The 57271-nt window shown below is 66.5% G+C and carries 53 protein-coding genes (1 of these 53 cut by a window edge); 26 read left to right on the top strand and 27 right to left on the bottom strand.

Going from position 1 to position 57271, the window contains the following annotated elements:
• Together galT and IWX64_RS14235 are read right to left on the bottom strand one after the other, a co-directional pair.
• A protein-coding gene (galT, locus tag IWX64_RS14240; protein WP_196867783.1) for a galactose-1-phosphate uridylyltransferase crosses the window boundary here: on the bottom strand, nt 1-455 show its start. 673 nt of this gene lie to the left of the window's left edge; 455 of the gene's 1128 nt are visible here — the first part of the coding sequence; it begins with the start codon at nt 453-455; its stop codon lies beyond the left edge, outside the window.
• On the bottom strand, nt 452-1261 hold the full coding sequence (locus tag IWX64_RS14235) for a DeoR/GlpR family DNA-binding transcription regulator (RefSeq protein WP_196867782.1): 810 nt from the start codon (nt 1259-1261) through the stop codon (nt 452-454). Before IWX64_RS14235 ends, galT begins: the two co-directional genes overlap by 4 nt.
• A 152-nt stretch (nt 1262-1413) precedes the next feature.
• On the opposite strand from IWX64_RS14235, the gene IWX64_RS14230 reads away from it, so the two are divergent.
• Genes IWX64_RS14230 through IWX64_RS14220 form a run of 3 tightly spaced genes read left to right on the top strand, consistent with a single transcriptional unit; the run spans nt 1414 to nt 4504 of the window.
• Nucleotides 1414-2655, top strand: coding sequence for an AI-2E family transporter (locus IWX64_RS14230; RefSeq protein WP_196867781.1), 1242 nt, complete (start codon nt 1414-1416; stop codon nt 2653-2655).
• Nucleotides 2652-3905 carry a threonine ammonia-lyase gene (ilvA, locus tag IWX64_RS14225; protein WP_196867780.1) on the top strand — a complete coding sequence of 418 codons (1254 nt, stop codon included), beginning with the start codon at nt 2652-2654 and terminating at the stop codon, nt 3903-3905. Before IWX64_RS14230 ends, ilvA begins: the two co-directional genes overlap by 4 nt.
• Nucleotides 3906-3907: 2 nt before the next feature.
• A complete protein-coding gene (locus IWX64_RS14220) occupies nt 3908-4504 on the top strand; it encodes a rhomboid family intramembrane serine protease (protein ID WP_196867779.1) in 597 nt (198 codons plus the stop codon).
• Nucleotides 4505-4513: 9 nt separating this feature from the next.
• Here the strand turns inward: IWX64_RS14220 and greA are convergent, their stop codons facing one another.
• Nucleotides 4514-5011: a transcription elongation factor GreA gene (greA, locus tag IWX64_RS14215; RefSeq protein WP_196867778.1), complete on the bottom strand. Its 498-nt coding sequence runs from the start codon at nt 5009-5011 to the stop codon at nt 4514-4516.
• A 256-nt stretch (nt 5012-5267) separates the two neighbouring features.
• Nucleotides 5268-5714 (bottom strand): DUF4307 domain-containing protein, encoded by a 447-nt coding sequence (locus IWX64_RS14210; protein ID WP_196867777.1) that lies wholly within the window; start codon nt 5712-5714, stop codon nt 5268-5270.
• A 68-nt stretch (nt 5715-5782) separates the two neighbouring features.
• On the opposite strand from IWX64_RS14210, the gene mca reads away from it, so the two are divergent.
• Nucleotides 5783-6712, top strand: a complete 930-nt coding sequence (gene mca / locus IWX64_RS14205; RefSeq protein ID WP_196867776.1) for a mycothiol conjugate amidase Mca — start codon at nt 5783-5785, stop codon at nt 6710-6712.
• Nucleotides 6713-6844: 132 nt separating this feature from the next.
• Nucleotides 6845-7174, top strand: coding sequence for a hypothetical protein (locus IWX64_RS14200; protein ID WP_196867775.1), 330 nt, complete (start codon nt 6845-6847; stop codon nt 7172-7174).
• Nucleotides 7175-7283: 109 nt separating this feature from the next.
• Here the strand turns inward: IWX64_RS14200 and IWX64_RS14195 are convergent, their stop codons facing one another.
• From IWX64_RS14195 to trhA, 3 genes are all read right to left on the bottom strand, one after another.
• Nucleotides 7284-7766 carry an SRPBCC family protein gene (locus IWX64_RS14195; protein ID WP_196867774.1) on the bottom strand — a complete coding sequence of 161 codons (483 nt, stop codon included), beginning with the start codon at nt 7764-7766 and terminating at the stop codon, nt 7284-7286.
• Nucleotides 7763-8137 carry an ArsR/SmtB family transcription factor gene (locus IWX64_RS14190; RefSeq protein ID WP_395939843.1) on the bottom strand — a complete coding sequence of 125 codons (375 nt, stop codon included), beginning with the start codon at nt 8135-8137 and terminating at the stop codon, nt 7763-7765. The genes IWX64_RS14195 and IWX64_RS14190 overlap by 4 nt, the downstream gene beginning before the upstream one ends.
• 79 nt (nt 8138-8216) lie before the next feature.
• Nucleotides 8217-8870: a PAQR family membrane homeostasis protein TrhA gene (gene trhA, locus IWX64_RS14185; protein WP_196867773.1), complete on the bottom strand. Its 654-nt coding sequence runs from the start codon at nt 8868-8870 to the stop codon at nt 8217-8219.
• Between the two features lie 176 nt (nt 8871-9046).
• On the opposite strand from trhA, the gene IWX64_RS14180 reads away from it, so the two are divergent.
• Both IWX64_RS14180 and IWX64_RS14175 read left to right on the top strand, forming a co-directional pair.
• Nucleotides 9047-9820, top strand: coding sequence for an isoprenyl transferase (locus IWX64_RS14180; protein WP_196867772.1), 774 nt, complete (start codon nt 9047-9049; stop codon nt 9818-9820).
• A 251-nt stretch (nt 9821-10071) separates the two neighbouring features.
• Nucleotides 10072-11499: a PhoH family protein gene (locus IWX64_RS14175; protein ID WP_245345721.1), complete on the top strand. Its 1428-nt coding sequence runs from the start codon at nt 10072-10074 to the stop codon at nt 11497-11499.
• A 76-nt stretch (nt 11500-11575) separates the two neighbouring features.
• Here the strand turns inward: IWX64_RS14175 and IWX64_RS14170 are convergent, their stop codons facing one another.
• The gene (locus tag IWX64_RS14170; RefSeq protein ID WP_196867771.1) at nt 11576-12319 is read right to left on the bottom strand and encodes a hypothetical protein; all 744 of its coding nucleotides are present in this window, start codon (nt 12317-12319) and stop codon (nt 11576-11578) included.
• 59 nt (nt 12320-12378) lie between these two features.
• Between IWX64_RS14170 and IWX64_RS14165 the strand changes: the two genes are divergently transcribed.
• Together IWX64_RS14165 and IWX64_RS14160 are read left to right on the top strand one after the other, a co-directional pair.
• Nucleotides 12379-12891 (top strand): prepilin peptidase, encoded by a 513-nt coding sequence (locus IWX64_RS14165; protein ID WP_196867770.1) that lies wholly within the window; start codon nt 12379-12381, stop codon nt 12889-12891.
• A 4-nt stretch (nt 12892-12895) separates the two neighbouring features.
• A complete protein-coding gene (locus IWX64_RS14160) occupies nt 12896-13366 on the top strand; it encodes an NUDIX hydrolase (protein WP_196867769.1) in 471 nt (156 codons plus the stop codon).
• Here IWX64_RS14160 and IWX64_RS17125 read toward each other — a convergent pair.
• The 5 genes from IWX64_RS17125 to IWX64_RS14135 form a co-directional block, all read right to left on the bottom strand.
• A complete protein-coding gene (locus tag IWX64_RS17125; RefSeq protein WP_442859063.1) occupies nt 13363-13833 on the bottom strand; it encodes a hypothetical protein in 471 nt (156 codons plus the stop codon). The two genes, IWX64_RS14160 and IWX64_RS17125, sit on opposite strands and share 4 nt — an antisense overlap.
• A gap of 309 nt (nt 13834-14142) precedes the next feature.
• Nucleotides 14143-14334, bottom strand: a complete 192-nt coding sequence (locus tag IWX64_RS14150; protein WP_196867768.1) for a TetR/AcrR family transcriptional regulator — start codon at nt 14332-14334, stop codon at nt 14143-14145.
• An 88-nt stretch (nt 14335-14422) separates the two neighbouring features.
• Complete coding sequence (locus IWX64_RS14145) at nt 14423-15850, bottom strand: class II fumarate hydratase (protein WP_196867767.1); 1428 nt, start codon at nt 15848-15850, stop codon at nt 14423-14425.
• Nucleotides 15851-15941: 91 nt separating this feature from the next.
• Nucleotides 15942-16556 (bottom strand): carbonic anhydrase, encoded by a 615-nt coding sequence (locus IWX64_RS14140; RefSeq protein WP_196867766.1) that lies wholly within the window; start codon nt 16554-16556, stop codon nt 15942-15944.
• A gap of 38 nt (nt 16557-16594) precedes the next feature.
• Complete coding sequence (locus tag IWX64_RS14135) at nt 16595-17224, bottom strand: DUF4245 domain-containing protein (RefSeq protein ID WP_334683321.1); 630 nt, start codon at nt 17222-17224, stop codon at nt 16595-16597.
• A 167-nt stretch (nt 17225-17391) separates the two neighbouring features.
• On the opposite strand from IWX64_RS14135, the gene glpX reads away from it, so the two are divergent.
• On the top strand, nt 17392-18441 hold the full coding sequence (gene glpX, locus IWX64_RS14130; protein ID WP_171586451.1) for a class II fructose-bisphosphatase: 1050 nt from the start codon (nt 17392-17394) through the stop codon (nt 18439-18441).
• 82 nt (nt 18442-18523) lie between these two features.
• Nucleotides 18524-19576 carry a lipid II:glycine glycyltransferase FemX gene (locus tag IWX64_RS14125; protein ID WP_196867765.1) on the top strand — a complete coding sequence of 351 codons (1053 nt, stop codon included), beginning with the start codon at nt 18524-18526 and terminating at the stop codon, nt 19574-19576.
• A gap of 21 nt (nt 19577-19597) precedes the next feature.
• Here IWX64_RS14125 and abc-f read toward each other — a convergent pair whose 3' ends face one another.
• From abc-f to IWX64_RS14100, 5 genes are all read right to left on the bottom strand, one after another.
• On the bottom strand, nt 19598-21235 hold the full coding sequence (gene abc-f / locus IWX64_RS14120; RefSeq protein WP_196867764.1) for a ribosomal protection-like ABC-F family protein: 1638 nt from the start codon (nt 21233-21235) through the stop codon (nt 19598-19600).
• Nucleotides 21236-21413: 178 nt separating this feature from the next.
• A complete protein-coding gene (gene manA, locus IWX64_RS14115; RefSeq protein ID WP_196867763.1) occupies nt 21414-22676 on the bottom strand; it encodes a mannose-6-phosphate isomerase, class I in 1263 nt (420 codons plus the stop codon).
• A 13-nt stretch (nt 22677-22689) separates the two neighbouring features.
• Nucleotides 22690-24282, bottom strand: coding sequence for an LCP family protein (locus tag IWX64_RS14110; protein ID WP_196867762.1), 1593 nt, complete (start codon nt 24280-24282; stop codon nt 22690-22692).
• A complete protein-coding gene (gene purE / locus IWX64_RS14105) occupies nt 24279-24809 on the bottom strand; it encodes a 5-(carboxyamino)imidazole ribonucleotide mutase (RefSeq protein ID WP_196867761.1) in 531 nt (176 codons plus the stop codon). Before purE ends, IWX64_RS14110 begins: the two co-directional genes overlap by 4 nt.
• A complete protein-coding gene (locus IWX64_RS14100) occupies nt 24806-25987 on the bottom strand; it encodes a 5-(carboxyamino)imidazole ribonucleotide synthase (RefSeq protein WP_196867760.1) in 1182 nt (393 codons plus the stop codon). Before IWX64_RS14100 ends, purE begins: the two co-directional genes overlap by 4 nt.
• Before the next feature lie 194 nt (nt 25988-26181).
• Between IWX64_RS14100 and IWX64_RS14095 the strand changes: the two genes are divergently transcribed.
• Entirely contained in the window at nt 26182-26787 is a 606-nt protein-coding gene (locus tag IWX64_RS14095) for a GtrA family protein (protein WP_196867759.1), read from the top strand.
• Here IWX64_RS14095 and IWX64_RS14090 read toward each other — a convergent pair.
• Nucleotides 26765-27493: a TIGR03089 family protein gene (locus IWX64_RS14090; protein WP_196867758.1), complete on the bottom strand. Its 729-nt coding sequence runs from the start codon at nt 27491-27493 to the stop codon at nt 26765-26767. The two genes, IWX64_RS14095 and IWX64_RS14090, sit on opposite strands and share 23 nt — an antisense overlap.
• Before the next feature lie 330 nt (nt 27494-27823).
• Here IWX64_RS14090 and IWX64_RS17120 point away from each other — a divergent pair, with 330 nt between their 5' ends.
• Genes IWX64_RS17120 through IWX64_RS14075 form a run of 3 tightly spaced genes read left to right on the top strand, consistent with a single transcriptional unit; the run spans nt 27824 to nt 33752 of the window.
• Nucleotides 27824-28411, top strand: coding sequence for a WhiB family transcriptional regulator (locus tag IWX64_RS17120; protein WP_245345720.1), 588 nt, complete (start codon nt 27824-27826; stop codon nt 28409-28411).
• Between the two features lie 29 nt (nt 28412-28440).
• Complete coding sequence (locus IWX64_RS14080; RefSeq protein WP_395939842.1) at nt 28441-32040, top strand: glycosyltransferase; 3600 nt, start codon at nt 28441-28443, stop codon at nt 32038-32040.
• Nucleotides 32037-33752, top strand: a complete 1716-nt coding sequence (locus IWX64_RS14075) for a DUF5719 family protein (protein WP_334683320.1) — start codon at nt 32037-32039, stop codon at nt 33750-33752. Before IWX64_RS14080 ends, IWX64_RS14075 begins: the two co-directional genes overlap by 4 nt.
• 15 nt (nt 33753-33767) lie before the next feature.
• Here IWX64_RS14075 and IWX64_RS14070 read toward each other — a convergent pair whose 3' ends face one another.
• Nucleotides 33768-34268 (bottom strand): metallopeptidase family protein, encoded by a 501-nt coding sequence (locus IWX64_RS14070; RefSeq protein ID WP_196867757.1) that lies wholly within the window; start codon nt 34266-34268, stop codon nt 33768-33770.
• Between the two features lie 114 nt (nt 34269-34382).
• On the opposite strand from IWX64_RS14070, the gene IWX64_RS14065 reads away from it, so the two are divergent.
• The 4 genes from IWX64_RS14065 (at nt 34383) to IWX64_RS14050 (ending at nt 38010) form a co-directional block, all read left to right on the top strand.
• On the top strand, nt 34383-34766 hold the full coding sequence (locus IWX64_RS14065) for a DUF3499 domain-containing protein (RefSeq protein ID WP_196867756.1): 384 nt from the start codon (nt 34383-34385) through the stop codon (nt 34764-34766).
• A 97-nt stretch (nt 34767-34863) separates the two neighbouring features.
• Nucleotides 34864-35088 (top strand): Trm112 family protein, encoded by a 225-nt coding sequence (locus IWX64_RS14060; RefSeq protein ID WP_196867755.1) that lies wholly within the window; start codon nt 34864-34866, stop codon nt 35086-35088.
• Nucleotides 35089-35127: 39 nt separating this feature from the next.
• Nucleotides 35128-36624: an adenosylhomocysteinase gene (gene ahcY / locus IWX64_RS14055; RefSeq protein WP_196867754.1), complete on the top strand. Its 1497-nt coding sequence runs from the start codon at nt 35128-35130 to the stop codon at nt 36622-36624.
• A 108-nt stretch (nt 36625-36732) separates the two neighbouring features.
• Nucleotides 36733-38010 carry a L,D-transpeptidase gene (locus tag IWX64_RS14050; protein ID WP_196867753.1) on the top strand — a complete coding sequence of 426 codons (1278 nt, stop codon included), beginning with the start codon at nt 36733-36735 and terminating at the stop codon, nt 38008-38010.
• 85 nt (nt 38011-38095) lie between these two features.
• Here the strand turns inward: IWX64_RS14050 and IWX64_RS14045 are convergent, their stop codons facing one another.
• Nucleotides 38096-38899 (bottom strand): RDD family protein, encoded by an 804-nt coding sequence (locus IWX64_RS14045; protein WP_196867752.1) that lies wholly within the window; start codon nt 38897-38899, stop codon nt 38096-38098.
• 139 nt (nt 38900-39038) lie between these two features.
• Here IWX64_RS14045 and IWX64_RS14040 point away from each other — a divergent pair, with 139 nt between their 5' ends.
• From IWX64_RS14040 to IWX64_RS14030, 3 genes are all read left to right on the top strand, one after another.
• Nucleotides 39039-40031 carry a stage II sporulation protein M gene (locus tag IWX64_RS14040; protein WP_196867751.1) on the top strand — a complete coding sequence of 331 codons (993 nt, stop codon included), beginning with the start codon at nt 39039-39041 and terminating at the stop codon, nt 40029-40031.
• A gap of 172 nt (nt 40032-40203) precedes the next feature.
• Nucleotides 40204-41772, top strand: a complete 1569-nt coding sequence (locus tag IWX64_RS17115; protein WP_334683319.1) for a TIGR01906 family membrane protein — start codon at nt 40204-40206, stop codon at nt 41770-41772.
• Nucleotides 41773-42371: 599 nt separating this feature from the next.
• The gene (locus tag IWX64_RS14030) at nt 42372-43733 is read left to right on the top strand and encodes an HNH endonuclease signature motif containing protein (RefSeq protein WP_334683318.1); all 1362 of its coding nucleotides are present in this window, start codon (nt 42372-42374) and stop codon (nt 43731-43733) included.
• A gap of 14 nt (nt 43734-43747) precedes the next feature.
• Here IWX64_RS14030 and IWX64_RS14025 read toward each other — a convergent pair whose 3' ends face one another.
• The 3 genes from IWX64_RS14025 to IWX64_RS14015 are packed head-to-tail and all read right to left on the bottom strand — an operon-like array spanning nt 43748 to nt 47276.
• Nucleotides 43748-43873 carry a pentapeptide repeat-containing protein gene (locus tag IWX64_RS14025; RefSeq protein WP_334683324.1) on the bottom strand — a complete coding sequence of 42 codons (126 nt, stop codon included), beginning with the start codon at nt 43871-43873 and terminating at the stop codon, nt 43748-43750.
• Between the two features lie 53 nt (nt 43874-43926).
• Nucleotides 43927-45750, bottom strand: coding sequence for an AMP-dependent synthetase/ligase (locus IWX64_RS14020; protein WP_196867749.1), 1824 nt, complete (start codon nt 45748-45750; stop codon nt 43927-43929).
• Between the two features lie 44 nt (nt 45751-45794).
• A complete protein-coding gene (locus IWX64_RS14015) occupies nt 45795-47276 on the bottom strand; it encodes a dolichyl-phosphate-mannose--protein mannosyltransferase (RefSeq protein WP_334683323.1) in 1482 nt (493 codons plus the stop codon).
• A gap of 281 nt (nt 47277-47557) precedes the next feature.
• Between IWX64_RS14015 and rsmI the strand changes: the two genes are divergently transcribed.
• Nucleotides 47558-48439: a 16S rRNA (cytidine(1402)-2'-O)-methyltransferase gene (gene rsmI, locus IWX64_RS14010; RefSeq protein WP_334683322.1), complete on the top strand. Its 882-nt coding sequence runs from the start codon at nt 47558-47560 to the stop codon at nt 48437-48439.
• A 170-nt stretch (nt 48440-48609) separates the two neighbouring features.
• The gene (locus tag IWX64_RS14005; protein ID WP_196867747.1) at nt 48610-50091 is read left to right on the top strand and encodes an NAD-dependent succinate-semialdehyde dehydrogenase; all 1482 of its coding nucleotides are present in this window, start codon (nt 48610-48612) and stop codon (nt 50089-50091) included.
• Nucleotides 50092-50122: 31 nt separating this feature from the next.
• Here the strand turns inward: IWX64_RS14005 and IWX64_RS14000 are convergent, their stop codons facing one another.
• The 3 genes from IWX64_RS14000 to IWX64_RS13990 are packed head-to-tail and all read right to left on the bottom strand — an operon-like array spanning nt 50123 to nt 55072.
• The gene (locus IWX64_RS14000; RefSeq protein ID WP_196867746.1) at nt 50123-52555 is read right to left on the bottom strand and encodes a DUF3488 and transglutaminase-like domain-containing protein; all 2433 of its coding nucleotides are present in this window, start codon (nt 52553-52555) and stop codon (nt 50123-50125) included.
• The gene (locus IWX64_RS13995) at nt 52552-54009 is read right to left on the bottom strand and encodes a DUF58 domain-containing protein (protein WP_196867745.1); all 1458 of its coding nucleotides are present in this window, start codon (nt 54007-54009) and stop codon (nt 52552-52554) included. The genes IWX64_RS14000 and IWX64_RS13995 overlap by 4 nt, the downstream gene beginning before the upstream one ends.
• Before the next feature lie 7 nt (nt 54010-54016).
• Nucleotides 54017-55072 carry an AAA family ATPase gene (locus IWX64_RS13990; RefSeq protein WP_196867744.1) on the bottom strand — a complete coding sequence of 352 codons (1056 nt, stop codon included), beginning with the start codon at nt 55070-55072 and terminating at the stop codon, nt 54017-54019.
• A 178-nt stretch (nt 55073-55250) separates the two neighbouring features.
• On the opposite strand from IWX64_RS13990, the gene IWX64_RS13985 reads away from it, so the two are divergent.
• Nucleotides 55251-56180: a TatD family hydrolase gene (locus IWX64_RS13985; RefSeq protein WP_196867743.1), complete on the top strand. Its 930-nt coding sequence runs from the start codon at nt 55251-55253 to the stop codon at nt 56178-56180.
• A 46-nt stretch (nt 56181-56226) separates the two neighbouring features.
• Nucleotides 56227-57117: a 16S rRNA (adenine(1518)-N(6)/adenine(1519)-N(6))-dimethyltransferase RsmA gene (rsmA, locus tag IWX64_RS13980; RefSeq protein WP_196867742.1), complete on the top strand. Its 891-nt coding sequence runs from the start codon at nt 56227-56229 to the stop codon at nt 57115-57117.
• Nucleotides 57118-57271: the final 154 nt, after the last annotated feature.

The following is a 57271-nucleotide window of genomic DNA, read 5'->3' as shown; positions in this document are numbered from 1 at the left end:
CTGGCACGCTCGGGTGCCAGCGACCCGAAGGAACCCTCGTGGGCCGAGTCGAAGGCCACGACCTCGCAGCGACCGTGCGCAGGAGCGGTGGTTCCCCAGCCGGCATCCGCTGGCAGGGCGCCGAGCGAAGGACCGAACGAGGAGAAACGGTTCTCAAACACCACCACCTCATAGTCCGGGGCGGGGATTTCGGACAGATTACCGGCCGTGGTCGGGCACAGGGGGCACTGGTCGGCCGGCGGCAGGTGCGTTCTGGACTGTCGGTGCGCGGCGACGGCCACCCATTCCCCGGTCAGGGCGTCAAAGCGGGCATCGCCGGTGGCACCCCGGGCGGGGAGGTCCCGGGTGTCGGCAACGGCTGAATGATCGCGGTGGAGGGCGGCCGCCTGGGCGGTGGCGTCGAAGTAGATCAGCTCGCGGCCGTCAGACAGCCGGGTGGGGGTGACCAGGGTCATGGGTGGGTTTCCTTGGAGGTGAGGGTGTCGGGAGTGAGCACGGTGGTGTGAAGCTCGAGTTGGGTGAGATGATCCGGGCCGACGGAGTCGCCCGCGGTGACAAGGCATTCAAGCTCGGTCAGGTCGACGATCTGGGCCAGGGCCACGACGCCGATCTTGGTGGAGTCAGCGAGGACCACCAGGCGTGCGCTCTGGCGGGCGAACGCGCGGTTGGTTTCCGCCTCGGCCAGGTTCGGCGTCGTAATGCCGGCGGTGGCGTCGACCCCGTGGACCCCCATGAAGCAGAGATCGACGTTTAACAGACCAACCGTGGCGGTGGCGAGCGGACCGACCAGCGCCTCCGAGGGGGAGCGTTCCCCGCCGGTGAGGAACACGCTGAGGTTACGGCCGCGGTCCTGGGCGGCGAAACCGTTGAGCAGCTCGGCCGCCGGCAGCGAGTTGGTGAGCACCGTGAGTGGGCCGAGGTCCGGTAGGAGGGCGGCAAGCTGGTAGACGGTGGTTCCCCCGGTGAGGGAGATGGTCATGCCGGGGGTAATCAGCCGACTCGCCGCCAGCGCAATCTGCTTCTTCGCCTCGCGCTGCCGGCCGGTGTTGGCCGAGAAGCCGGGTTCGGCGGCGCTGAGCGTCTGCGGCCGGGTGGCACCACCATGGACGCGGGTCAGCACCCCCGCCGCCTCCAGTGCGTCAATGTCACGGCGGATGGTCATTTCTGACACGTCGAACTGCTGGGCAAGCCGGGTCACACGGACGGCAGGACTGGTCACCAGTTCGGCAACTATTGCGTCCCGTCGCTCGGCGGCCAGCATCCATCTCTCCCAAAAGTAACTTTTTCGAACAAAGTCAAACATATCCGATTATTGGAGTGGACAGGAACCCCCCGGCCAGGAACCGCGTAACAAGCGCGGGAGGCCCGCCGACTCAATGCCTGATGGTCGGCAAGGTGTGGAAGGATGACAGCATGAATCGCCCCGCTCAGTGGAAGGTCCCGGCGGACCTTCAGGGCGCCCCGCGGCCAGTGCCTGGGCGCGACCGCTCAGGGGACGTTCCCTATGCGCTGAGCCTATCGGCGGCGTGGGCGTGGCGGGTAGGGCTGATTGTGCTGGTGGGCGGGGTGCTGGTGTGGCTCCTCGGCCACGTGTCGCTGCTCATCATCCCGCTGCTGCTGGCCGGCTTGCTGGCAAGCCTGCTCCTGCCCGTGATGAATCTACTGCGGAAGGCGAAGGTTCCCAACGGGCTCGCGGTCGCGGTCACCGTCGTCTCGTTCCTGGGGCTGGTGGGTGGCATGGCCACCCTCGCGGGACGGCAGCTGGCGTTGGGCCTTGCCGATCTTTGGGATGAGGCGCTGGAAGGGATCCGCCAGATCCAGTCGTGGTTATCGGACGGACCGCTGGGACTGACCACCCTCCAGATCGACCAGTTCATCGAAGAAGTGACGGGTGCCGTCCAGAACAATAGTGGAAGCATCGTCACGGGAGTGATCTCGCTGGGAAGCAGTGCGGGCCACTTCGGGGCCGGCGCCCTGCTGACCGTCTTTGCCCTCATCTTTTTCCTGCTGGAGGGCGAGCGGATCTGGCGGTTCGTCGTCGGCCTGATGCCCCGTGTGGCGCGGACGCCGGTGGACGGTGCCGGGCGCCGCGGCTGGTCGTCGATGGCCAATTATGTCCGGGTGCAGATGCTCGTCGCGTTCGTCGATGCGGTGGGCATCGGCGTCGGCGCAGCGCTGATCGGGGTTCCCCTGGCCCTGCCCCTCAGTGTCCTGGTCTTCCTGGGGTCCTTCATCCCCATTGTCGGTGCGCTCTTCACCGGCCTGGTCGCGGTGCTGCTGGCCCTGGTGGCCAACGGCTGGGTCAACGCGCTGATCATGCTGGCCATCGTCCTGGTGGTGCAACAACTGGAGGGGCACGTCCTGCAGCCCCTGATCATGGGGCCCGCGGTGTCGCTGCACCCGCTCGCAGTAGTGCTGGCGGTGGCTGGTGGAACCCTGATCGCGGGGATTCCCGGCGCGCTCTTCTCGGTGCCGCTGCTGGCGGTGGTGAATACGGTGGTCCGCTATATTGCCGGGCGCTCCTGGGAGACCGACCCTGCGGTGGGTGGGGTGCCGCCTCCGCCGGGCGGGCTCCCTGAACCGCCCGGCGAACCGCCCCACAACGACACCCCTGAACATTCCATCCCCCCTGAGGCACGAAAGGCCGACCAGTGACTGAGCTATTGGACCTCGCGGTGACGCTCGACGACGTGCAGGCCGCGCAGAAACTACTCGACGGCGTCATCGCCCGCACCCCCATCGAGGAGTCACGGGCGCTGGGGCGGCTGATCGGTGCCAACGTGTCACTGAAATGCGAGAACCTGCAGCGCGCGGGTTCGTTCAAGATCCGCGGAGCCTACGTCAGGATGGCCCGCCTGTCCGATGCGGAGAAGGACCGCGGAGTCGTCGCCGCGTCCGCCGGTAACCACGCCCAGGGCGTGGCCGTGGCGGCCGCGCGGCTCGGCATCACCGCGCGGATCTACATGCCATTGGGGGTCGCCCTGCCCAAGCTGGCAGCCACCCGCGGCCACGGCGCCGAGGTGGTCCTGCACGGGCACAACGTCGATGAGGCGCTGGCCGAAGCGAAGCGGTACGCGGAGGAGACCGGCACCGTGTTCGTTCACCCGTTCGACAACGTCGACGTGGTGGCGGGGCAGGGAACCATCGGCCTGGAGATCCTTGAGCAGGTGCCCGACGTCGACACCATCCTCATGGGGGTGGGCGGCGGTGGGCTGCTGGCCGGCGTCGCCGTCGCGGTGAAGGCCCGGGCGCGGGAGCTGGGCCGTGAAATCCGGATCATCGGGGTGCAGGCCGAGAACGCCGCGGCCTACCCGCCGTCGCTGGCAGCCGACGCGCTGGTGCCATTGACCAAGGTATCCACCATCGCCGACGGCATTGCCGTGGGCCGGCCTGGCCAGTTGCCGTTCTCCATCATCAAGGAACTGGTCGACGATGTTGTCACTGTCACCGAGGATTCGCTGGCACGAGCACTGATCTTCCTGCTGGAGCGCTCAAAGATGGTGGTGGAGCCTGCTGGAGCTGTGGGAGTGGCGGCCCTGCTCGACGGAAAACTGACCGAGAACGGTGCCTCACCCGGAAACACCGCGGTCATCCTGTCCGGCGGCAACATCGACCCGATGCTGATGCTGAAGGTCATCCAGCGCGGGCTCGCTGCGGCGGGAAGGTACCTGGTGGTGCGGATGCTCCTGGACGACCGGCCCGGCTCCCTGGCCACCATTTCCCGCATCATCGCCGAGTCGGACGCGAATGTCACCGGCGTCGACCACACCCGGGTGGGCGGTTCGATCAGCATGGGGGACGTGGCAATCACCATCAACATGGAAACCAAGGGCGAGGAGCACTGCGAACTCATCCTCGGGAACCTGCGGGCCGAAGGATTCCAGCCCATGGTTATCGAAGGCTGAGTATGCTCGCCAGACGAGCACGCACGGGGCTGCTGACGGTGGGGCTCTTCGCGGCGCTGCTGTGGGCCATCCACCTGGTCAATGTCCTGACCGGGACACGTCTGGTCGGCTGGCTCGGCATCGACCCACGGGAGCTGGAGGGGCTGGACGGCATCCTGTTCGCCCCGCTGCTCCACGCGGGCGTGGGACACCTGGTGAGCAACACCTTTCCGCTCCTGGTGCTGGGGTTCCTGACCTTCCTGGAGGGGGCGAGGCGGTTCGCCGTCGCGGTCGCCGCCAGCTGGCTCGGCTCAGGGATTGGCGTCTGGATCTTCGGCGGAGGCCTCACCATCGGTGCCTCCGGGGTAGTGTTCGGCCTGTTCGCCTACCTGATTGTCCGCGGCTTCTACAACCGCAGCCTGCGCCAGATCCTGCTGGCCGGAGTGCTGTTCCTCATGTACGGCTCCATCCTGTGGGGAGTCCTTCCCTCGCCAGGGTCCAACGTCTCCTGGCAGGCGCACCTGTTCGGTGCGCTCGGCGGACTGCTCGCGGCCCTGGTACTGAAACGGCGGCCCGCCCCGGAGGGGACGGACCGCCGTCGGCAGTCAAGTGGGCGCTAGGGTGCTGGCTCAGCCGACGTAGGGCTTGGCCGAAAGGACCTCAACCTCGATGGACTTGCCGTTCGGGGCCGTGTAGGCGACTTTGTCACCGGACTTCTTGCCCTGGATGGCGGCGCCTAGCGGTGATTTTTCGCTGTACACATCGATGTCGGTATCCCCGGCTACCTCGCGGCTGCCCAGCAGGAAGGTGGAGTCGTCGCCGGCAATCCTGGCGTGGACCAGCATGCCCGGCTCCACAATGCCGTTGTCCTCGGGAGCTTCGCCGACGTGGGCGTTCTCGAGCAGGGCGGTGAGCTGACGGATGCGGGCCTCGGACTTGCCCTGTTCCTCCTTGGCGGCATGGTAGCCACCGTTCTCCTTCAGGTCCCCCTCGGAGCGGGCCTGCTCAATGCGGGCAACCACCTCGGTCCGGCCGGGGCCGGACAAATGCTCAAGCTCAGCCTTGAGGCGATCGTAGGACTCCTGGGTAAGCCATGCGACAGGTGCACTGTTGGTGGACACGGGCATCTCCTTAGCTATGTCCGGAACCCGACATACGGGAGGCTCCGGCATGGTGACAGCCTGCACAACGAGATGTAAGCAGGCTTAGCAACAAATAAAGGCTCCACCCTTGGATGACCACATACACCGTTGATCACCGGTAGGGGAGAGCCGAACGTATTGCCCCCAGTGTAGTCGGCTTCGTGAGGATAACCCAAGGTAGGGCAGGGGGGTCGCCCCGGAAATGTAGTGAAAACGAGACGTTTCGGCCGTGGCGGACAGGCTACGGCGAAGGTGTCCCCTCGAGGACCCAACAGGCGTTGACGCCCCCGGATACGCCGATGGCCTCGGTCCTCAGGAGAGTGCGGTGCGCGGTGGTCCGGCCTCCGTCGGTGCCTTCGTCGGTGCTGTTGGGGCCGATCTCGACCACCTGCCAGCCCACCACGGCGTAGGTCTCGCTGAGCACCTGGATGGCGCACTGCACGGCGGTCTCGGGGGCCTTCGTGATCTCGTAGTCGACGCTTGCACGCCCAGCGTCCTGGATGTTGAAGCCCACGTCCTTGCTCGACACCTCAGGAATGGCCGTCTGCACACTGAATACGGCCGTGGCCAGCACCGCGACACCCAGGGTGATCCAGATCAACCGCTTCCAGGTTCGGCGCGACAATCCCGGCTTGGGGGTGCCGTAGCGATTGGCTACTCTTGATACTGGCGGTTGGTTGGTATCCATCACACACCATTTTATCCCCGCCAGAATTTATCGCCTAAAGCGATTAACCAAAACCACAGGAGCAGTCGTTGCCCAGCCCGGAAAACACCCCATCATCCAGCGCGTCCGCACCGGGCCAGGGCTACCGTCTGCTGGCAGTCCACGCCCACCCCGACGATGAGTCGAGCAAGGGCGCGGCAACTATGGCTCGATACGCGGCCGACGGCGTCGAGGTCATGGTTGCCACCTGCACCGGCGGGGAGCGCGGAGACATCCTCAACGAAAAGGTTGCCGGTGAAGCCCACGCACTGCGTGACCTGGCAGGGCTGCGTCGTCTGGAAATGGCGCAGGCCGCCAGCGAGCTGGGCATCAGCCAGCGCTGGCTGGGCTTCACCGACTCGGGCCTGCCCGAGGGCGACCCGCTGCCGCCGCTACCTTTCGGCTGCTTTGCGCTGCAGCCCCTGGAGCGCGCGTCGGCGCCCCTGGTGAAACTGATCCGGGAATTCCGCCCGCACGTCATTCTGAGCTACGACGAAAACGGTGGGTACCCACATCCGGATCACATCATGGCCCACAAGGTGGCAGTCGAGGCCTACCACGCGGCCGGCGACCCCGACCGGTACCCGGGAACCGGGGATGCCTGGTCGCCCTCCAAGCTGTACTACGATCGCGCCTTCAACCCCGAACGGTTTCACGCACTCCACGTTGCATTGGAACGGGCCGGCCTGAAGTCGCCTTATGCGGAGCGGATCGCGGCCTGGCTGGAAGCCGATTCCGAGGGCCACCAGGCCCCGGCGCCAACCCACGAGACCACGACCCAGATCCAGTGCGGCGAATTCTTCGAACATCGCGAACGTGCGCTGCGCTCCCACCGCACCCAGGTTGACCCGGAGGGCTTCTTTTTTGCCGTTTCCTCCGACCTGCAGCGTCAGGTCTGGCCTTGGGAAGACTACTCACTGATCCACTCCCGGGTGGAATCCACACTGCCCGAAGCTGACTTCTTCGCGGGCATAGAATAGGTAGGTCTGGCCTGTGGCCCGTCGTTCCCCTGAAAGTGGTGCATTGTGAATTACCTGCTCAACCTGGCGTCTGCCGTGAGCCCCACTCCCGATCAAGAGGACGGGCTGAGGCCGGGACTTGATCCTTCCCAGGTGACTCCCGGACTGTTGGGTTTCCTCGCCACGCTGGTGTTGGTGGTGGCGGTCATCTTCCTGGTCAGGGATATGTCCCGCCGGATACGCCGGGTGCGATACCAGTCAATGGCGGACGACGCCGCGTCGGACGGCTCAGTGCCGGACGGCTCAAAGCCGGACGGAGCACGGCCGGACGTATCACGGCCGGACGGAGCGGCCGCTGACCGCTCCGAGATGCTGCTCGACGACGACAGTCTCGACGGCACTCAGGATCGGTCCAACGTGAACGACTCCGGAGCGCCGGGTACCTCCGACACCCGTCCGGGGTCTACGCCGAGCGACCGCTAGGTAGTCCCTGGGCGGCTGACGCAGCAGCGAGCCCCGATCCTGTCGAGGCCCAACAGCCAGACCCGATGCTGCCGGAGTGAAACTGTTGGGTCGATCCGGTGACTGTGAGTCAGACGTTCCCCGACGCGAGCAGCTCCTCCAGCCGTTCGTACCCCTCTGACATCCCTCCCTCCATCCCCGAGGCAGCCATCCCGTCACGCGCCTGAAGGGTGGGATAGACCGCATGGCCGGCGAGCCGGCAGCGCCCGTTGCCGAGATCCTCGAAGGTGAGGAACTCGATGCTGACGACGTCCGGGTACCCGCCAAACTCGAAGGTCTGGATGGCGAACTCATTCTCCCGCACGGTGTGGAACACGCCGCTGAACGTGTAGGTCTCACCAGTGGGGCCGGTGTGCCGGTACAGGTAGGTTCCACCGGACCGGAAATCGTAGTGGTCAACCTCGATCGCGTTCCGGCGCGGTCCCAGCCATTTCCCGATCAGATCGGGCTTCGCATGGGCTTGAAAGACGAGCTTCACCGGGAAGTCGAACTCGCGCTCGAAGTCGATGAAGGGGAGTCCGTCGGGAACAGTGAGTTTCAATGCAGTGCTCATGATGAATCCTTTGTGCTCTCGTGGTGCTGGTTGCCGCTCGGAGCGGCCAGTGACTGCAGCACAGCGTCGAGGCTTCGGAACTGCTCTTCACGCACCAGACGGTACTGGTCAATCCAGGCGGTGAGGGCCTCCAACCGTGCGGGGTCCAGATGGACGGGCCGGCGTTGGGCATCCCGTGTGCGGGTGACCAACTGTGCCTGCTCGAGGACCTGGATGTGCTTCGAGATCGCCTGCTTGCTGATCTCGAAGGGTTCGGCCAGTTCGTTGACCGTGGCGGGTCCGCGGCTCAGCCGCGCGATGATGCGTCGCCGGGCAGGGTCGGCCAGGGCCAGGAAGGCCCGGTCAAGGAACTCGTCGACCGGATCATCCACGCTAATCAACCTAACTTTTGATCAACCAATTGGTTGATCAAGAGCGTACTCCAACGCCCAATGACGGTCAAGAGGTTCCTCAGACGGGATTCAAAACGGCGATGACAATGGCGATGAAGTGGACAGTAAACGCTGCCACCGTAAATGCGTGGAACAGTTCATGGAAGCCAAACCACGTTGCGCTGAAATTGGGCCGCTTCAGGGCGTAGAACACGGCGCCGGCGATATACAGAGCTCCGCCCACAATCATCAGGATTGTCGCCGCGGGACTCGCGGCGAAAAAGTCAGGCAGGTAGAACAGGGCACCCAACCCCAGGGCCACATAGACCGGTACATAAAGCCAGCGGGGAGCGTTCACCCACAGCACCCTGAACAGGACCCCAGCGATCGCACCCGACCAGATCACCCACAACAAGACGTTTGCCTTCGCCGGTTCCAGGAGGGCCCAGGCGAGTGGGGTGCAGCTCCCGGCGATCACCAACATGATATTGGTGTGGTCCAGGCGCTTGAGGACCACGCGGGTCCGGTCGGTCCAGGTGCCCGTGTGATAGACGGCGCTGATGCCGAACAGGAGCACTCCGGTGAACGCGTAGATGGCCGAGGTGATCTTTCCGGCTGCCGTAGGGGCGATCGCAACCAGGACAATTCCGGCCGCCAACGCCAGTGGAGTGGCGCCGGCGTGCAGCCAGCCGCGCAGCTTTGGTTTGAGGGCGCCGGGGGAGCTGAGGGTCATGCGGCAATTCTATCCGCCGGGCAGCTATGTTACTGCCCGGTAATGTGTCGATTGTGGGGAGTTCTGGTGAGCGCCACGGTATCGACGGCGGCGCATCGGGTCCATGACGGTACCTTTGGAGTAGATCAATCGAGCGACGCGCCGGTGCAGCCGAAGCACCTCAGGAAGTAGGACAGGTGAACCACCCCACGAAGTTTCCAGGATTCGCCTACAACTTCTATGAACGCAGGCTGCAGCGGTCCCTGAGCTCCGACCGGATTCCACACCACATTGGGGTGATGGTCGACGGTAACCGACGGTGGGCCAAGCTTGCGGGCGCCCCCACCCGCGACGGGCATCAGGCGGGAGCCGACAAGATCCACGAGTTCCTCGGGTGGTGCGAGGAACTCGGCGTCGAAGTAGTGACCCTCTACATGCTGTCCACCGACAACATGAGCCGGTCTCCGGAGGAGATCGAGCAACTCCTCGACATCATCGCCAACACCCTTGACCGGCTGGGGGAGAGCAACCGGGTGCGGGTGCAACCCGTCGGGGCGCTGGAACTGTTGCCGGCTGATCTGTCGGACAAGCTGTGCTCCCTTGCCACCCACACCCGTGACATCGACGGCCTGCACGTGAACGTTGCGGTGGGCTACGGCGGACGCCGGGAGATCGTCGACGCCGTGAAGGAGTTGCTCCTTGCCGCGGCGGCGGCCGGCCAAACCCTGCCCGAGGTCGCAGAGGGTCTTACCGACCAGCAGATCTCCTCTTTCCTCTACACGCGGGGGCAGCCGGACCCGGATCTGGTGATCAGGACCTCGGGAGAGCAGCGACTCTCAGGATTCCTGATGTGGCAAAGCGCGTACAGCGAGTTCTACTTCTGTGAAGCTCTGTGGCCCGATTTCCGCCGGGTTGACTTCCTCCGCGCACTGCGCGACTACGGGCGGCGCCAGAGACGGTTTGGCGGCTAAGGTCGCGGGCAAAAGTTCACCTCGAATTATTGCTCGACACGCCGCGTGATATCTTCCAGGCTCGGATGCCGGGCGTATTCTCGACTCCATCAGGGGGCACCAGCGCCGCCTGATGTGGAGGCCACCGATGCAGCGAACAGGGCACACCAGCACCTCGCCACGTCTGGGGAGGCCGTGCCAGGCCTCGAGGCCCCACTGCCTCACCCCTTCATCACAAGTCGGGGATTGCACGCCCCGCCCGTGGAGTCCACATGACAAGAACTGATACCCCGCAGCGTTCATTTGACTCAGACCACAGCCTCCCATCCACTGCCACCACGAAGGCCCGCACCAGCACTGATGATGAAGTCATCCTTGCCGAGGCGGGCCTTTCGTCTGTCGAGAGCCTCGGCAGCCGTAGCTACGTGGTGGACACCTCGGTACTGCTCTCGGATCCGCGGGCAATCCTGAGGTTCGCCGAACACGAGGTGATCTTGCCGATCGTGGTGATCAGCGAGCTGGAGGCCAAACGTAACGACCCCGAGCTGGGCTTCTTCGCGCGCAAGGCGCTTCGGTTGCTCGATGATTTGCGGGTGCAGCACCATGGGCTCAACCAGGCGATCCCTCTCGGGGAAGAGGGCGGAACGCTGCGGGTCGAGTTGAACCATATTTCCACCGAGGTGCTGCCCGCTGGCTTCAGAAGTTCAGACAACGATTCACGGATCCTTGCCGTAGCCAAGAACCTCTCGGACGAGGGCAGGAACGTCACTGTCGTCTCGAAGGACCTGCCGATGCGGGTCAAGGCCTCGGCGATGGGCCTGAAGGCCGACGAGTACCGGAGCGAACTGGTCACCGATTCCGGCTGGACCGGGGTCGCCGAGCTGGATGTGGCCGAGGCTGACGTCACCACACTCTACGACCACCAGCCGGTCTTCCTTCCGGCGGCCGCCGAGATGCCGGCCAACACCGGACTGGTGATGCACTCCCCGCGGGGGTCCGCCCTGGGTCGGGTCGGTGCGGACAAGCAGGTGCGTCTGGTCCGGGGCGACCGGGACGTCTTTGGCCTCCACGGCCGGTCAGCCGAGCAGCGGCTCGCTATTGACCTGCTGATGGATCCGGAGGTGGGGATCGTCTCGCTGGGCGGGCGCGCCGGGACCGGAAAATCGGCGCTGGCCCTCTGCGCTGGTCTGGAGGCAGTCTTGGAACGCCGTGAACACCGGAAAGTGGTGGTCTTCAGGCCGCTGTACGCCGTCGGTGGCCAGGAGCTGGGGTACCTGCCCGGCAGCGAGAGCGAAAAGATGAATCCCTGGGCGCAAGCCGTCTTCGACACACTGGGTGCCCTCGTTTCGCAGGAGGTGGTGGAGGAAGTGATGGACCGCGGCATGCTCGAGGTGCTCCCGCTCACCCACATCAGGGGCCGTAGCCTGCACGATTCGTTCGTTATCGTCGACGAAGCCCAGTCACTGGAGAAAAATGTCCTTCTCACGGTGATGAGCAGGATCGGGCAGAACTCGAGGATTGTCCTGACCCACGATGTGGCTCAGCGCGACAACCTGCGGGTGGGGCGCCACGACGGGATTGCGGCGGTGGTCGAAACTCTGAAGGGACATCCGCTGTTCGGCCACATCACTCTCACCCGGTCGGAGCGGTCGCCAATCGCTGCGCTCGTCACCGAGCTTCTGGAGGGCGCCGAAATCTAGGGGTGGGCCGGGAGCGCTCAGATTTGGGCGCAGAAACCGAAAGTGCTCACGGAATGTCAGCTGATGCGGGGAGCGGTCAGCTGACATTCCACGGAATGTGGGAGCTGACGTCCGTGAGGCCCATGCCCGAGTCCACGAAATGGTCGTCGATCATGTACTCATCGACTCCCAGAATGCGCAGCCAGTGCCCGCCCCCGGCGAACGCCCCGTCCAGTGCCCGCGTCGACACGCAAATCCCCGTACCCAGGTCCACCTTCACCTCGGTATGGCCGCGACCGATCAGGGGGTAGCCCGGGGTGAAGGGTTTGTAGGTGAGGTTCGGCGTGACGATGGCGCTGAGCACCGGCCGGCCCTCGAATTCCTCCTCGACGACGTTCTCCAGCTCCACACGGTTGGCGAAGGGGGATTCGAAGGGGACGGGTGAATCGCCGGCGAACTCGACCGGGTCCAGCATGGCGGCCCACCGCGGGTCGCCGAACGCCGGTTCACCGTAGGCGGCCTCCGGACGCCTGAGCACAAAGCCGGCGTCGTTGTAGACGGGGGTGATCAGTCGCGGCGCCAGCAGCCACGACTTGCGGGTGGCGCTGACGTACAGCGCGTCGCGGGAGCCCGAGGTGCCCGTGGTGCTGTGCAGCAGCACGCCGTCGTCGTCCTCGACCCGCAGTGCCGCTGGCCGACGCAACCATGCCTTCAGCGGCCGGGAGTCCGATTCTGCACTTCGCCAGGCCACGACAAAGCGCAACGTCTCCCATTTCCACGGGGACGACCGGCACAGCGAACGGAACGTGGCTGCGGGGGTTGCGCTGTGTGTTGCCGACATATCCACAGTGTAACCGCCGCCATTCACGGCGCCGGGGTGCAGGCAGTAGCTTGGGATCCATGATCGAGATCATCGCCCGGTACGCCGCCGGGAGCTCGCTGGCGGCCCTGGTTCTCGCCCTGGCAGTGGGTGTCCTGCTGGCGGTGGGGCTCCGGCTCGCCGTCGTCGATCTTCGCACCCACCGGTTGCCGAATCGAATCATCTTCCCTACCTACCCGGTCGCCGCGGTGCTCCTGGGGATGAGTGCCCTGATCGCCGGAGAGCCAGCGCGGGTGCTCTCCATGCTCACCGGAGCGGTGCTGCTCTGGCTGCTCTACTTCATGCTGCGGGTCGCCTACCCGGCGGGAATGGGCTTCGGGGACGTCAAGCTCGCCGGCCTGCTGGGGCTGTATCTCGGTTTCGCCGGGTGGGGATACCTGCTGTGGGGGGCGTTCGCAGCGTTCTGCCTCGGCGGGCTGTGGGGGTTGGCCCTGATTGCCAGCCGTCGCGGCACCCTGAGGTCGGCGATTCCGTTTGGCCCGTTCATGATCGGCGGCGCGGTGCTGGTCCTGGCGCTCCCGTCGCTAGGCTGAGGGGATGCCGACCCCTGACTATGTCCTGTCCCTCCGCGAGAAGATCGGGCACGCACCGCTCTGGCTGCCCGGCGTCGGCGGCGTGGTGTTCGACGACGACGGCAGGGTGCTGCTCGGCAAACGCACCGACAACGGGCAGTGGACGGTGATCACCGGAATGCTCGAGCCCGGCGAGGAACCGGCGCCGGGGATCGTGCGGGAAATCCTTGAGGAAACCGGGGTGGTGGTACGGGTGGAGCATCTGATCCGGGTGGAGGTGGTGGGTCCGGTGACCTTCCCTAACGGAGACGTGTGCACCTTCCTTACGACCGACTTCAGCTGCCGGTACGTCTCGGGGGAGGCCCGTGTGAACGACGACGAGTCCACCGACGTGCAGTGGTTCCCCATCGACGACCTCCCGGAGTTGAACGCCCGGCACCGCCAGCTCATCGAGTCCGCCCGCACGGCTGACGGGGTTCCCCACTTCGTCAGCTAGCGGGAATCCGGTCCGGGAGCGGGTCGGGTCTCCGGGGCGGCGTCCGTGTCAGCTGCTGCCGCTGTCCCTCCGCCCGTGCCGTTCGCAGGGGTCCTGGCGGCGGACACCGAGGCCTGTTCACGCTCGAGGCGTTCGGCGTCCTCGCCGCCAATCGCTTCGCCCCTCGGGACCATGCCTGAGGTCTCGGACAGGGGAATGTGTTTGAGGGTGATCGCCAGGACCAGGGCGATGACCAGAAACGGTACGAGGTACCAGAACACCGGCGCGAGTGAGTTTGCGTAGTCGGCCACGATGGCGTCCCTGATGGGGCCGCCGAGCTGTCCCGCGATGGTGGGCATCGCCGTCGAGACGATGGTCTGGTCGAGGCTCGCCAGCAGCATGCCGGCGATGAGTGCGGAGAAGATGATCCAGATGCGCTTCTGGGTCAGCAGCAGCGGCCCCGTTTCCGTCTGGGCGGTCGAGCTCATGGTGTTCCTTCGGGGGTGTGGTGTGGGCCGCCGGTGACAAAGAGATACCCTGCGGCGTCGATGTGGGATTCAAGGATGTCGCGGTAGCTTCGACCCTCCTCTGTCGCGCGATCAGGGCCGCGAACTCCTTGTTCCGGACCGCCGAGTCGCCGAACAGCTTCACGAGCAGCTGGGGTTCACGCTGCATGAGAGCGTGCATCTGCGGGAACTCCTCCCGCGTGATGGCCAGGCGCTCGCCGGTGGAGGCGGCCAGTTCGGCCAGCGCTCGGAGTAGGGGGACGGATCCGGCACTGGCAAGGAACGCGTCCATCAGGTCTTTTGGCTGATGGTCCTCGCTGTGGCCAAGCACCGCGTCTTCCTTGGTGGGAAGTAGTTGAAGAAGGTGCGCCGGGAAATGCCGACCTGCTCGCAGAGCTCTTCGACGGTGAACCCGCTGAGGCCCTTGTCGATGGTCAGCCGGCGGGCGGTGTCGCAGATCGCTGATCGGGTGTTTTCGGTCAAGAAACTGCCCCGGGGGAAAGGCACGCCGATTGCTTGCGGCGGGTCTTTCCCCCGGGGCAGTTTTTGTACTCCAGGGACCTGGAGGAGGTTACTGCGGCGGGCGGGTCATCGACAGGACGTCGAGTGAGTCATCCAACTGCTGTTCGGTGAGTTCACCGCGCTCCACAAACCCGAGGGCGACGACGGCCTCCCGGACCGTCAGTCCCTCAGCCACTGCCTTCTTGGCGATCTTTGCGGCATTCTCGTAGCCGATGTACTTGTTCAACGGGGTCACGATCGAGGGGGAGGCCTCGGCGAGGAACCGGGCCCGTTCCTCGTTGGCGGTGATGCCGTCGATCATCTTGTCGGCCATCACCCGGGTGGAGGTGCTCAGGAGCCGCACCGATTCCAGGACGTTGCGGGCGATGACGGGGATGCCGACGTTGAGTTCGAACGCGCCGTTGGTGCCGGAAATGGCAACGGTGGCGTCGTTGCCCATCACCTGGGCGCACACCATGATGACCGCTTCGCAGATGACCGGGTTGACCTTGCCGGGCATGATTGATGACCCCGGCTGCAGGTCGGGCAGGGCGATCTCGCCGAGGCCCGTGTTGGGGCCGGAGCCCAGCCAGCGCAGATCGTTGTTGATCTTGGTCAGCGATACGGCGATGGTCCGCAGCATCCCCGACACCTCGACGAGGCCGTCACGGTTGGCCTGCGCCTCGAAGTGGTCGCGTGCCTCGGTCAGGGGCAACCCGGTGTCGCTGGCGAGGAGTTCGATGACCCGCGCCGGGAATCCGGCCGGGGTGTTGATGCCGGTGCCGACGGCGGTGCCGCCCAGGGGTACTTCGGCGACCCGGGGGAGGGAGGCGTGGATGCGCTCGACGCCGTAGCGCATCTGCGCGGCGTAGCCGCCGAACTCCTGGCCGAGGGTGACCGGCGTGGCGTCCATCAGGTGGGTGCGGCCGGACTTGACGACGGTCTTGAACTCGTCGGCCTTGCGTTCCAGCGATGCGGCCAGGTATTCCAGTGCGGGCACCAGGTCCTTCGTTAGCGCTGACGCAGCGGCCACATGCACCGAGGTGGGGAACACATCGTTGGAGGACTGGGAGGCGTTGACGTGGTCGTTCGGGTGAACAGTGGTTTCGCTGCCCGCGGCGGCGAGGGCGCGGGTCGCCAGGGTGGCGATGACCTCGTTGATGTTCATGTTCGACGACGTGCCGGAGCCGGTCTGGTAGATGTCGATCGGGAAGTCGCCGTCGTAGTGGCCCTGGGCGACTTCCTCGGCGGCGGCCTCGATGGCACGGGCACGCTCGTCGTCGAGCACTCCCAGCTCGGCGTTGGCAGTGGCGGCGGCCTTCTTGATCCGTGCCAGTGCTTCGATGTGGGCGCGCTCCAGGCGGGTGCCGGAGATGGGGAAGTTCTCCACGGCGCGTTGGGTTTGCGCACGGTACAGGGCGTTGACCGGAACCCGGACCTCGCCCATCGTGTCGTGTTCAATACGGAATTCGGCGTCGGATCCAGGCGATTGAGTCATGCGCCAATTCTCTCCGGTGGGGCTGCAGCGAACCAAATCCTACGCAGCACCAAATCCCTGGCGATAGCAAAACCCTAACGGGTTCTCCTTCCTACAGATCGCCGATGCCGGAGACGATCTCGGCCTTGCCGTCCTCCAGCCGGTAGGTCACACCCATCACGGCTGTTGAGCCCTTCTCGACGGCGTCGGCAATGACCCGCGACGAGTCGACCATGCGCTTCGAGGTCTGTTTGATGTGCTCGACAACCGTCGCGTTGAGATCGGTAACCCCGTTGCGGCGGGATGTGAGGACCGACGGTGTGATCCGCTCCACGAGTTCACGGAGGAAGCCCACCGGCATCACGCCGGAGTCGAGGGACTCAATGGTGGCCGATACGGCACCACAGCGATCGTGGCCGAGCACCACGATCAACGGCACGTTCAGCACACCGACACTGAACTCAAGGGAGCCCAGGACGGCGTCGTCGATGACCTGGCCGGCGGTGCGCACCACGAAGATGTCGCCCAGGCCCAGGTCGAAAATGATCTCAGCGGCCAGCCGGGAGTCCGAGCAGCCGAAGATGACGGCGAACGGGTGCTGGGTCTCGACCAGGGAGGCCCGGTGCAAGGCGTCCTGGTTCGGATGCGAGGACGTCCCCGTGACGAACCGCTGGTTTCCTTCGCGTAGTCGCTGCCAGGCATCGGCAGGAGTCAGTTGGTGGTCCACGGCCCTACCTTACGCCGGATGACCCCGGTTTCCCGAGCCTATGACGCAGAGAGTTCGTCGATGAGCGCGGCGCCGAGCACATCGAACTCGGCGAGGTCGGCGGTGCCATTGAGGATCAGGGTGAAATCGTCGGTCTCGGAGGTCAGGAAGGAATCCCCTGATGAGGAGTCGAACAGCTCCCAGTCGAGGGTTTCGATGGTGCGCTGGCCCGAGAGCTGGGCGCCGTCGAGACGCTGGGCGGTCCAGGTGGGGTTCGCGTTGTCGGTCTGGGTGAGCTGGATGAACTGCCGTCCGGGGGTGAGGTAGCCGACCTCCCAGAAGGGGACGCCGTCACTGCCGCCCGGGTTCCACCGGGCAAAGTTGGAGGTCCAGCCGTCCGGCAGATCGGGTGCCAGTGGCACATAGCCGGCAATGTCAGCGGCCTCGGCTGAGACGTTCTGAACGTCGATGTCCCGGGCGTAGGTCTCAGCGGTATGGGTCGGGTTGAGCAACAGCACCGGGAGGACAAGGCCGAAGGTCGCGGCGATCGCGATGAGCATGCCGATCACGGTGGAGTTGGCCCGCTTCGCCTGCTTCTGGGTCAGGACAGGCGTGAACTGCGGGTCAGCGTCGGGACGGGGGTCGCTGTCGGCGGGATTGTTCGATGATCCGGGCTGGGGGGTGCTCACGGTTCTATTTTCCACCACACCAGGGGCGCCTGCCTAAACGATGGTCCGCGTGGAGCGCGGGGCGCCCGCCGTCACGCATAGTGCGGCTGGACCGGTGCCCACTATGATTGGGCGCAGGGGACAAGTCCCGCAGCTTTCGCCAGGGATGGCACAGCACCGCTTCGACGATGAGGATTGACGTGTCTAACACCGCCAAATCAGCCCAGTACTCAACGCTCTCGCGCGCCCTCGCCGTCGGCGACGACGAGCCGGACCGCAACCTTGCGCTGGAACTGGTGCGAGTGACCGAAGCCGCAGCGATTGCCGGGGGCCACTGGGTCGGCTACGGGGACAAGCTCAAAGCCGACGGTGCGGCGGTGGACGCCATGCGCTCCCTGCTCTCCACCGTCCACTTCAACGGCGTGGTGGTCATCGGTGAGGGCGAGAAGGATGAAGCCCCGATGCTGTTCAACGGCGAGCGGGTGGGCGACGGCAGCGGACCGGAGTGCGACGTCGCTGTCGACCCGATCGACGGGACCCGGCTGACGGCCCTCGGCATCAACAATGCAATCGCCGTTTTGGCAGTCGCCGAGCGCGGCACCATGTTCGACCCCTCCGCCGTGTTCTACATGGAGAAACTGGTCACCGGGCCCGAGGCCGCCGACATGGTCGACCTGCGCCTGCCTGTCAAACAAAACCTGCACCTGATCGCGAAGGCCAAGGGGAAGTCGGTCAACCAGGTCACCGTCATGATCCTGGACCGCGACCGTCACCGTCCGCTGGTCGACGAGATTCGCGCCGCCGGTGCGCGCACCAAGTTCATCATGGACGGGGACGTGGCCGGGGCCATTGCCGCGGCCCGTGAGGGCACCGACGTCGACGCCCTGATGGGAATCGGCGGTACCCCCGAGGGGATCGTGGCCGCCTGCGCCATCAAGTCCCTCGGCGGCGTCATCCAGGGCCGCCTGTGGCCCACCAGCGACGAGGAAAAGCAGAAGGCGCTCGACGCCGGCCACGACCTCGACCGGGTGATGTCCACCTCCGACCTCGTGACCAGCGACAACTGCTACTTCGCAGCGACCGGCATCACCGACGGCGACCTGGTGCGCGGCGTGCGTTACAACAAGGGCAAGGTCCTCACCCAGTCCATCGTGATGCGTTCCAAGTCCGGAACCATCCGCGTGGTCGACGGCGAGCACCAGGCTCATAAGTGGGAAAGCTACGCCCGCCTGAAGTAGGAGCACTGAGGGAACACGACAGACGTGGCCGGTCCGGGGTAGCACGTGAGGCTGCCCCGTGATCAGCGCTAGGGTTGAGGGCATGACCCTTTCTGTTGTGCAGTGCACCGACGCGTCCCGGTGGGACGCCTCCGTCAACGCCTTGCTTGGGCATCCCCAGCAGCTCTGGGGATGGGGCCAGACCAAGGCCAGCCATGGCTGGAGCGTCGACCGTGTCCTGGTGCAGGACGGCGGCGAACTCGTAGGATCAGCCCAGCTGCTGCTGCGGAAGCTGCCCCTGCCGTTCCGTGCGCTGGCCTACTGCCCGCGCGGACCGCAGACCCTCCCCGGACGTGAAGCGGAGGTGCTGGCCGCGCTGGAGGTCTACGCGCGCCGCGCCCATCGGCCGGTGGCGCTGAGTATCGAGCCGGACTGGGAGGCTGACGCCGCCCCGGCACGCGCCCTCGCCGGTGCGGGCTGGCGCAGCACCAAGAGCACCATCCTGATCGGGCGGACCCTCATTCTCGACCTCACCCTCAGCGAGGATGAACTGCTGGCCGCGATGAGCAAGAAGCACCGGCAGTACATCAGGAAGTCCGGGCGGGAGGACCTCCAGTACCGGGAAGTGACCCGCGCGGAACTTCCCGCCTGCCTCGCGGTATACCGGCAGACCGCCGAACGTGCCGGGTTCGGCATCCATGAGGACCCCTACTACCTGGACATCTTCGACAACCTGGGAAGCGCGTCGCCCGTCTACGCGGCGTTCCAGGGCGACGACGTCGTGGCGTTCCTCTGGCTCTCGGCCAGCGACCATACGGTGTTCGAACTCTACGGCGGGATGACCGCCGCGGGTGAACACCTCCGCGCCAACTACGCGCTGAAGTGGCTGGCCATCCAGGCGATGAGGGAGCGCGGGGCGGCGCGCTATGACTTCAATGGGCTGCTGAACGACGGTGTCTCCAAGTTCAAAATGGGCTGGGCCAAGCACGAGAACCTGCTCGCCGGCACCTGGGACAAACCCCTCTCACCCCTCTACCCGGTGTATGCCCGGGCGATGCCGCTAGCCCGCGACGGGTTACGCTTCGCGCAGTCCACCGCGGCCAGGGTCAAGGCGACACTGATCTCAAGGATTCCGAGCCGGTCCCAGGCTCGCTGAGTCGGTTCGCTGAATTGACCGTTAGCTAGCGCTGACCTTCCCATCGGCGACCGTCCACCGGGTATCCAGCCGCACGTTCTCGAGCAGCCGGCGATCGTGCGAGACCAGGAGCAGTGCGCCGTCGTAGTGTTCCAGCGCTTCCTCCAGCTGTTCGATGGCCGGTAGGTCCAGATGGTTGGTCGGCTCGTCCAGCACCAGCAGGTTCACCCCGCGGGACTGGAGCAGTGCGAGCGCTGCCCGGGTGCGTTCACCGGGGGACAAGCTGGCCACCGTGCCGCCGACCTGGTCGGCCTTGAGCCCAAACTTCGCCAGGAGGGTCCTGACTTCGGCGCGGTTCAGGCTGGGCACCAGCGCCTCGAAGGCATCGCCGAGCTTCTCGGTCTCCGCAAACACGCCGCGCGCCTGGTCGATCTCGCCGACGGCGACACTCGCTCCCAGGGCCGCACCACCGTCGTCGGGAACCAGTTGGCCCAGCAGCAAGGCCAGGAGCGTGGATTTCCCGGCACCGTTGGGGCCGGTGATTCCAATCCGGTCTCCGGCGTTGACCTGCAGTGATACCGGCCCGAGGGTGAACCCGCCGCGGCGCACCACCGCGCGGTTCAGGGTCGCCACCACCGAGCTGGAGCGGGGGGCCTGACCGATGCTGAATTGCAGCTGCCACTCCTTGCGCGGTTCGGCCACCTCATCAAGACGGGAAATCCGCGATTCCATCTGGCGGACCTTCTGCGCCTGCTTCTCCGAGGACTCCATGGACGCCCGGCGCCGGATCTTGTCATTGTCCGGACTCTTCTTCATCGCGTTCCGGACACCCTGGGAGCTCCATTCCCGCTGGGTGCGGGCGCGGGAGACCAGGTCGGCCTTCTTGTCAGCGAACTCCTCGTACGCCTCCCGCGCGTGGCGCCTTGCCACGGCGCGTTCCTCAAGGAACGCATCATAGCCGCCGTCGTACACGGCGACACTGCCCTGCGCGAGGTCCAGTTCCACCACGGTGGTGATGCAGCGTGCCATAAACTCGCGGTCGTGGGAGACCAGGACGACGCCGCCCCGCAGCCCCCGCACAAACTCCTCCAGGCGGGTCAGTCCCGCCAGATCGAGATCATTGGTGGGCTCATCCAAAAGGACGATGTCGAACCGGCTCAGCAGCAGGGCGGCCAGCGCCACCCGGGCGGCCTGCCCGCCGGACAGGCCGGTCATCGGGGTATCGAGGCCGAGGGTCAGGCCCAGCTCCGCGAGGACGGGCGGGATGCGTTCGGTGAGGTCCGCCGCGCCGCACGCCATCCAGCGGTCCAGCGCTGCCCCATAGGCGTCGTTCGCGGCGTTGGTACCGGAGGCCAGCGCGTCGGCGGCCGCCTCCATGGCCGCGGTTGCCGCCGTCGTCCCGGTCCGGCGTCCCAGATAGCCCTCGATGGTTTCGCCGGGGAGCCGGTCGTGCTCCTGCGGCAGCCACCCCACGAAGGCGTCGGTGGGGGTGGTGGTGACCGTGCCGCCCAGGGGCGTGTCTGCCCCGGCGAGGAGCCTGAGTAGCGTGGACTTGCCGGCGCCATTCGCACCGACCACGCCAATGACGTCGCCGGGCGCGATCGTCAGATTGAGGCCGGAGAAGAGGGTGCGGTGGGCGTGTCCTCCGGAGAGGTCCTTCGCCACGAGGGAAGCAGTCACCCGTCCATCTTAGGGAAACCCGGCCAGCACCCCTGACCATCAGCCGTCGTCGGGACGGGTTCTATAGCGCAAAAAAGTGCCAGAGCTGCACGGAAGTTCTAACGCAGCAGCGGTTCTGCGGCTGCAGCACTTTTGCGGGGCAACCGGTCGGGGTGGGGTTTGGTAGGGACGGTCCTGTTCAGCCGGGGAGGGTGACGGCGAAGGCCAGGGCGCCGTCGTCGTCGTTGTCGGCGTCCGGACCGGTACCAGAGGCGAGCTTCACCATGACGGGGGCCTCGTTGGCCGGGACGAAGGCACTGGATCCCCGGGGGACCAGGAGGTCACCACGCGGTGAATCCAGGACGATGCTCCCGGAGACGGCGAGGACGAGCACAGGCCCGTTCTGGGCCAGCGGCACGTCGGAGGACGCCATCGAATCGGAGCCGGTGCGCAGGTCGAGGCGCTGCAGGGCAAACTCCTCGAAGGGCGGGCAGTACACCTCCTGGCCGAGTGGGGTATGGCGGACCTCGACGGCGGGTACCTTCGCCGTCTCGAACCGGACGGTGCGCAGCAGTTCGGGGACGTCAATGTGCTTGGGAGTGAGACCTCCGCGCAGGACGTTGTCTGAGGCTCCCATCACCTCAATTCCGAGGCCGCTGAGGTAGGCGTGAACGTTCCCGGCGGGCAGGTAGATGGCCTGGCCGGGTTGTAGCGACACCCGGTTCAGGAGCAGGGCGACCAGTACCCCGGGGTCGGTGGGGTAGTGCGCCGCGAGGTCTCTGACCGTCGCGGCATCCTTCCCGGGCGCATCGGCGAGGGCGGACGCGACGGCCTCCACCGCCTGCGGGGCGCCGTCGTCGGTGAGGAGGCGGGTGAAGGCGCTGCGCAGCGCCTCTCCCTGATCCGGGTGACGGAGGTCGCTGACGACGTCGGCCAGCAGCGCGGGGATGTCCACTCCGGAGCCCTCGACCACGGTGGCCAGGTGCTCAAACACGCCGGCGGCCTCCGACGCAGGACGGAACCCGCACAGCGCCTCGAAGGGGGTGAGGGCGAAGAGCATCTCCGGCTTGTGGAATCCGTCCCGGTAGTTCCGGTGGGGGGCATCGGCGGGAACCCCGGCGGCGTTCTCGGCCTCAAACCCGGCCGCCGCCTGGTCGCTGCTGGGATGGACCTGGAGTGAGAGGGGGGCGGCCGCGGCGAGCACCTTCAGCAGGAACGGGAGCCGGTCGCCGAAGTGCTCACGGGTTGCTGTTCCCAGGGCACGGTCCGGGTCCGCGGCGATCAGCCGGTCCAGCTCCTCCTGCGTGCCGTCCTCGAGCAGGACCCGCGACGGTGAATCCGGGTGGGCACCAATCCACAACTCCGCCTCCGGTCCACCCGTCGGAACCCGGCCGAGCAGCTCGGCAATTGCCGTTTCGGATCCCCAGGCGTAGGGCCGCAGGGTGTTCTCCAGCAGGTACATGGGTCTCGTTTCGTTAGGCGGGGCTGCATTCCCCATTGTTGTCCAGCAGGGTGCTGAGGGTCGGAATGTCACCGTTGATGGCCAGTTGTTGCAGGTATTCTTCGGTGACCTCGGGGTCGGTGAGCTGCGCAGGAACCATGCCTGGCAATTGCGTGGACTGGAAAACGGTCGTCATGTCCGGGGCGCCGGAAGTCCCCGGCACCGGCAGGTCCGCCGCTGAGGCAGAGACGTCCTCGGCGAGGGTCGCCTGGACCCGGGAATGAATTTCTTCGAAAACGGGATAGGTGACGAAGTTGTCGGCCGCGGTACCGAAGTCGGGTGGGCCGATGGTGAGGCGGCGGGTTTCATGGTTCTTGGCCTTCAGCGCCAGGTCCACGAAGCTCCCCAGCTGGTCCAGGGCGATGTCCGTTTCGACGATCTCGGCCCCGGCACTGGCCAGGTCCTCGAACCGGGTCAGCACGGTCGCTGGATCCAGCTGGGCGATCATCGCCTGCTGCACGCACTGCTGCCGGGCGATCCGGTGATAGTCGGTCACGAATTCCCGTGACCTGGCGTACCAGAGGGCCTGATACCCGTCGAGGGTCTGCACCCCGGGGGCGATCCACCCGGAGGGCGGGTAGTGCCGGATCGGGTTGGTGCCCGGAATCTCGGCGGAGGTAATGGGAACCCAGCCCCCGGCGTCAATGGTGATCCCGCCCATGGCGTCGATCACCTGTGAAAAGCCCTCCATGTCCACCAGAATGTAGGCCTGAACCTCAATGCCCAGAACCCCGCCGGCGGCGTCCATCATGGCTTCGGCGCCCGGGTCGTCGGAATCGGGATACAAGTCTGGGTGCTGCTGGGCGACCACCGGGTAGAGGCTGTTGATGATGCATTCGTCCCCGCAGTTGTACCCGTCCGGGTAGATCTGCCACAGCGGGGAGTCCTCGGTGAACGGGGCGTTCTGCAGGTTGCGGGGAATGCTGAAGGTGACGGCGGCGCCGGTGGAAGCGTCAACGCTGATCACCGAGATGCTGTCCGGCCGGCGGCCGGTGCGGTCCTCGCCGGCGTCGCCGCCCATCAGGAGGAAGTTGTAGCGGCCATCCACTGGGTCGAACGCGGGACCGGTCTGGAAGATAGAACCGAAGGTGCCGCGACTGACGTTGAGCAGGTAGGCACCGTAGGCGAGGGAGCCGCTGGTGACCACCATCAGGGCTACCAGCGATCCGGCCACCAGTGGACGCATCGATCGCTCCAGCAGGGGAGGCCTGATGATCCGCAGCGTGTTCAGGAACAGAATCGCCCAGGACACCGCCAGTGCCAGCAGGACGATGATCAGCACCAGCGACCACCACTGGTGGGTCACCACGCTCACCAGTACGGTGCGGTTGGTCGCGGCGACGACGATTCCTGCCACCACAGCCAGCCAGACAAAGAAGGTCACCACCAGGGCGCGCCGGCCCAGAGAGCGGTCGCCGGCAACGATCTGAGCGGAACCCGGCAACACCAGGGTCAGGAGGAGCAGGACGAACGCGCGTTTGGTGCGGACCCTGGGCGGGGCGGACTGGGGGTAGCGGACCGGGTCGGTCAGCTGCCAGTGACCCTCGGAGCCGGGGTGCTGGCTCATACGCCGCTGCCCTCCGGGGTCGCCGCCCGGGCGCGGAGCGCGGCCCCTTTGTCAACGGCGCTCTGCCGCAGATCGGAAGCGAAGACGACGAGCTCGCCACGGAGGCGGTCGGCCAGGTCCCCTTCGCCGGCCGCGAGGATCCGCACGGCGAGAAGCCCCGCGTTGCGGGCACCACCGATCGATACCGTCGCCACCGGAACCCCTGCGGGCATCTGCACGATCGACAGCAGCGAGTCCATCCCGTCAAGGAACTTCAACGGCACAGGGACACCAATCACGGGCAGAGGGGTGACCGACGCCAGCATCCCCGGCAGGTGGGCGGCGCCACCTGCACCAGCGATGACGACCCGAATCCCGCGCTCGTGGGCACCCTGCCCGTACGCGATCATCTCCGTGGGCATCCGGTGCGCGGACACCACGTCGACCTCGTAGGGAACCGAAAACTCGGTCAGGGCCTGCGCGGCGGCTTCCATGACCGGCCAGTCCGAATCGGAGCCCATCACCAGGCCCACCAGGGGGTTGTTCATGTGTTTTCCTTCCGCATTGCTGGACCGTCCTGCCCATCCCTGAGGATGGCTGCGGTCCGCTCCGCCCGGTCCCGGACGGTGGAGAGGCTTTCGCCGGCCAGTGCCACGGCATTGACGTGGCCGATCTTGCGACCCGGCCGGACATCCTTGCCGTAGGCATGGATTTTCGCGGCGGGTTCTGCCGCCAGTGCTACCGGGTAGGCACTATAGAGGCCAACGTTGCTGCCGCCCAGATAGTTCTTCATCACTGTCACCTCGCCCAGCGTCGCGGTGCTTCCCAGTGGCAGGTCCAGGACCGCCCGAAGATGCTGCTCGAACTGGCCGGTGACCGCACCGTCCATGGTCCAGTGGCCCGAGTTGTGGGGCCGCATGGCCAGTTCATTGACCATGAACCCTGCCTCGGTTCCGGGGGTCTGGAACAGCTCGACCGCCATCACCCCGGTCACCCCCAGCTCGTCGGCGATTCGCAGCGCAGCGGAACCAATCGTCGTCGCAAGGTCGGCGGGAAGGTCGGCAGCGGGCGCGATCACCTCGTCGCAGACGCCATCCACCTGGATCGAGTGCACCACGGGCCAGGCCCGGGACGAACCCGACGGGGTGCGGGCCACCAGGGCGGACAGTTCGCGGCTGAAGTCCACCTTGGCTTCGGCCAGCAGAGTGCCGCCCGTGAACCAGGAAGCTGCGCGGGAGGTGTCGGCAGGTGAGTCGAGGATCATGACGCCCTTGCCGTCGTAGCCGCCGCGCGGGGTCTTCAGGACCACCGGCCAGCCAATCCGGTCGCCGAACGCGCACAGTTCCGTCACCGAGGACACCTCGTCCCACTCCGGGTTGGGCAGGCCCAGCCGGTCGATGGCACGGCGCATCACGATTTTGTCCTGGGCGTGGGCGAGGGCGGACGACGGCGGCTGTACGTTCACGCCGTCGGCCTCCAGTGCCCGGAGCAGCTCCCCGGGGACGTGCTCGTGGTCGAAGGTCAGCACATCCACGCCGACGGCGAACGCTCTCAGCTCCTCGAGGCTGCGGTAGTCGCCCACCGTGGAGGAGGCGACGGCTGCCACCGCCGACACGTCGGGGCCTTCGGCCAGAACGTGCAGGGTGAAGCCGAGCTGGACTGCGGCAGGGGCCATCATGCGCGCCAGCTGGCCGCCGCCAACCACGCCGATTACAGGAAAAGTCACGTACTCAGGGTACCCACTGCCGGGCGCGGTACTGGCACGCTGGGCCCAGGTGGGGTGGGTTTCTAGGAAACTCCCATCCTTGGCAGCTAAAATGTTTCATTGGCCGTTGTGCATGCAGCATGGTGGTACCACCCCCTACGATTGCACGTCCGCGATCATGGGTTAACCAGCATGCAACCGGACCGCGGAGGGTCATGTTTTCCACAGTGGCAGAGCGCATCAGGGGCCTCGCGTCCCTGTTTTGGCGAGAGGTTGCCAAGTTTGGCGCCGTCGGCGGTGTGGCTTTTGTCATCGACAACGGCCTGTTCTGGTATCTGATCCACGGCCCCATGTCCGACAGTGAGGTCAAGGCTCGCTTCGTGTCAGCATCGGTGGCCACCGTTTTCGCCTGGATCGCGAACCGCTACTGGACCTTCCGGCGCCGTCGGCAGCCCAACCCGATGCGCGAACTGACCATGTTCGTGTTCATCAACCTGATCGGCATGGGGATCGCTGCCGGCTGTGTGTGGATCGCCAAGTACCCGATGGACATCACCGACCGCCCAACCCTGTTCTTCGCCGGCATTGTGGGGACAGTCCTCGCCACTATCCTCCGGTTCGTCGCCTACCGGTTCTGGGTGTTCAACGTGGAGCTCGATGAGGATCCGGCATTCAGCCACGACCGGGAACTATTCGGACAGCCAGGTGACAGGGCAGAGGAAGGACCGGTAAACGCGACAGCCGGCGCCGGATCAGGACCGGCAATTGTCGACAGCCTGAACGCGGAACCCCGCGAACCTACGCTCCCACGCGATCAGTAACCCGTTCGCTCGCCAGCAGGTCAGCGGACAGGTCAACAGTGGAGTGCACCACGATCAGCGTGCCGCCGGTGGTCCAGCAGTGCACGGCCGCAGCCAGAGTCGTCTCAAGGGGCACCTCGGCCGGGACCAGGAGCACTCCGCCCGGAGTCCAGTCGCAGGCCTCAGCCCGATCGAAAAGCACCGCCATGCTCAAGTCCCCATCGGTGAGTTCCATCGCGGTCTGGTCCTCGATCGCTGGAGGAAGGTCGAGGAACTCATCCCCGTAGCCCCGTACCTCCGCCGCATAGTCAACGGCACCGGCGGGAATGGTTCCGGGGTACTTCAGGTCGAGGGCGCCCAGCGCCACCAGCACCAGCAGTTGGGCGGGCGAGTTCACCGCTACCGTGTCATCGGAGCTGACCACGATGTCCGCGGCGGGGTCGGCCGTGACCGGGCTGGCGGCCGGAACCGCACCCACCTGCCAGCAGGCCAGAGCCCACACCAGGGTCTTCCAGTGGCCCGGCAGCAACAGGCTGACCCGTGTCCCGGGTTCGGCGTCGAGTTCCTCGACCAGCAGGTTGGAGGTCTTCGCCACCCAGTTGTCCAGCACCCGGCCGGAGAGCTCAATGCGCTCACTGTTGGGGCCGTACCAGATCAGCCGGGGAGCCGAGGGGTTGACCGTGCGGAGCTGCTGCATGAGGTGGGGGACTGCCGTGGATGCTGTCATGGCGGGTTGACGCCTTCCTGGTGCCTGGGTGCGAATAATTTTTTTGGCGGAGCAACCCCCGAACGCGGATTTGCCAGTGTCACAGGGGACACGCCGCAGCCGAAGTGACAAACTCTCAGCGTGGCGTGAACGGGTTCCCGGGAAATAACTCTATAAGATTCCTCCCGGCGCTTGACTGAACACGTATTACACGCGTGTAATTAGGTAACGGAAAGTTCCAGCACATCGGATACTTGGGCCGCACAGTCTCTCGCAAAACACCTTTTGCTCAGTAGTCGTGCCTGAATCCACCACAGTAGCTGCTGGAACGGCAACACCGGGAGGGCTGACATGGGACAGGCAGAAAAGGTCCACAACCGTACGACCATTGAGGCACAGGCTTCGGCGCGCTACGGCTCACGTGGCGTCCCCAGCGACTGGTTTGTGGACCCGGCAGACCCTGAGGCAGCAGAGCGGTACCGGCAGAGCACCGCAAGTTCACTTGAGGACCAGGCGACCGCCTTCCTGACTGCTCACGAAGATCTGACCGCTCACGGAGAGCTGGCGGACCCCGAGGGCGAGTCACCCTCGGCGCTCGTGGCGCCGCAGCGCTTCACCCCCAGTGAGGCCCCCGGGCCGAGCCGGCAGACAGCTGAGCGGAGCGATCAGGCCGTCTGGATCGGTCTCCCCGGTATCGGCCAGGATTTCGATGACGAGGGCGAGTTGGGCTGGCAGGCCGATTCGCTGTGCGCGCAGACCGACCCCGAGGCGTTCTTCCCCGAGAAGGGCGGGTCCACCCGGGACGCCAAAAAGGTCTGCGGCGCCTGCAACGTCCGCTCGCAGTGCCTTGAGTATGCGTTGGCCAACGATGAGCGCTTCGGTATCTGGGGTGGGCTTTCCGAGCGCGAGCGTCGTCGGCTACGAAAGCGAGCGGTCTGATTCTGCAGCACCCCCGCGTCACGGCCGTAGTGGTTGCCCACAACGGTTCAGCATTTCTTTCGGCCACCCTCGCGGCTCTGGGAGCGCAGGAGTACCCGGCCGATTTTGTGATTGGCGTCGACGCCGGGTCAACTGATGACTCGGCGTCCATTTTGCAGTTGGAATTGCCGGTCGGGTCCCCCGTGGTGGGGGCGCCGTCCCGCGCGGGCTTCGGAGCGGCGGTGCGGGTGGGTCTGGCCGAGATGCCGCAACGCCGCCCACCGGTTGACGGTCCGGATGCTGGCCACGAATGGCTGTGGCTTCTCCACGACGATTCGGCCCCCGAACCCCGGGCGCTGGAGGAGTTGCTCCTCGCCGTCGAACGCGCCCCCTCGGTCACCGTCGCTGGTTCCAAGCAGGTTCAGTGGGGCAACCGGCGGAAACTGGTCGACGTCGGGCTGTCCATCAGCCGGTGGGCTGAACGTCTGACGCTGATCGACGTCGACGAACTCGACCAGGGCCAGTACGACTCGCGGAGCGACGTGTTCGCCGTCAATTCCGCTGGCATGCTGATCCGGAGGGACATCTGGGACCTTCTGGAGGGGTTCGATCCGGCATTACCCGGCACCGGCGACGACGTCGACTTCTGCTGGCGGAACCGGCTCGCCGGACACCGCGTCGTGGTGGTCCCGAGCGCGGTCATCTGTCACGCCACCTCCCGCACCCACCCCACCGTGGCTGACCGTGCAGCCCGCAAGGCGGAGGTCTACCTGCGGTTAAAGCACTCGACCCTGTGGAAGCTCCCCTTCCTGGCGGTCGGGGCGATCATTGGCGGATTCGGCCGCCTGGTGCTGGGGCTCCTGGCCAAGGACCCCGGCTACGGGTTCAGCCAACTCTTCGCCAGCGTCTCAGCAGTCCTGCGTCCCGTTGACCTGCTGCGGTCCCGCCGCCGCGCCACCCGCACGAGGAAGCTCCCGCGCAGCACGGTCCGTGCGCTCCGTACCTCCCGCCGCGAAGTCTGGTCGCACCGCCGGTCGGTGATGGATGCCTTCTCGGCGAAGGGACACCTCAGCGAAGCCGAGATTGCCGACCAGCAGAGCGCCTACATTCCCTCCGGCGACGCCGTTGAAGACTTCAGTTCCCTGGCCGCACCATCGCGCACCTGGGTCGGCGTGGGCGCCATCGTGGCCGCCGTCGTCCTGACGGCCGTGTCCCTCGTGGGCCTCTTCCGGCTTATCGGTGCACCCGCGCTGGCTGGGGGAGCCCTGCTGCCGGTCTCCGCGTCGATGGCGGATATCTGGAGCAACGCGTCCACCTGGTGGATTCCCCTGGGGTCAGGAATGGCCGGGCATGGCGATCCCTTCGGATATGTCCTGTGGCTGCTCGCCGCCCTGGGGTTCGGCAACGGCAACGTCGCCCTGCTCATCCTGGTACTGCTGGCGCTCCCGCTGGCAGGACTCTCCGCCTGGTTCGCCGCCGGAGCACTGACCCGGAGCCGAAAACTGCGCTTGTGGGCAGCTTTCTTCTGGGCAGCCGTCCCGGCGCTGCAGGTGGCCCTGGGCAGTGGACGCCTTGGTGCGCTGCTGGTGCACCTGCTGCTGCCGCTGGCGGGACTGGCACTGATCCGCGCAGTGGGCGGGGCACGCGCACCGCGGCCGGGAGCCCACCCGCAGGCGTCCGGTGTGGCTCAGGCGACGTCGAGCCCGTACGCCTCCCAGTTTGACGACGACGACGCCTACGCCCGCCGGCGCCCGGTCGAAGTGATGCTGAAGCCGGGCATCAGCGGGATTCCCAGCTGGACCGCCGCCGCGACCGCCGGCCTCCTCCTGGCAGCGATCACGGCGGCGGCGCCGTCCCTGCTACCCCTGACCGTGGTGGGAATTCTCACCGCAGCCTTCCTGCTCCGCCGCCGCGCCAAGACCCTGTGGTGGTCCCTGCTGCCCCCGCTCGCCCTCTTCGTTCCCTTCATCGGCTCAACAGCTGACCAACTCCGCGCCGTGCTGGCCGATCCCGGCGTCCCCGTCCAGTTTGAAGCTGCCGCGCTGTGGCAGCAGCTACTCGGCTACCCGGTGGCCTTCGAACCGACGGCCACGCTCGCGGCCCTGCCGTTCCTCCCCGAGGGGCCGTGGGCGCTGGCCGCTGCCCTGCTGGTCGGCGGTCCACCCCTCCTGCTCGCTGCCGCGGCGCTGTTCCTGCCCGGCCGCGGCACCGTCCTGGCCCGTGGGTTCTGGCTCCTCGGCCTGTCCGCCCTGCTGCTCTCCACTGCCCTGTCATTTGTCGCCGTCTCGGTGGGGTCCTCAGCGCTGATTACCCCATTCACCGGACCGCTGGTCTCGGTGCTGGTGCTGTCCATGGCGGGAGCGGCCCTCATCGGAGCTGACAAGGGCCTCACCGCGCACCAGACCCGAACCGCACGCACGGCGCGTACGGACGCCTCCGCTCCACGCCGCCGCACCGGGCCCGCACTGGTTGCTGCAGCCGTGGTGCTGGGAATCGGGCCGGCGGTCAGTCTTGGCCTGTGGGTCATCCCGACGCCAGCTGATCCCGCAACCGTCACGCTGTCCGGCGATACCCTGACCACCGACACCCTGACCACCGACGGCCTGATCACCGACAGCACGTCGTCGACGGCGAGCACCGGTACCCGGTTCGGGGCTGACCTTCTCCTCGCGCCCAGCGCCGAGCGCACCCTTCCCGCAACAGCCGCTGACCGTGGGAACAGCCCCGAGCGCATCAAGTCCCTGGTGCTCACCGTGGACGGCAGCAACAACGTCAGTGCCGCGCTGATGCGCAGTAGTGGGACCACCCTTGACCAGCTCTCGCAGATTTACTCGGCCCGTGGCCTTTACGGCCCGCTGGGATCGGCCCAGCTGCGCGCGGACGACGAAGCGACCGCCGCCATCCGGAGCACCGTCGCCGTGATCGTGGCCGGTACCGGCTACGATCCCCGGGAGGAACTGAATCAGCTGGGCGTCGGATTCATTGTGCTTCAACAGTCGGATTCAGCCGCCGAGGTACTCGCCGGACAGATTGACGCCGTGCCGGGCCTGGTCGCGGTGGGTAACACCACCTCGGGATGGCTGTGGAGGGTGGCGCCCATGACGGGTCCGGATGGCGCTGCCACGACGGCCGACAGCACCAGCCTGGAGAGCACCGCCGGAGCACGGGTGCGCATCGTCGACGCCGGAGGAAGCACCGTCGAGGCAGTCACCTCAGGGCCCAGCACCGTCTCGACGGTCATCCCGGCGGGCGATGCGCAGCGGTCCCTGGTGCTGGCGGAGCGCTCCGACGCCGGCTGGCGGGCCACCCTCGACGGAGTCGCGCTGACCCCGCGGACCACCGCCTGGTCCCAGGAGTTTGAGCTGCCCGCCGACGGCGGCCGGCTGGAGGTCAGCTATGTCACGGCGTGGGAACCCTGGGCAGGCATCGGGTCCGCGGTCATCATCGGCCTGACCGTCCTGCTGGCCATTCCGATGCCGTCACGCCCGCGCTTCGTCAGGGCCCACCCGGGCCGGCGCGGGCAGCCGGCCACCGTGGTGCCGCAGCCGGTAGGGGCTGACGCGTTCGTCTCCGACGGACAGCCCGCCGAATCCATGGGCGAGCAGCCAGTCGACGACACACCAATTCTCACCGGCCAGGGGCGACCATGACCGAACCGGGTGCACACCACCATGACCCTGCCAGTGCTGTGAATCGTCCGGCGACGGCTGACGCCGCAGACGTGACGGGAGCCGGCTCAGCGCCAGCCACCCGGCCACGATCCAGGCGGCGACGCCCGGACGCATTACGCCGGGGAACGGGGATCGGTGCATCAGTGATCCTTCTCGGTGCGTGCGGCGCCCTGGTGGTCGGGATCTCCGGGTTGGAGCTCACCGGCGCCGCAGCCCAGTTCCCTATCCCCGTCGCCGAGGTACCCGCGGGGGAGTACACCGGGATCTGCCCCGGCCCACCTCGCCTGATCGCCAGCGGCGCCGCCCTCACCGACCCGGAGTTCAGCCCGGAGTCCGAGACCGCCAGCAGCGCGGTCAGCGCCCTGGTGCTGAGCAGCCTCGGGTCGGTCCTGCCCGGCAGCGACCTGACAGCACTCGGCGCGCAGGATCCGCTCGCCACCATCGCCAGCAGCGAATCCGGCGAGGATCCGGTCCCCGAATCGGTCACGGATGAGGATGGGCTGACAAACCGGACGGCCGGGGTGCTCGCGGACCAGCCAGTCGACGAGATGAGCGTCTTTTCCGCCCAGCCAGTGGGCAACCTCCCCGCCACCGCCGGCGCAGTAATGAGCTACCGCGCCACCGACGGCGATCTGGGAGGGCTCGCCCTGGCCCACTGCACCCCGCCCCGCAGCGACTTCTGGATCGTCGGCGCGTCCACCACGGTGGGGGCCACGGCCGTACTCACCCTGTCCAATCCGTCCGGCACCCCCGCAACGGTCGATCTCGGGCTCTACGGGGCAGCGGGGCCGATCGAGGCCGGCGGCAGCAGGGGTTTACTGATCGCGCCCGGAGCCACCGAGTCAATCGTGCTCGCCGGCCTGGCCACGAACCAGGACCAACTGGCCGTCCGCGTTCTGAGCGACGGCGGGAGGGTGACCGGACACATCCAGCAGAGCCTGCTCCGTGAGCTCACTCCCGGCGGGGTGGAGCTGCTTCAGCCCGCTGCACCCGCTGCCAGCACCCAGGTGATCTCGGGGGTTCGGGTCCAGGACGAGGACATCACCGACGAAATCACCGATCAGGACGGCTACGAAACTGCCACCCCTGGCCTGCAGGTAGTGGTGCCGGGCAGCACCGACGCCGTCGTAAACGTCAGGGTCTACGGGGCCAGCGGCGAGGTGGAACTTCCCGACGGCGGCGTCGCCACCGCCGCGGCGGGCACCGTGACCAGCGTGGCCCTGGACAGCCTCCCGGCAGGTGACTACACCGTCGAGGTCACAGCCGATGTGCTCATATCAGCGACAGCACGGGTCAGCCGCGGCACCGAGGCTGAGGAACCGGTCGACTTCGCGTTCGCGCCGTCGGGAACCCGGCTCGGCAGCACCCAGGTAGCGGTGTTCCCAGCGGGGTCCCGCGCCGCCCTGACCTTCGGCGCCCCCACGGGCCGGTCGGAAGCGCAGCTCACCCCCGTTGATGAGGACGGAATACTGCTGGAGGAACAGACGGTCAGTATCGCCGGTGGCACCACCGTCACGGTGGCGGCAGCCGACCTCGGCGAGGACGTCGTGGCGGTGCTCATCGCGGCCTCAGGCGACCCGGTGTACGGGGCGCAGGTGCACCAGATCGACAGCGAACCGGGTATCTCGGTGACGCCACTCCCACCCGGCAGCTGCGGTCAACCAAACGTTGCGGTCAATCTGGGGTACTAAGCGGCTCCGTAAAGGTCAGGCCTTGGACCGTCCGTAGGCGGGATCGACAGCTTCGGGCGTCATCCCCAACAGTTCGGCGGTCTGTTCAACCACCACATCGTGGACCAGTTCATTGGGAGGGATGAAGCCTCCGGCGGCGAGTTCCACCGGATGGCGGTACACAATGATGGTGGGGGGCCGGTTCGCGGCCCCGGGGATCGATGTGCCGAGCAGCCCGCGAAGCGAGTGGGCGGACATTGACTCAAGATTCGCGGGAATATCCTGCACCACCATCTGCAGGTCGAGGATCCGTTCACCCCAGAGCCGTTCCAGCCGCTGGGCCGATTCCATCACCCACTCATCGAACCGCTCGGCCCGGCTTCTGGCGCCGGGAAGGTGCGGCGGGATCAACTGCCCGCGCAAGCCGCGGCCATGGCGGTTACGGCGACGGCGGCTGAAACCCGGGCCGGAGGGTCGCGGCCGCGCGGCGTCGTCAGGGTCGTCCAGTCGCACCGAGAATGTAGAACTGTCCCGCATGTAATGACTGTAAACCCATTGGCCCCCAATGCAAGGGCCGGGGGGCTCAGACGGCGCGCGGGCCCGCCCCGGGATCCCCGCCACACTGGGGCTTAGCCGGTAGGCTCAACAGTCGTGGGATCCCTTCGAACTTGTTCACGCTCAGCCTGCCAGCACGCCGCAGTCGCAACGCTCACCTTCGTGTATGCCGATTCCACCGCGGTGCTGGGCCCGCTGGCCACCTACGCGGAACCGCATTGTTACGACTTATGTGCCACCCACGCCGAGACCCTCACCGTGCCACGGGGCTGGGAAGTAGTCCGGCTGGCGCTGCCCTCTGCCCGAGCCGAGCCCCACCCCGACGACCTGCTGGCACTCGTGGACGCGGTCCGTGAAGCTGCCACCGACCGGAGCCCCGAGACGGGTCCCGCCGTACGGGGCAGCAAGGGGGCACTTGAACCGCCTGCCAACGTCAGCAGCGTCCGGCGCGGTAACCTGCGGATCCTCCGGGAACAGTAGCTGGGCGGTTCAGCCAGGCAAGCCCCTCCCACTGTTCCCCGTGCGGGTTTCGCGCGCACGTTATCGGTGCAACCCGAGCCCGCGATAGTCTTGAGCCATGAGCTCCATATCCCCTGATCTGCTCGCTGTTCTCCGCTGCCCCGTCACCGGCTCAACCCTGGCCCACGAGGGGGAGTTTCTGGTCTCCTCGGAGCCCGACAGCACAGGAAGTCCGGTGCGATACAGCATCGACGAAGGCATCCCTGTGCTCCTCCGCCCCGAATTACTTGTAGCCGCGACCGCGGCTGGCTCCGACGAGCACGATGGGCCCCCAGCACACTAGTCCCTTCAGCAGCACCAACGAACAGGAATGCGCCACACCATGACCTTCGATTTCAAAGTTGCCGACCTCTCCCTCGCCGAGGCGGGACGCCACCAGATCCGTCTGGCCGAGCACGAGATGCCCGGCCTGATGGCCCTGCGCCGCGAGTTCGGTGCAAGCCAGCCATTGAAGGGCGCCCGCATTGCCGGCTCCCTGCACATGACCGTGCAGACCGCGGTCCTGATCGAAACCCTCACCGCTCTCGGCGCCGAGGTGCGGTGGGCTTCGTGCAACATTTTCTCCACCCAGGATGAGGCTGCCGCCGCGATGGTCGTCGGCACCGGCACCGCCGAGGAGCCAGCAGGAGTCCCGGTGTTCGCCTGGAAAAACGAGACCCTCGAGGAATACTGGTGGACCACCACCCAGATCCTCAGCTGGCCTGGCGGCGCCGGCCACGGGCCGAACATGATCCTTGACGACGGCGGCGACGCCACCCTCCTGGTCCACAAGGGAGTGGAGTTCGAGGCCGCGGGAGAAGTGCCCGCGGGACCGAACGAGGACGATCTGGATTACTCCCACGAATTTTCTGTGGTGCTCGACGTGCTGCGCGGCACCCTGGCTGAGGATCCCGTGAAGTGGACCCGGATCGCCGCCGACATCAAGGGCGTCACCGAAGAGACCACTACCGGCGTCATGCGCCTGTACCAGTTGGCGCAGCAGGGCAAGCTGCTGTTCCCGGCCATCAACGTCAACGACTCCGTCACGAAGTCCAAGTTCGACAACAAGTACGGCATCCGCCACTCCCTCCCGGACGGTCTCAACCGGGCCACCGATGTGCTCATCGGCGGCAAGGTTGTTGTGGTGTGCGGCTACGGCGACGTCGGCAAGGGTGCCGCCGAGGCGCTTCGCGGCCAGGGCGGACGGGTGATCGTCACGGAGATCGACCCGATCTGCGCACTGCAGGCGGCAATGGACGGGTACCAGGTGGCCAAGCTGGAGAGCGTCCTGGCGCAGGGTGACATCTTCATCACCACCACCGGCAACAAGGACGTCATCATGGCGGACCACATGGCAAACATGAAGCACCAGGCCATCGTGGGCAACATTGGACACTTCGACAACGAGATCGACATCGCGGGCCTGGCCAAGATCCCGGGAGTCCGCAAGGTGGAGATCAAGCCCCAGGTGCACGAGTGGGTGTTCGCCGCCGATGAGGCTGCAGGCACCGCCGAGCACTCGATCATCATGCTGTCCGAGGGGCGTCTGCTGAACCTGGGTAACGCCACCGGCCACCCCTCGTTTGTGATGAGCAACTCGTTCGCGAACCAAACGATCGCCCAGATCGAGCTCTACACCAAGTGGATGCAGAACAACCTCGAAGGGACCCGCGAGTACGCGAACCAGGTCTACGTGCTCCCCAAGATCCTCGACGAAAAGGTGGCCCGGCTGCACCTCGACGCGATCGGGGTGGAGTTGACCGAGCTCACCAAGAGCCAGGCCGAATACCTGGATATTGATGCTTCGGGCCCCTACAAGTCGGACCACTACCGATACTAAATAGATAGCCCGACGTGGCTGCCACGTCGAATTGAACTGCAACGGCCACCCCAGGACGTAAAATCTGTCATGGGGTGGCCGGTTTTTTATTGGATGCAGGCAGGGTAGATGAGGGATCAGCAGCAGGGCATGAGTAAAAGCCATCAGGGCCTGGTCATTGGTGGGGTTTCGGTGGCAGCCATCCTGATCGCTGCGACCGCCGCGGTAGCAGTGGCCCCCAATTGGGCAGGCACCGGTGACAACGTGCCTGCTGCCATCTCGACGTCCACGAGCGCTGCACCCACGCCAACCCCGACGACGGCATCAAATGCGCCCGAGCCGACCGTTGCAGCCGGTCTCGCCTACAACGCGTTTCCCGCTGACGGCGCTGCACAGGTGAACCCTGTGACCGCGCCGGAAATCCGTGCTGAGGGCGGCGTCATCGAAAGTGTCACCCTCCGGACTGCCGGCGGGGAGCCGGTGACCGGGACCCTCAGCGAGGACAACTCAGTCTGGACCGCCACCGACCGGCTCGCTTTCGCGACCGGCTACATCTTCGAGTTTGTGCTGTCGGATGCCGAGGGGAACGCCGTGACCGAGTCGCACAGTTTCAGTACCGTCATGCCCGCCAATGAGGCGGACGCGGCGATGTATCCGCGGGACGGTTCGACAGTGGGAACCGGACAACCCATCGAGATCAACTTCAGCGAACCTGTCATTATCCGTGATGAGGTTGAGTCCGCGATTACCGTCACCAGTTCCAGCGGCCAGACCGGTGCGTTCTATTGGCTCAGCGACACCAAGGTGCGCTACCGGGCCGAAGAGTTCTGGGCGCCGAACAGCACGATCACCGTCGACATGGAACTATTCGGGGTCGACTACGGCAACGAGATGATCGGGAACTTTGACGACCAGCTCGTGTTCAACACCCACAACACCCGGCTGGCCGTCGTCGACAATGAGACGAAAATGATGAAGGTCTACATCGACGGAAACCTCGCCGAAACGTTCCCCATCACGCTGGGCACCGAGGAATGGCCGTCGACCATCGGGTTCCACGTGGTGATGGAACAGTATGAGTCGACCAGGTTCACGGCCGAGTCCATTGGCCTGGAACCGGGCGACGAAGCCTACTACGAGCCCACCGTGGTGAACCACGCGAGCCGGATTTCCAACGGCGGGGCGTTCGTGCATGAGGCGCTTCCCGCGGCGCAGGAGGCGCTGGGCAACTTCAACGTCTCCCACGGCTGCATCGGAATGTCGCCGGAGGGGGCGAAGTACTTCTATGACACGTTCGGGCCCGGCGACGTGGTCGAGGTCCGCAACACCGGCTACGGTCCAATGTTCATGTGGGATGGCTTCGGGGACTGGAATACCCCGTGGAGTGAGTACAACAGCCAGCCCTAGAGGGTCACGCAGAGCCAGCCCCGGAGGGCCTGTCCTGCAGTGCGCGGCCTGCCGTGCTCGTCCTGCCGCGAGCGGGCTCCGGTTGCTACTGGCTGAACGGCAGCTTGTGGAGCCGGTCGGTGGTCCGGGTGGTGCGTTCGCGCTGGCGACGCAACCGGTTGAGGTCCCTGTTCCGGCGTTCGGCAAGCACCGCGTTGAGGAAATCCTCCGGGTGGGTGCCCGATGGGGGTGGCGGTGCAACAAAGGGTGAAACTTCCGTTGCCAGGTCGACGGCGAGGGTGTGGCGGGCCAGGGGAGTGAGGCGGGAGGCCTGACCGATGAACGCCGTCACGCGCCGGGCCAACGCGTCCGGGAGTGCCATGACGTCGGCTGTGGCAAGCCAGCCCGCCAGCTGCGGGGGAACCACCGCGAGGGTTCGCGGTTTCTCCACCACCCGCTCGTGCATCGAGTACGTGCCGGCCAGGAGGTCGCCCAACCTTTTGGAGCGTTCGTTGAACACGGCCACCAGGAAGGCAAGAGACCCGAACAGCAGGTAGATCTCGAGGACGCCGAGCATGCCGCGAATGAAGGCGTGCCGGAACCGGATGGCGCCGCCGTCGTCGCGCACAATCCGCAATCCCATCACCAGCCGGCCGAGGGACTTACCCCGGGTGAGGGTCTCCACGGTCACCGGGACCACCAGTATCACGAGGATCAGGAGCACCAACACCAGCGCCTGGGTCAGCGCCGGATCGAACGAGCCGCCCAGGGTCCCGCTCACGCCCAGGATGATTGCCAGGACCAGGATCGCCTGGGCAACAATGTCGATGAGCAGGCTGATGCTCCGGGCGCCGAAGGAGGCAGGCCTGAGTTCGAGGACTACCGCCTCGCCAGTGACGACCGAACTCATAATGCGTCCCCCTGCCTTGTGCGCTTGTACCCGCCCAGTTTGTCCCTCTGAAGCCCAACGCCCTCATCGAAGCCCGAACAGCGTCAGTGAGGGCTTTCCTTCTGAAGCTTATCTGGCGTCGCCCGGCTAAGCTGAACGGGTGGATGTCGATGCTTTCGTTGAGGTGAACCGCCCGGACTGGGAGCGGCTTGATGAGCTGGTGCGGCGGCGGAAACTCTCTGGCGCGGAGGCCGACGAACTGCTGGTCCTCTACCAGCGCACCTCCACCCACCTGTCAATGATCCGGTCGATTGCGCCCGAAAGTGCGCTCTCCGGCGCCCTGTCGATGCGGCTGTCGCGGGCGCGGACCCGCTTCACCGGTGCGCGCTCCAACTTCATGGAAGACGTCGCCGGGTTTTTCGTGGCGTCCCTCCCGGCAGCGTTTTACCGGGTCCGCTGGCTGACCGTCGTCGTCGGCGTGTTGTTTATCGGGGTCGCCTGGCTGTACGGGGCCTGGGTGGCAGGCACTCCCGGTGTCATCGCGGCGATGGGTGGTGACGAGTTCGCCGAGCAGTATGTGCAGGAAGATTTCGTCAACTATTACTTCGAGAATCCGGCGGCGTCGTTCGCGGGTCTGGTGTGGACCAACAACGCGTGGATTGCCCTGCAGGCGGTTGCCTTCGGGGTGACAGGCGTGTGGGCGCCATGGATCCTCTACCAGAATGCCCAGGCCGTGGGCATGGCCGGTGGCACGATGGCCGCCTATGGGGAGCTCGATACCTTCTTCATCTACATCCTGCCGCATGGACTCATGGAGCTTACAGCCATCTTCATTGCCGCCGCCGCAGGCCTGAGGCTGTTCTGGGCGTGGGTGTCGCCGGGCGCCCGGAGCCGCGCGAATGCGCTCGCCGAGGAGGGACGCTCCCTGATCACCGTTGCGCTGGGCCTGGTGCTGGTCCTGTTCATCTCCGGACTGGTCGAGGGTTTCATCACCCCCAGCCCACTGCCAGCCTGGCTGAGAATCAGCATCGGCTTCCTCGTGTTCGCTGCGTACTGGGTGTACACCCTTCTGCTCGGCCGCCGGGCGGTCAACGCGGGGTACACCGGCGACTTGTCGAGCATCGACCGCGGCGAGACCGTTCGCACGGCCTGAGGGTACCCACTGGCTGCGGCTGTTCCCGGTATGAGGGGTCCGGCGCCCAAGGTCCTGTGTCCAGCCCACTCGGGTTTCAGTTGCCCGACGTCGGTCCGGCCTCCGCAGGTAAACGGGGTTCGGCGGTACGCTCGAACGAAAGTACTTGCGCAATTTTCTAGGAGATAACCCAGTGGCTCAGAACGACGAGACCGACCAGCATCCCGGAGCTGACTCAACCTCCCCGGAGGCCGGCGCCGGTGCCACCCCAGCGCCCGTCGAATCCACCGAAGATGGCGACGAGGCGGAGAACGATCCGCTTGATCGCGAGTCGGCCACGGTTGAGCCTGCGGACAGTGAGCCTTCGGGCGGCCAGCCTGCGGGAGGCCAGCCCGCGGAAGGACAGCGGGAAGATGCGCTCGCGAACGACACCTCCTCGAACGACACCTCCTCGATCGACACTCCTACTGGTCGCTCTTCTGACGCGGGGGGAGCCTACTTGTTTGCGGACGCGCAGAACACCTCCGACACTTTGGGTGCCCACGACGCCGAGGACAGCCAGGACACCCACAGCACCGCAGGCCACTACAGCGCGGGTGACTCCAGCAGCGCGGGCCACGACAGGACGGGTGACTCCAGCACTCTTCCGGGTTCGCCGGTAGCTGGCGGGACTCACGCTGCTAGTCCAGCCGCGGCTGGACCGGGTACCGATGGGGAGCACGAGGTCTCCTTGGCGCACAATGCCACCTCTGCTGAGACGGAGTCCACGGAATCGGAGACCGTCGAGTCCGACGCTCAAGACGTTTCCGAGGCTAAAGAAGATCCCGAGTCGCGCAGCTCCACCGCCACAGCGGTGGCTGCTCCCGTGTCGGCTGCGGCGGTTGCCAGTGCCGGGACTGAGGACGGCTCCCGCACGAGCAGCGATCACGCAGAGTCCGCCCGCTATGAGCCGGAGCCCGAAACGGCAGCACTGTCCACCAGGGCATCCGAGGAGGAGGCACGCCGTCGGGCCGCCGAAAGAGACGGTGCGCTGACCGGAAAGCCGGTGATGGCGAGGGTTTTCCAGGTCCTCATTGCTATCTTCTTCCCCATCATCCTCCTGGCGGGCGCAATTCGGGCCGTCACATCACCGCTTTTCCTCTGGGTGGAGTACCACCGTCCCGGATTCCCTGCAGAGGGCTTCGGTTTCAACGCTGAGGACCGCATGACCTACGGGTCCTACACGGTCGACTACATCCTCAACTGGGCACCCCCTCGTTATCTCGGCGAGCTGGTCAACGCCGACGGCGACCAGCTGTTCCTCGATAGCGAAGTGGGCCACATGCTTGACGTCAAGCTGGTCCTGGTGATCAGCTTCGCCGTGGCGCTGGCAATGCTCGTCTTCACCATTGCCGCCTGCTGGCACCTGGCTCGCACCTATCCGGGTGGCGTCCGCCGCAGCCTCTTCGCCGGAGCCCTGACCACGCTGGTGTTGATGATTGCCCTCACTGTGACCGCCATCCTCGGCTGGCAGACCTTCTTCACCCAGGTGCATGCCCTGTTCTTCGCTGACGGGACCTGGACGTTCAGCATGGACGACACCCTGATCAGGCTCTTCCCGGCGCAGTTCTGGATGGACGCAGCGATTACCGTGGCGGCACTCGTACTAATCGTCTCGGTGGTCACACTGATTCTGACCTGGCCTACCAAGGCCCGCCGGCAGAAGTCCCGGCTGGCCGCAGATGCTGCCCGGCAGCGTCAGATGGACTCGCTCTCACTCTAGGGGCGGGGCGTTTGACCGCTTCTGAGCAGGTGCAAAAAATACTTAAGAAAAGTTTTCCAGGCCCCCGGATCGGACCCTATTTTGGGGGTGGCGGGTGATGAACTTAAGGTATGAAAGGCAGAGAAGCTTCTTCTACCGGACCGGAGATCCCTCCCGGATCTGGCGCGGATTCCGCTTCCGATAGCGAGACCCCGGAAGCCACTGCGGACACGTCCACAGGAACTTCGACGGATACGCCTACGGATACCTCCACTGGGACTTACGCCGGGGCTTCCACCGGGTCTTCTTCTGGGTATGGGCCGGCCGGTCCGTTGGGTGTTGAGTCAGTGTGGACGGCCCCGGTCGTTGAACAGCCGGAGTCCAATTCGAGCGACACGGACCCGGCTGAAGCTGATCCGAACGATGCAGATTCTCCGGAGTCAGAATCCACTGAGTCGGAATCAGCAGAGTCTGATTCGGCGTGGTTGTTCTCTGAATCGTGGGGTTCCTTTCACCTGGGAGACGACCCGGATGAACGAGTCCGTTCCAGCAGTGCACCTCCTGCACTGACTGGGCAGCTTCAACTGGCGGCGGTGGGTGGTTTGGATGCCTGTCAGGCGTTGGACACGTTGAAAGACATCGACGAAGCACGGTCCTGGCTCGACGCCCAGGAAGCGAAAGTTGTTACCCGGGTCCTGGACCTGCAAACCGAACAGACCCGCCACGACCCCCGGGGCTGGGGTTACGAAACAACGCTCACCGCCGCTGAGATCAGTGCGGCGTTGCACCTGCCGGACCGGACGGCCGGGTTCCTGGTCGAACACAGCACCCTGCTCACCCGGTACTACCCGGCCACCCTGGAAGCGTTGGAGGCCGGGAAACTCAGCCGGCGGCACGCCTGGGCCGTCGTGGAGGAAGCGACCAGCATCCCCGACACCGACCCCACAGCGACAGCCGAGTTCGAGGCCCGGCTGATCGAGGTGGCGTCCCTGACCACCGTGGTGAAGTTTCGCCAGCAGGCAAACCGGCTCCGGGAACAACTCCACCCCGAAACGATCACCACCAGACACAAGAGAGCCGTGAAGGAACGCGGGGTGTACTTGACCCCTTCCTACGACGGGATGGCCTGGCTCGAAGCCTACCTATCCCTCGACCAGGCTGCCGGGATTTTCCACCGCGTCGACACCGCCGCCCGCGCATTACAAGGCCCCGACGAATCCCGGACCCTCACCCAGTTACGCGCCGACGTCCTCACCGATGTCCTGACCAGCGCCGGCGCCACCGGGCACATGAGTGCCGTGGAACCCGCCACCGGAGAACCCGCCGGCGAGGCCGCTGCTACCGAAGAACCTGTCACCGACGGTGCCAGCGAACCGGATGGCACGGATAGCCCGGATGCAACAGGGGTGCCGGATGGAACAGGTGTGCCGGATGGCACGGGTGGGCTGGTGGGCCGTGGTGGTGCAGGTGCCTACTGGGGTGTGCAGGCGAAGGTGTTCGTTACTGTCCCTGTGATGACTCTCCTCGGCGGTGATGCACCGGGTGAACTCGAAGGGTACGGGCCGATCGACCCCGACACTGCCAGGAAACTCGCCGGGCACGCACCATCTTTCACGAGGATCCTCACTCACCCCTTCACCGGTGCCAGGCTCGGCGCCGACGCCACCACCTACCGGGTCCCCAAAGACCTCCAGGACGCAGTCAGAGTGCGGGACCGGACCTGCCGGCATCCGGGGTGTAACCGGTTGGCGGTGTTCTGCGAACTCGACCACACAAAGCCTTGGTCACAAGGCGGGAAAACCAGCTACGGCAACCTGGCAGCGTTGTGTAAACGCCACCACAAGCTCAAATCCGAGGGCTACTGGCATTACCGACAACCTGAGCCAGGAATGATCATTGCGATCTCACCGATGGGCGAAACCTACCTCACCCGGCCAGATCCACCACCGGCACCACTCCCGGAAACCCCGCCACCCTTCTAAGTGAGCGCAGTCCTTCAAAGCCAGGCACGTTCCAGCCGGGCACGTTCCAGCAAGGCACGTTCCAGCCGGGCACGTTCCAGCAAGGCACGTTCCAGCCGGGCACGTTCCAGCAAGGCATGTTCCAGCCGGGAACGTTCCAGGACCCCTTGTTTCCGGCAGCACTGCTGTTCCAGAGGCAGATTGCTGCAACGGCTCAGGGGGTGCTGTAGAGGTTCTCCAGTTCGCTTTTCAGGTCGGCGACAACGGCTGCGCGCTTGAGTTTCAGGGTGGGGGTGAGGTAGCCGGAGTCCGGTCCAAAGTCCTGGTCGCGCACAGTGAACTTGCGGATCTGCTCGGCGGCAGAGACGTGGGAGTTGGCCTCGTCCACGGCGGACTGCAACTCCGCGCGAACCCCGGCATGTGATGCTGCCTCGGTGACGGTCAGCCCACCCAGACCTGCTTCCGTTCCCCAGGTCGCCACGGCTTCCGGGTCGAGCGTCAGGAACGCCCCGATAAAGGGCCGACCGTCACCCACCACGACCGCGTGGGCAATCAGCCGGTGTTCCCGGAGGGTCTCCTCCAGCGGCCCGGGCGCCACGTTCTTCCCACCAGCGGTGACCAGTAGGTCCTTCTTGCGGCCGGTGATGGTCAGGAACCCGTCCTCGTCCAGCTGGCCAACGTCGCCGGTCCGGAAGAAGCCGTCCTCGGTGAAGGCGTCAGCATTGGCTTGCTGATTGTTGTGATAACCCTTGAACACCCCCACGCCCTTGATCTGGATCTCGCCGTCGGTGTCCATCCGCACGGTGGTGCCAGGCATCGGAATGCCAACGCTGCCCACCCGGGTCAGTGCAACAGTGTTGGCCGTGCACGGCGCCGTGCTTTCGGTCAGACCGTACCCCTCCTGCACCTGGATACCCGCGCCGCGGAAGAAGTGCGCCAGGTGTTCGCTCAACGGGCTCGCGCCGGACACCGTGTAGGTCACTTCGCCACCAAAGACCCCCCTGAGTTTGGGGTAGAGCAGCCGGTTGAATAGTGCATGCTGTGCCTTGAGTACTACCGAGGGGCCACGGCCGCCACGGGCAGCAGTGTCCAGGGCCCGGGAGTAAGACACGGCTGTGGCGGCACTGATCTCGAACAGGCGGCCCTTGCCGGCATCTTTGGCTTTCTGCTCGGCGGTTGCGTAGATCTTCTCGAAGATGCGCGGCACGACCAACAGGAACGTCGGCCGGTAGGCCGAAAGGTCCTCCAGCAAGTCGGCGGCGTTGGCCGTGTGTCCGAGCTTCACACCACCGGCCAGGCACACCACCTGGACAGCGCGGGCAAGCACATGCGCGAGTGGCAGGAACATCAGCGTCCGCGCGTCCTTCTCGCGGAGCAGCTCAGGCAGGAACTCAAGAGTGTTCACTGCAAACAGGGCGAAGTTCCCGTGCGTGATTTCGCAGCCCTTCGGGGCGCCGGTGGTCCCGGAGGTGTACACGAGCGACGCGACGTCGTCGAGGTTGCGGCTGGCACGGGCAGCTTCGAGCTCGTCATCCCCAATGGCCGATCCCTCCGAGACAAGCGCTGCAAAGGTGTCCCCGCCGTCGTCGTTGTTCATCAGGTACAGCCGATTGTCCGAATCCGTGCCACCGAGCGCGCTCCGGACCACCGCCGCTTTGGCGTCGTCCTCGACAAAGATGATGCCGGCGGCAGAGTCCTGAAGGATCCAGGCCACCTGCGACGCCGAGGAGGTCTCATAGATCGGAACGGTGACAGCCCCGGCGAACCAGATAGCGACGTCGGCCAGAGTCCACTCATATCGGGTTTTCGACATCACGGCGACCGTGTCACCGGGGCGCACCCCCCGTGAGATGAGCCCCTTGGCGAGAGCCTGCACCTGGTCGAGGAATTCGGACGCGCTGATGTCCTGCCACTGGCCACCCTTCTTCACCGAGTACAGGGCGCCGTCGGGAGCCCTGCGGTGCTGCTCCAGGAGCAGGTCCGTGACATTGGTGTCCGCGGGGAGGTTCACCAGGAGTTCGGTGGTTGATTCACGCATGGGGCAGGTTTGCCTTTCACTAGGTGCGTCGTCGGGATGCAAAATCAGATCCAGCTGGGCATCCACATGCGGAGCCGCCACTGGCTGTAGGGGATCAGTTCTGCCGTCCAGATTGGCAGGAAATAGGCAGAAAGCAATACCGCCGCCGCCACGAACCCGCCGACGAGGATCAGGCCCAGACGCCGCCGGCTGGGCGGTTCGAAGGGCCTACCCAACACCAGGCCCAGGCAGTACACCAGGCCAAGGATCAGGAACGGCTGGAACGCGATGGCGTAGAAGAAGAAGGTGGTGCGTTCCGGGTACAGGAACCAGGGCAGATAGCCGGCCGCGACGCCCGCCAGGATGGCGCCGGCGCGCCAGTCCCGCCGTCCCACCCAGTAGAAAACCAGCACGATCAGGGCGATTGCCGCCGACCACCAGATCAGCGGGTTCCCGACCGAGCTGATGGCCCGGGAGCAGGCGTCGACGGCGCACCCCTGATCGGCCCCCAGATCGCCCTTGTAATAGAAGGACACCGGGCGTCCCATCACGAGCCAGGACCAGGGAGTCGATTCGTAGGGGTGCTCGGAGCCGAGGCCCTCGTGGAAGGTATAGGCGGCCCGATGATAGTCGGCCAGCGATCTGATCGACGCTGGCAGCCACTCCCATGCGGACGCCGGATGGTCTGCTGCCCACTGGCGGTTGTACGCATCGGAGGACAGGAACCAGCCGGTCCAAGACGCCAGGTACGTCAGCGCTGCGAGGGGCACCATCGAAGCAAACGCCTGCAGCCCGTCCCGCAGGATGGCACCCGTGATCCAGCGGTGCACTCCCACGATCCTGCGGGCGTTCATGTCCCACAGCACCGTCATCAGGCCAAAGACCGCTAGATAGGGGATCGCCGACCACTTGGTGCCGACCGCGAGTCCCAGGCTGATGCCTGCGACGATCCGCCACGGCCGGAAACCCAGCCACGGCCCATAGAGCAGGTCCGCCGCCGACGGCCGCCCCGTCGGGGACGCTGCAGCCCGCTCCGACACCTTCTCCGCAAGGGTCCGCCGCGCGCGATTCCGGTCCAGCAGCAGCGCACCGAAGGCGACCACCAGCCAGAACATCAGGAACACATCCAGCAGGGACGTGCGGGAGTGCACCAGGTGATGGCCATCGACCGCGGTCAGCAGCCCAGCTACCGCACCGAGGATGGGAGACCCAAAGAGCCGCTGGGCTATGAGGGCAATGAACAGGATGGACAGGGTCCCCACCAGGGCCGCCGAGAAACGCCAGCCGAACGGGTTGTCGGAACCAAACAGTGCCATCCCCAGGGCGATCATCCACTTCCCGACCGGCGGGTGCACCACGTAGTCGGGGCTGCCCAGGATGATCCCGGTATTGCCGCTGTTGAAATCGGCGTCGGGCTCCTCCGGCCATTCCCGCTCGTAGCCGGACAGGAGGTAGGAGTAGGCGTCCTTGACGTAGTACGTTTCATCGAACACCAGGGTTGCCGGGTCCCCCAACCGGACAAACCGCAGCACCCCGCCGATGACCATGACCGCTAGCGGCAACAACCAGCCGAGGAGTCCCAGCGGCAGGCGTTCACCCAGCAGGCGGCGTCGCAGCACCAGCGCGTCATAGGCAGTTCGGGGGGTATGTACCCAGTCATGAGCCGACACCGCTGCCACCGGTGGTGGGGTAACGGCGGTATGGCTCACCCTGCTTATGCTACTGCCAGTGGGTGATCCCGCCCTCGGTGATGCGGGTCTACGCTGGGATGGTGAACAGCACTGGGAACGAAGCGGATTCTGACGACGACTACACCGATGGCGATGACGTGTCCCACCCGGACTTCGAGCCAGCGGCCGACGTCGGGACCGTCCACCCGGGTGGACGGCTGGTGTTGGCCGCGACGCCGATCGGCAACGCGGCCGATGCATCGGCCCGCCTGGTGTCGCTGCTGCAAACCTCTGACATTGTCGCGGCCGAGGACACCCGCCGGTTGCAGCGGCTGCTGAGGGCGCTTGAGATCAGGGTGCCAGGGCGCATCATCAGCTATCACGAGCACAACGAGGCCAGCCGGACGGCTGAACTGCTCGAGCAGGTGCAGGACGGCAAGACCATCCTCATGGTGACCGACGCCGGCATGCCGTCGGTTTCCGATCCGGGCTACCGGCTGGTGGAGGCGGCGATCGCCGGCGGGGTCACGGTGACCATGGCGCCCGGCCCGTCGGCGGTGCTGACGGCGCTCGCACTGTCAGGGCTGCCCACTGACCGTTTCTGCTTCGAAGGGTTCCTGCCACGCAAGACCGGTGAGCGAAACTCACGCCTGGCGGAGTTGGCTGACGAGCGACGCACCATGGTCTTCTTTGAGGCTCCGCACCGCCTGGAAGTGATGCTGAGGTCACTGCACCAGATGTTCGGCCCCGACCGTCCGGCGGCAGTGGCCCGGGAGCTTACCAAACGCTATGAACAGGTGCTGCGGGGTCCTCTGGCGGAACTCCTGGCATGGGCAGAGAGTACCGAGGTGAGGGGTGAGATTGCCGTCGTCGTCGGCGGTGCACCACCTGCCGCGCCAGCGAAACCGGAGGACCGGGTAGCCGCGGTTGCAACACTGACGGACCAGGGCATCCGGCTCAAGGATGCGGTGGCCGCGGTCGCTGAGGAGTCGCGGATCAGCAAGCGGGAACTCTACGCAGCGGTGATCGCGGCCCGCTGACCGGGCGATGGCGCCGGGCGGGCGTTGTGCACCCGGACAGCGGGAAGTAGATCCGGCCGTGCAGGCTGGCATGGACAGTCCTGCAAGCGCGGGACTAGCGTGGTGCCGAGGCGGCAGATCGGCCGCGTCATGATTTTCCCGCAACGAAGAACCTCTTGGAGGCACCGACTATGGCAGTTACCACCCAGCGTGAGCAGGAACTTTTGGCGCAGGTTCCCACCGGACTGCTGATTGGTGGTCACTGGCGGGACGCCTCCACCGGGAAGACCTTCGACATTGAGGACCCCGCCACCGGCGAAACCCTGCTCACCATTGCGGACGCCAGCCCCGAGGACGGCATGGCAGCGCTCGACGCCGCCGCCGCCGCGCAGGACAGCTGGGCCCGCACCGCACCCCGTGAGCGCGGCGAAATCCTGCGCCGGGCCTTTGACCTGGTCACCGCCCGGGCCGACGACTTCGCCCTCCTGATGACCATGGAGATGGGGAAGCCGCTGGCCGAAGCGCGCGGCGAAGTGACCTACGGCGCCGAGTTCCTGCGCTGGTTCTCCGAGGAAGCAGTCCGGACCACCGGCAGGTACTCCACCTCGCCCGACGGCAAGACCCGTATCCTCGTCAACAAGAAGCCGGTGGGCCCCTGCCTGCTGATCACCCCGTGGAACTTCCCCCTCGCGATGGCCACCCGCAAGATCGCCCCAGCCATCGCCGCCGGCTGCACCATGGTGCTCAAGCCCGCCAACCTCACCCCGCTGACGTCGTCGCTGTTCGCCGCGGTCCTGGAAGAGGCGGGCCTGCCCAAGGGCGTGCTCAACGTCGTCCACACCTCCGACGCCCAGGGCGTCACCGGGCCACTGATCGAGGATCCACGGCTCCGTAAGCTGTCCTTCACCGGCTCGACGCCGGTGGGCCGGAACCTGTTGGCCGCCGCAGCGAAGAACGTGCTGCGCACCTCGATGGAACTCGGTGGCAACGCCCCGTTCGTGGTCTTCGAAGACGCCGACGTCGACGCCGCCGTAGCCGGGGCGATGCTCGCGAAGCTCCGCAACATGGGCGAAGCCTGCACGGCTGCGAACAGGTTCATCATTCACTCATCGGTGGCCGGGGAGTTCGCCGAGAAGTTCGCGGCGAAAATGAAGACCCTCCAGACCGCCCGTGGCACCGAGGAAAACTCGACCCTCGGCCCCCTGATCGACGAGAAGAGCCGGACCAAGGTCCATGAACTGGTGACATCGGCAGTCGACGACGGCGCGACGGTCGTCGTCGGCGGCGCAGCCGTCGAGGGGCCGGGCTACTTCTACCAGGCGACGGTGCTCACCGACGTGGCGCCGGGATCCCGGATCCTGCAGGAAGAGATCTTCGGGCCGGTCGCCCCGATCATCACCTTCGAAACCGAGGACGACGCCGTTCGCCTCGCCAACGACACCGAATACGGGCTCGTTGCCTACGTTTTCACCCGGGACCTCAACCGCGGGCTGCGCATCGGTGAACGGCTGGATGTGGGGATGCTCGGGCTCAATGCCGGGGTGGTCTCCAACGCAGCCGCACCGTTCGGCGGCGTCAAGCAGTCCGGGCTCGGGCGCGAGGGCGGTTCCGAGGGCATCGAGGAGTACCTCTACACCCAGTACGTGGGCATCGCCGATCCGACGGCTTCCTGACGTTCCCGGGGCGCCAGCTGGCCACACACAGCTAGCCCCGGGCGTCACCGGACAGTGACCGGGGCAGCAACAGCGCCCTGATCCTGGTTGCCCGGCTGCTGCGGTCGCGGAGCGCCCCGGCAATCGACTGCACGTCGTCCCAGCCGTCGGGTGTGGCCAGCTCCGGTGTGGTTTCCGTCCGGATGCCTGCCGGGGCGCCCCCACGGCTGGGGGCCGGCGTTGGTGAGGTTCCGGAGACCGCGATCAGCGGTGTGGGGTCCGCGTACTGGGCGGCTTCGTAGGCGGTCCGGAGCCGGACGAGAGCAGACCCCGCCGCCCCGTCGATCCCCGTGGTGGCGGCCAGCCGGGCCGTGAAGGTCCGCGGGGTGTCGACGGGCAGGGCGGGGTGACCGTAGTCGGTGGCGAGATCCACGACCTCTGCCCAGGCAAGTGCTGCGGCAGCCCTGCCCCCGGCGGCTCCACTGAAGCGGCGTCGACGGCGCTGGCGGCGCAACACCCGCAGTAGCAGCGGGACGAAGAGCAGCAGCACACTTCCCAGCAGGACGCCCAGGACGAGCGTCGAGGTCTCGCGGGCACGTTCAGCTGTCTCCGACTCTGGCGGCAGGTCGTCGGCAACCTGGTCGGGAGTGCCAATGGTGCCAGGATCCGTGAGCGGGTTCCCGCCGGGATCCAGGTTATCGGGGTTGGGTGCAGGGGCCCCGGGCGCGAACGCCGTCTGCGCGTACTCCGGGACCACGCCCCGGGACGGGGTCGGTTCGAACTTCACCCAGCCGAGATCGTCAAAGTACAGTTCGGGCCACGCATGGGCGTCCAATGAGGTGACCGTGAACTCGGTGAGTTCCACGCCGTCGGGACCGGAGACCGATTCGCCGGTCGGGGTGCCCGGCGCGTACCCGACAGCAACCCTGCTGGGGATCCCCACCACCCGGGCCATCACGGCCATCGCACCCGCGTAGTGGACGCAGTAGCCGGACTTCGACTCCAGGAAGCGCGCGACGACGTCGAGACTGTTGCCGTCATACCCGCCCTCCACCGGGGCGTCGACGGAGTAGGTGAACGACGGTCCCCGAAGGTAGCTCTGGATTGCCAGGGCCTGCTCGTAGGGATTGACGATATCTTCCGTCAGTTGCACGGCGGTCTGCTCGATGATCCCGGGGGTGGTGTCCGGCAGGCGAAGGAACTGGGCGTCGACTGCGCCTTCGGGCGCCGGGCCGACGGCCTGCAACCGGGATCGGGTGAGCGCTGGGCCGGCACTCCGGACGACGTACTGCTGCTGTGCCGTCGACCCGTTGTCGGTCGCGATGACGCTGTGGTTCAACGGGTCCCAGGACCAGCGGCCCGCCAGATCGGAGAAGCCCACCGGAGCGTAGGGCGCCAGCAGCCACGGGCTGGTGAACGTGTCCGTGGTGATCCGGGTGGTCGTGACGGCGCCCTCGTCGATGGCCGCCCGCACCTCCTCGGTGCCCATCTCCTCGACCCCGGGCAGCCTCACGCCGTACCGCTGATCAGGTTCCCAGCGCTCCCCATCGAAGTCCTCAAGGGTCACCGCCCGCAGGTACAGGGCCTCGGGGGAATTGGTGGCGTAGGTGATCCGGCCGAAACCGGTGGGGTTCCGTAGGTCATTTCCCAGCGTCACTACCGGATTCAGTCCGGTCGCTGTGCCCCAGAGATTGACCCGAGCACCCTGGGGGAACAACCCCACATTGAATCCGGGGATGGCCAGGGGCACCAGGATGGTCACCGCGAGGGCTGCCGCGCCGATCGACAGTCCACGGGCAAGCCGCCCGCCCGACGCGTCCCGCGACGCCCCAGGTGTCTGGCTATCCCGCCACTGGCTGCAACCCAGCAGGATCAGGAAGCCGACGACAGCCGCCACAAAACCGGGCACCCCGACGCTTTGCGGCCGCACCACGGCCGGCACCACCAGGATCGCAAGCAACGCCAGGCCGCTGGTGGCGGGCATCCGCAGGGTGGTCGCCAGCGTGTCGGTGAGGATGGCGATCAGACCCACCGCGGCGCAGACCACCATAAAGATCCCGGTTCCCGGAAGGACCGGGGCCACCTGGGACACCACAGTGTTCTCCGCGTGGTTCAGCAGGACGGTGAGCCGGCCGGCGGCGCCCTCGCCGGGGAAGATGCCGAAGACGCTTTGAGCGGGGAAATACTGCCACACCAGTGCACCCACCAGTGCCACGATGCCTGCCGCGGGGACCAACGCACCGGGCAGCCGGGCGCTGCGCGCCGCGCCCATGACGATCAGCACGGCGCCCACGGTGAAGGCCAGCGGGTTCAGCCAGGTCCACCCGAACAGCACCGAGTTCAGGTTCAGCGAGGTCAGCATGACCGCGGCGAACACGGCCGCCGTCGACAGCCAGTGACGCTGATCCCTGCGGAGCCGCCCACCGGAGCGGGGCTCCACCCGTTGCGGCGTCGGCATGGCAGGGCGGGGGAGGGTTGAGGTCATGATCGACCTCCCGTCCAGCCGCCCGCGGACGGCACCGTGGTCTTGGCGGTCGAAGCGCTGGCCGCGCCGGGCGAATCGAAGTAGGTCCAGGCCGCCGTCAGGTCGGCGAAAGGAGAGACGGCTACCGCATGCCACCCCGCGGCGCGCAGAATCTCCATCACCGGGTGCAGGTCCTGGGGGCGGTCCGCGACGAGGATCGCAAACGACGCCGAACCGAACTCTGCTGCCGCCGCGAGGTCGTGCGCTTCCGCCGCCGTGATGGCGCCGAGGATGGCGAGCAACGGGCCGCGGTGTTTGTAGGTGGCCAGTTTGTCCATCATCGGGTCACCGAACGGCGTGAACCGGTTCGGGCCGGCCTGGGTGGACCGTGACGGGCTCGCGGGGCGCCGGGACGGGCGCCGGGTGGTCCCCCGTTTCGTCGGATCGGGGGAGAGTTCCAGGGCGGCCAGCCCCTCGGCGACGTTGTGGATGCCGGTTTGGCCCTGGTGCTCCTCGTCGTCCGGCCAGGGGGCGGAGACCGACGAACGCAGTGCTGGCGCACCGGTCTCGTCGACGAACCGCAGGGCATAGTTCCGCTCGAGCAGGTGCGCGGTGATGGACATGGCGGCGACCACCGCCCAGTCGAACCCGGGGGTGGAAAGCAGGGCTGTGCCGTCGTCGTTCTCGACCCCGAAGGCAGTATGGAAGCCGGAACTGTACCTGGCCTGCCGATGATCGAGGATCAGGGTGGCCTCCGGGGTGGTGACCGACTCTTCCTGGCGCACCATCAGTTCGTTGTGGCGGGCGGTGGCAGCCCAGTGGACCCGGCGCATCGGATCGCCGGCCCGGTACTCGCGGGTCATGACGTCGTCGTCGCTGGGGTTGGCGTTGCGCCGGGTCGCGGCGAACCCGTCGGCCCCGCGGGCACCTGTCAGTGGTGAAGGCGGCAGGTCCAGGGCGGCGGGGGTGACGACAAGCCGTTCCGTCCCTCCCAGCGTGTGCCGGGACATTCCCAGACCAAACGGGTCGGTGAAAGCGGCGGTCACCGGGCCGACGTCGTACACGCCGCGGGCGGAGGAGCGCAGCCGGTACTCGTAGTGGCTGGCACCCTGGGCCCCGGGATGGCGGGAGGGGAACTGGAACTGCGGTGCATCCCCGAACCGGGCGGGAATCCTTTCCTGCATCACCACCGTCCCGCTGAGCGGACCACTGGAGGCGACCGACAGGGTGACGGTGGAGGTGAACCCGGTTTCCATTGTTTGCGGGGCAAATGTTCGCTCCACCGTAAAACGGGGTTTGATCAGGCGCAGCATCAGCACAGACAGGAGGGGGAGGCAGACCAGGAGCACCCCCACGTAGAGCAGGTCCCGGCGGCCCAGGATCTGGGCGGTCAACAGCGCCAGGACACCTGTGATGACCAGCCCCCAACCACGCGAGGTGAGGACCCGGGAGGGCAGTCTGGCCAGCAGGTGCATGGCGGGCCTAGGTTCGAAGGTAGGAGTTCGAGGCAGCGCGTTCCACCGGTACCTTCGAGAGGATTCCCGCCACCACTGATTGGGGCGTCTCCCCGGTGCTCAGCGCCTTGCGGTCCAGGATCAGGCGGTGCGACAGGACCGGCTCGGCCACCGCCGCGACGTCGTCGGGCAGCACGAAATCCCTGCCGTGCAGCGCCGCCCCCGCTTTCGCGGCCCGGAGCAGCTGCAACAGGGCGCGGGGGCTGGCACCCAGACGCAACTGGTGGTGCCCGCGGGTACCGTGGCCGATGGCCACCGTGTACTCCCGCACCGCGGGGGAGACGTAGACGCGTCGCACCCGCTCCATCATCGCTGCAATATCAGCCACATTCGCGGTCGGCCGGACCGCTTCAAGAGGCGACACGGACTGGTGGGTCTGCAGCATCTGCAGTTCGGCATTCCGGTCCGGGTAACCCATGGAGATGCGGGCCATGAACCGGTCCCGCTGCGCTTCGGGCAAAGGGTAGGTGCCCTCCATCTCGATGGGATTCTGGGTTGCCACCACCATGAACGGCTCGTCGAGGCGATAGGTGCCGCCGTCGACAGTGACCTGGTGTTCCTCCATGCATTCCAGCAGGGCCGACTGCGTCTTGGCGGAGGCACGGTTGATCTCATCGCCGATGACAATGTTGGCAAACACCGGGCCCGGCCGAAACTCGAACCGGTGGGTGTCCTGGTTGTAGATCGACACGCCCGACACATCCGAGGGCAACAGGTCCGGGGTGAACTGGATCCGGTTGACCGTGCAGTTGATGGTCCGGGCGAGCGTCTTGGCCAACAGGGTCTTTCCTACTCCCGGCACATCTTCCAGCAGCAGGTGCCCCTGCGCCAGCAGCACCGTCAGGGCCAGGCGCGCGGCATCCGGCTTGCCGTCGATCACCGTGTTGATCGACCCCAGGATCCGGCCCGCCAACTCGTCGAAGTGTTCACCGGACATGGGGCGTGTGCCACCCGCGGGATCGTCACGATCGGTGGTGACGTTGGGTGAGGCATTCGGTGAGGCGTACTGATGGTGGGCGTCCATACGAACCTTCCGCGAGCACTGCACCCCGGTGTGCAGCTGAGTCGGTCAGCCCTGGTCGGATGCCCACCGCCGGTTTGGCAGTGGGCACGCAGCAACTGCTTGAGTACAGATTACTAGGACAACTTGCGGCCGTGGGGATAAGTTCCGCACTCAGTTCGCGGGTGGTTAGGGTTGAGTCATGCCTCATACAGCCATTCCGGCGGCGTACCAACCGGCGCCGTCCCGCACGACTCCCGACGGCGGCGCACCCGACGCTGGCGGGCGGAGCCAGAAGCAGCAGTACCCGCCAGCACCCGAACCGCTTCCCGTTCCCGTGATGGACAACCACACGCATCTCGACTTCCGCAGCGGGCTACCCCTGGTCAGTGTCGCCGCGGCCCTCGACGCGGCGGAAGCGGTCGGCGTCTGCGGTGCGGTGCAGGTGGGATGTGACCTGGAATCCTCCCGTTTCACCGTTGAGGCCATTACGCAGGAGCCCCGCCTGCTGGGAGCGGTCGCGATCCACCCGAACGACGCCCCGCTGCTGGCCGAGCAGGGCGGACTCGAGGCTGCGCTCGCGGAGATCGAGCAGCTCGCCGCCCATCCGCGGGTCCGGGCGATTGGCGAAACTGGCCTCGACTACTACCGGACCGCCGCCGCGGGACTCGACAGCCAGCAGTACTCCTTCCGCCGTCATCTCGACATCGCCAAACGGCTGGACCTGGCGCTCCAGATCCATGACCGGGACGCCCACGACGACGTCGTCGCCACCCTGCGCTCGGAAGGTCCACCCGACCGGGTGGTCTTCCATTGCTTCTCCGGCGGTGCGGAGCTGGCCCGGATCTGTAACGAACACGGCTGGTATATGTCCTTTGCCGGGACTGTGACGTTCAAGAACGCCGACAATCTGCGGGACGCGCTGCGCATTGCCGACCCGTCGCTGGTGCTCACCGAGACAGACGCCCCCTTCCTGACCCCGCACCCGTTCCGCGGGCGACCCAATGCGCCGTACCTGGTGCCCTACACGGTCCGGTCGATGGCCGACGTCCTGGACACCGATCTGGCACGGCTCTGCCAGTCGATCGCCGACAACACCCGTCGGGTCTACGGCCAGTGGGCCGATCAGTGACGATGCGCAGTGATCAGGGGTGCGCCGCACGACTACCATGGTTTAGGTGACTGCGCCCTCCAAACCCCAGCCGATCCAGCCCCTGCTCGGCGCCGGTGACGTCCGCCGCCTGGCCGCCGCCCTGGATCTGAAGCCCACCAAGACGCTTGGCCAGAACTTTGTCATCGATGGGAACACCATCCGGCGGATCGTGGCTGCCGCCCACCTGGGCCCCGAGGAGACGGTGCTGGAGGTGGGTCCGGGTCTCGGATCGCTGACTCTGGGCCTCTTAGATGCCGCCCGTCGGGTGGTGGCGGTGGAGATTGACCCGGTGCTTGCGGCGCGGCTGCCCGAGACGGTGGCGCGCTGGCGACCGGATACCGCGGCAAACCTGGACGTGGTGCTCGCCGACGCCATGCGTGTCACGGAGCTCCCACATCCGCCAACAGCCCTGGTGGCCAATCTGCCCTACAACGTGGCGGTGCCCGTGGTCCTGAACCTGCTGGAGAATTTTCCGTCGCTGCGCCACGGCCTGGTCATGGTCCAGGACGAGGTTGCCGACCGTCTGGCCGCCGGACCGGGATCCAAAACCTATGGGGTGCCCTCGGTCAAGGCTGCGTGGTACTCGACGATGCGCAAGTCCGGGGTGATCGGCATGAACGTGTTCTGGCCGGCACCGAAGATTGCATCCGGCCTGGTGGGGTTTGTCAGACATGATCCGCCGACGACTTCCGCCAGCCGGCGTGAGGTCTTCGCGGTGATCGACGCGGCCTTCGCCCAGCGGCGCAAAACTTTGCGCGCGGCGCTCGCTGGCTGGGCCGGAAGCTCGGTGCTCGCGGGGGAAGCTCTCGCGGCGGCCGGCGTCGACCCCAGCCTGCGCGGCGAAATGCTCGACATTGCCGCTTTCGCCCGGATCGCCGAGGCGAAGCCCGCGCAGCTCCTGCAGGGGCTGGCTTAGCCCAGGCCCAGACTTACTCCAGTGCGTGAGCGAAAGTGTGGCGGGGGGGGGGGGGGGCCCCCCCCCCCCCCCCCCCCCCCCCCCCCGGGGGGGGGGGGGGGGGGGCGGGGGGTGTGGGGGGGGGGGGGGGGGGGGGCCCCACACAACACGCCGC

Origin of the sequence: Arthrobacter sp. CAN_A212 (assembly GCF_015752345.1) — a bacterium.
Taxonomy (GTDB): domain Bacteria; phylum Actinomycetota; class Actinomycetes; order Actinomycetales; family Micrococcaceae; genus Arthrobacter_D.
The sequence above is the reverse complement of the archived record's forward strand: the minus strand, read 5'-3'. Positions and strand labels throughout refer to the sequence as shown.

Coding starts and splice junctions, on each gene's coding strand:
- IWX64_RS14235 (WP_196867782.1), bottom strand. CDS start 1,261: ATGCTGGCCGCCGAGCGACGGGACGCAATAGTTGCCGAACTGGTGACC.
- IWX64_RS14230 (WP_196867781.1), top strand. CDS start 1,414: ATGAATCGCCCCGCTCAGTGGAAGGTCCCGGCGGACCTTCAGGGCGCC.
- IWX64_RS14220 (WP_196867779.1), top strand. CDS start 3,908: ATGCTCGCCAGACGAGCACGCACGGGGCTGCTGACGGTGGGGCTCTTC.
- greA (WP_196867778.1), bottom strand. CDS start 5,011: ATGCCCGTGTCCACCAACAGTGCACCTGTCGCATGGCTTACCCAGGAG.
- IWX64_RS14210 (WP_196867777.1), bottom strand. CDS start 5,714: ATGGATACCAACCAACCGCCAGTATCAAGAGTAGCCAATCGCTACGGC.
- IWX64_RS14195 (WP_196867774.1), bottom strand. CDS start 7,766: ATGAGCACTGCATTGAAACTCACTGTTCCCGACGGACTCCCCTTCATC.
- trhA (WP_196867773.1), bottom strand. CDS start 8,870: ATGACCCTCAGCTCCCCCGGCGCCCTCAAACCAAAGCTGCGCGGCTGG.
- IWX64_RS14175 (WP_245345721.1), top strand. CDS start 10,072: ATGACAAGAACTGATACCCCGCAGCGTTCATTTGACTCAGACCACAGC.
- IWX64_RS14170 (WP_196867771.1), bottom strand. CDS start 12,319: ATGTCGGCAACACACAGCGCAACCCCCGCAGCCACGTTCCGTTCGCTG.
- IWX64_RS14165 (WP_196867770.1), top strand. CDS start 12,379: ATGATCGAGATCATCGCCCGGTACGCCGCCGGGAGCTCGCTGGCGGCC.
- IWX64_RS14160 (WP_196867769.1), top strand. CDS start 12,896: ATGCCGACCCCTGACTATGTCCTGTCCCTCCGCGAGAAGATCGGGCAC.
- IWX64_RS17125 (WP_442859063.1), bottom strand. CDS start 13,833: ATGAGCTCGACCGCCCAGACGGAAACGGGGCCGCTGCTGCTGACCCAG.
- IWX64_RS14145 (WP_196867767.1), bottom strand. CDS start 15,850: ATGACTCAATCGCCTGGATCCGACGCCGAATTCCGTATTGAACACGAC.
- glpX (WP_171586451.1), top strand. CDS start 17,392: ATGAGGATTGACGTGTCTAACACCGCCAAATCAGCCCAGTACTCAACG.
- IWX64_RS14125 (WP_196867765.1), top strand. CDS start 18,524: ATGACCCTTTCTGTTGTGCAGTGCACCGACGCGTCCCGGTGGGACGCC.
- manA (WP_196867763.1), bottom strand. CDS start 22,676: ATGTACCTGCTGGAGAACACCCTGCGGCCCTACGCCTGGGGATCCGAA.
- IWX64_RS14110 (WP_196867762.1), bottom strand. CDS start 24,282: ATGAGCCAGCACCCCGGCTCCGAGGGTCACTGGCAGCTGACCGACCCG.
- purE (WP_196867761.1), bottom strand. CDS start 24,809: ATGAACAACCCCCTGGTGGGCCTGGTGATGGGCTCCGATTCGGACTGG.
- IWX64_RS14095 (WP_196867759.1), top strand. CDS start 26,182: ATGTTTTCCACAGTGGCAGAGCGCATCAGGGGCCTCGCGTCCCTGTTT.
- IWX64_RS14090 (WP_196867758.1), bottom strand. CDS start 27,493: ATGACAGCATCCACGGCAGTCCCCCACCTCATGCAGCAGCTCCGCACG.
- IWX64_RS17120 (WP_245345720.1), top strand. CDS start 27,824: ATGGGACAGGCAGAAAAGGTCCACAACCGTACGACCATTGAGGCACAG.
- IWX64_RS14075 (WP_334683320.1), top strand. CDS start 32,037: ATGACCGAACCGGGTGCACACCACCATGACCCTGCCAGTGCTGTGAAT.
- IWX64_RS14070 (WP_196867757.1), bottom strand. CDS start 34,268: ATGCGGGACAGTTCTACATTCTCGGTGCGACTGGACGACCCTGACGAC.
- IWX64_RS14060 (WP_196867755.1), top strand. CDS start 34,864: ATGAGCTCCATATCCCCTGATCTGCTCGCTGTTCTCCGCTGCCCCGTC.
- ahcY (WP_196867754.1), top strand. CDS start 35,128: ATGACCTTCGATTTCAAAGTTGCCGACCTCTCCCTCGCCGAGGCGGGA.
- IWX64_RS14050 (WP_196867753.1), top strand. CDS start 36,733: ATGAGGGATCAGCAGCAGGGCATGAGTAAAAGCCATCAGGGCCTGGTC.
- IWX64_RS14045 (WP_196867752.1), bottom strand. CDS start 38,899: ATGAGTTCGGTCGTCACTGGCGAGGCGGTAGTCCTCGAACTCAGGCCT.
- IWX64_RS14020 (WP_196867749.1), bottom strand. CDS start 45,750: ATGCGTGAATCAACCACCGAACTCCTGGTGAACCTCCCCGCGGACACC.
- IWX64_RS14015 (WP_334683323.1), bottom strand. CDS start 47,276: ATGGTCATCGGCGGGGTGCTGCGGTTTGTCCGGTTGGGGGACCCGGCA.
- IWX64_RS14005 (WP_196867747.1), top strand. CDS start 48,610: ATGGCAGTTACCACCCAGCGTGAGCAGGAACTTTTGGCGCAGGTTCCC.
- IWX64_RS14000 (WP_196867746.1), bottom strand. CDS start 52,555: ATGACCTCAACCCTCCCCCGCCCTGCCATGCCGACGCCGCAACGGGTG.
- IWX64_RS13995 (WP_196867745.1), bottom strand. CDS start 54,009: ATGCACCTGCTGGCCAGACTGCCCTCCCGGGTCCTCACCTCGCGTGGT.
- IWX64_RS13990 (WP_196867744.1), bottom strand. CDS start 55,072: ATGGACGCCCACCATCAGTACGCCTCACCGAATGCCTCACCCAACGTC.
- IWX64_RS13985 (WP_196867743.1), top strand. CDS start 55,251: ATGCCTCATACAGCCATTCCGGCGGCGTACCAACCGGCGCCGTCCCGC.